Source organism: Streptosporangium sp. G12 (assembly GCF_052983175.1).
This window is the reverse complement of sequence record NZ_JBRIQO010000047.1, coordinates 1-50,541: the sequence shown is the minus strand read 5'-3', so window position 1 is coordinate 50,541 and position 50,541 is coordinate 1. Positions and strand designations below refer to the sequence as shown.

At 71.6% G+C, this 50,541-nt stretch carries 44 protein-coding genes, 2 tRNA genes and 2 pseudogenes; 13 read left to right on the top strand and 35 right to left on the bottom strand.

What is annotated here, in order from left to right; translation table 11 throughout:
- The 4 genes and pseudogenes from ACVCAG_RS43405 to ACVCAG_RS43390 form a co-directional block, all read left to right on the top strand.
- Positions 1 to 1,009 (top strand): annotated as a pseudogene (locus ACVCAG_RS43405) (hypothetical protein); the annotation flags it as partial.
- A gap of 643 nt (positions 1,010 to 1,652) precedes the next feature.
- A complete protein-coding gene (locus tag ACVCAG_RS43400) occupies positions 1,653 to 3,038 on the top strand; it encodes a selenium-binding protein SBP56-related protein (RefSeq protein ID WP_440089288.1) in 1,386 nt (461 codons plus the stop codon).
- A gap of 58 nt (positions 3,039 to 3,096) precedes the next feature.
- Positions 3,097 to 3,732 carry a hypothetical protein gene (locus tag ACVCAG_RS43395; protein ID WP_440089286.1) on the top strand — a complete coding sequence of 212 codons (636 nt, stop codon included), beginning with the start codon at positions 3,097 to 3,099 and terminating at the stop codon, positions 3,730 to 3,732.
- A 73-nt stretch (positions 3,733 to 3,805) separates the two neighbouring features.
- On the top strand, positions 3,806 to 5,053 hold the full coding sequence (locus ACVCAG_RS43390) for a serpin family protein (protein ID WP_440089284.1): 1,248 nt from the start codon (positions 3,806 to 3,808) through the stop codon (positions 5,051 to 5,053).
- A 78-nt stretch (positions 5,054 to 5,131) separates the two neighbouring features.
- Here the strand turns inward: ACVCAG_RS43390 and ACVCAG_RS43385 are convergent, their stop codons facing one another.
- A complete protein-coding gene (locus tag ACVCAG_RS43385) occupies positions 5,132 to 5,965 on the bottom strand; it encodes an SCO6745 family protein (protein ID WP_440089283.1) in 834 nt (277 codons plus the stop codon).
- Positions 5,966 to 6,231: 266 nt separating this feature from the next.
- On the opposite strand from ACVCAG_RS43385, the gene ACVCAG_RS43380 reads away from it, so the two are divergent.
- Positions 6,232 to 7,053: a MerR family transcriptional regulator gene (locus tag ACVCAG_RS43380; RefSeq protein WP_440089282.1), complete on the top strand. Its 822-nt coding sequence runs from the start codon at positions 6,232 to 6,234 to the stop codon at positions 7,051 to 7,053.
- Positions 7,054 to 7,156: 103 nt separating this feature from the next.
- On the opposite strand, the gene ACVCAG_RS43375 is transcribed toward ACVCAG_RS43380, so the two are convergent.
- From ACVCAG_RS43375 to ACVCAG_RS43365, 3 genes are all read right to left on the bottom strand, one after another.
- Positions 7,157 to 7,594: an SRPBCC family protein gene (locus ACVCAG_RS43375; RefSeq protein ID WP_440089280.1), complete on the bottom strand. Its 438-nt coding sequence runs from the start codon at positions 7,592 to 7,594 to the stop codon at positions 7,157 to 7,159.
- The gene (locus ACVCAG_RS43370; protein WP_440089279.1) at positions 7,591 to 7,761 is read right to left on the bottom strand and encodes a hypothetical protein; all 171 of its coding nucleotides are present in this window, start codon (positions 7,759 to 7,761) and stop codon (positions 7,591 to 7,593) included. Before ACVCAG_RS43370 ends, ACVCAG_RS43375 begins: the two co-directional genes overlap by 4 nt.
- Before the next feature lie 177 nt (positions 7,762 to 7,938).
- The gene (locus ACVCAG_RS43365; RefSeq protein WP_440089277.1) at positions 7,939 to 8,856 is read right to left on the bottom strand and encodes a YegS/Rv2252/BmrU family lipid kinase; all 918 of its coding nucleotides are present in this window, start codon (positions 8,854 to 8,856) and stop codon (positions 7,939 to 7,941) included.
- 223 nt (positions 8,857 to 9,079) lie between these two features.
- On the opposite strand from ACVCAG_RS43365, the gene ACVCAG_RS43360 reads away from it, so the two are divergent.
- On the top strand, positions 9,080 to 9,577 hold the full coding sequence (locus ACVCAG_RS43360) for a hypothetical protein (RefSeq protein ID WP_440089276.1): 498 nt from the start codon (positions 9,080 to 9,082) through the stop codon (positions 9,575 to 9,577).
- A 338-nt stretch (positions 9,578 to 9,915) separates the two neighbouring features.
- Here the strand turns inward: ACVCAG_RS43360 and ACVCAG_RS43355 are convergent.
- A tRNA-Ala gene (locus ACVCAG_RS43355) sits at positions 9,916 to 9,988 on the bottom strand.
- Between the two features lie 19 nt (positions 9,989 to 10,007).
- Positions 10,008 to 11,438 carry an MFS transporter gene (locus ACVCAG_RS43350; protein ID WP_440089274.1) on the bottom strand — a complete coding sequence of 477 codons (1,431 nt, stop codon included), beginning with the start codon at positions 11,436 to 11,438 and terminating at the stop codon, positions 10,008 to 10,010.
- Positions 11,439 to 11,547: 109 nt separating this feature from the next.
- Here ACVCAG_RS43350 and ACVCAG_RS43345 point away from each other — a divergent pair, with 109 nt between their 5' ends.
- Together ACVCAG_RS43345 and ACVCAG_RS43340 are read left to right on the top strand one after the other, a co-directional pair.
- Entirely contained in the window at positions 11,548 to 12,432 is an 885-nt protein-coding gene (locus ACVCAG_RS43345; RefSeq protein WP_440089273.1) for an RNA polymerase sigma-70 factor, read from the top strand.
- A gap of 65 nt (positions 12,433 to 12,497) precedes the next feature.
- On the top strand, positions 12,498 to 13,688 hold the full coding sequence (locus ACVCAG_RS43340; RefSeq protein WP_440089271.1) for an NAD(P)-binding protein: 1,191 nt from the start codon (positions 12,498 to 12,500) through the stop codon (positions 13,686 to 13,688).
- 89 nt (positions 13,689 to 13,777) lie between these two features.
- Here ACVCAG_RS43340 and ACVCAG_RS43335 read toward each other — a convergent pair whose 3' ends face one another.
- The 5 genes from ACVCAG_RS43335 to ACVCAG_RS43315 form a co-directional block, all read right to left on the bottom strand.
- Positions 13,778 to 14,695 carry a metal-dependent hydrolase gene (locus ACVCAG_RS43335; protein WP_440089270.1) on the bottom strand — a complete coding sequence of 306 codons (918 nt, stop codon included), beginning with the start codon at positions 14,693 to 14,695 and terminating at the stop codon, positions 13,778 to 13,780.
- A 68-nt stretch (positions 14,696 to 14,763) separates the two neighbouring features.
- The gene (locus tag ACVCAG_RS43330) at positions 14,764 to 15,993 is read right to left on the bottom strand and encodes an MFS transporter (RefSeq protein WP_440089269.1); all 1,230 of its coding nucleotides are present in this window, start codon (positions 15,991 to 15,993) and stop codon (positions 14,764 to 14,766) included.
- A 385-nt stretch (positions 15,994 to 16,378) separates the two neighbouring features.
- Positions 16,379 to 17,071 (bottom strand): SRPBCC family protein, encoded by a 693-nt coding sequence (locus ACVCAG_RS43325; protein ID WP_440089267.1) that lies wholly within the window; start codon positions 17,069 to 17,071, stop codon positions 16,379 to 16,381.
- A gap of 67 nt (positions 17,072 to 17,138) precedes the next feature.
- Positions 17,139 to 17,519 (bottom strand): hypothetical protein, encoded by a 381-nt coding sequence (locus ACVCAG_RS43320; protein ID WP_440089266.1) that lies wholly within the window; start codon positions 17,517 to 17,519, stop codon positions 17,139 to 17,141.
- Positions 17,516 to 17,878, bottom strand: coding sequence for a hypothetical protein (locus ACVCAG_RS43315; RefSeq protein WP_440089264.1), 363 nt, complete (start codon positions 17,876 to 17,878; stop codon positions 17,516 to 17,518). The genes ACVCAG_RS43320 and ACVCAG_RS43315 overlap by 4 nt, the downstream gene beginning before the upstream one ends.
- Positions 17,879 to 17,964: 86 nt before the next feature.
- Between ACVCAG_RS43315 and ACVCAG_RS43310 the strand changes: the two are divergent.
- A pseudogene (locus ACVCAG_RS43310) lies at positions 17,965 to 18,450 on the top strand (DUF523 domain-containing protein); the annotation flags it as partial.
- Positions 18,451 to 18,563: 113 nt separating this feature from the next.
- Here ACVCAG_RS43310 and ACVCAG_RS43305 read toward each other — a convergent pair.
- On the bottom strand, positions 18,564 to 19,253 hold the full coding sequence (locus ACVCAG_RS43305) for a hypothetical protein (protein WP_440089263.1): 690 nt from the start codon (positions 19,251 to 19,253) through the stop codon (positions 18,564 to 18,566).
- Positions 19,254 to 19,303: 50 nt separating this feature from the next.
- Between ACVCAG_RS43305 and ACVCAG_RS43300 the strand changes: the two genes are divergently transcribed.
- The 3 genes from ACVCAG_RS43300 (at position 19,304) to ACVCAG_RS43290 (ending at position 22,598) form a co-directional block, all read left to right on the top strand.
- The gene (locus ACVCAG_RS43300; protein WP_440089261.1) at positions 19,304 to 19,981 is read left to right on the top strand and encodes a response regulator; all 678 of its coding nucleotides are present in this window, start codon (positions 19,304 to 19,306) and stop codon (positions 19,979 to 19,981) included.
- Positions 19,978 to 21,318 carry an ATP-binding protein gene (locus ACVCAG_RS43295; protein ID WP_440072402.1) on the top strand — a complete coding sequence of 447 codons (1,341 nt, stop codon included), beginning with the start codon at positions 19,978 to 19,980 and terminating at the stop codon, positions 21,316 to 21,318. The genes ACVCAG_RS43300 and ACVCAG_RS43295 overlap by 4 nt, the downstream gene beginning before the upstream one ends.
- A gap of 293 nt (positions 21,319 to 21,611) precedes the next feature.
- Positions 21,612 to 22,598, top strand: a complete 987-nt coding sequence (locus ACVCAG_RS43290) for a helix-turn-helix transcriptional regulator (protein WP_447191533.1) — start codon at positions 21,612 to 21,614, stop codon at positions 22,596 to 22,598.
- A 163-nt stretch (positions 22,599 to 22,761) separates the two neighbouring features.
- Here the strand turns inward: ACVCAG_RS43290 and ACVCAG_RS43285 are convergent.
- The 4 genes from ACVCAG_RS43285 to nadD form a co-directional block, all read right to left on the bottom strand.
- Positions 22,762 to 22,834 (bottom strand) — tRNA-Ala (locus ACVCAG_RS43285).
- Between the two features lie 126 nt (positions 22,835 to 22,960).
- A complete protein-coding gene (locus ACVCAG_RS43280; protein ID WP_440089259.1) occupies positions 22,961 to 23,593 on the bottom strand; it encodes a histidine phosphatase family protein in 633 nt (210 codons plus the stop codon).
- On the bottom strand, positions 23,590 to 23,997 hold the full coding sequence (rsfS, locus tag ACVCAG_RS43275; protein WP_350973855.1) for a ribosome silencing factor: 408 nt from the start codon (positions 23,995 to 23,997) through the stop codon (positions 23,590 to 23,592). The genes ACVCAG_RS43280 and rsfS overlap by 4 nt, the downstream gene beginning before the upstream one ends.
- A gap of 477 nt (positions 23,998 to 24,474) precedes the next feature.
- On the bottom strand, positions 24,475 to 25,095 hold the full coding sequence (gene nadD, locus ACVCAG_RS43270; protein WP_440089257.1) for a nicotinate-nucleotide adenylyltransferase: 621 nt from the start codon (positions 25,093 to 25,095) through the stop codon (positions 24,475 to 24,477).
- 74 nt (positions 25,096 to 25,169) lie between these two features.
- Here nadD and ACVCAG_RS43265 point away from each other — a divergent pair, with 74 nt between their 5' ends.
- Entirely contained in the window at positions 25,170 to 26,195 is a 1,026-nt protein-coding gene (locus ACVCAG_RS43265; RefSeq protein WP_440072398.1) for a M48 family metalloprotease, read from the top strand.
- A 235-nt stretch (positions 26,196 to 26,430) separates the two neighbouring features.
- On the opposite strand, the gene ACVCAG_RS43260 is transcribed toward ACVCAG_RS43265, so the two are convergent.
- The 19 genes from ACVCAG_RS43260 to ACVCAG_RS43170 form a co-directional block, all read right to left on the bottom strand.
- Complete coding sequence (locus tag ACVCAG_RS43260) at positions 26,431 to 28,221, bottom strand: protein kinase domain-containing protein (protein WP_440089256.1); 1,791 nt, start codon at positions 28,219 to 28,221, stop codon at positions 26,431 to 26,433.
- A 221-nt stretch (positions 28,222 to 28,442) separates the two neighbouring features.
- A complete protein-coding gene (locus ACVCAG_RS43255) occupies positions 28,443 to 28,634 on the bottom strand; it encodes a hypothetical protein (protein ID WP_440089254.1) in 192 nt (63 codons plus the stop codon).
- A 268-nt stretch (positions 28,635 to 28,902) separates the two neighbouring features.
- On the bottom strand, positions 28,903 to 30,192 hold the full coding sequence (locus ACVCAG_RS43250; RefSeq protein WP_440089252.1) for a glutamate-5-semialdehyde dehydrogenase: 1,290 nt from the start codon (positions 30,190 to 30,192) through the stop codon (positions 28,903 to 28,905).
- A gap of 17 nt (positions 30,193 to 30,209) precedes the next feature.
- Positions 30,210 to 31,334 carry a glutamate 5-kinase gene (proB, locus tag ACVCAG_RS43245; protein WP_440089250.1) on the bottom strand — a complete coding sequence of 375 codons (1,125 nt, stop codon included), beginning with the start codon at positions 31,332 to 31,334 and terminating at the stop codon, positions 30,210 to 30,212.
- Positions 31,335 to 31,472: 138 nt separating this feature from the next.
- Positions 31,473 to 32,825, bottom strand: a complete 1,353-nt coding sequence (gene obgE / locus ACVCAG_RS43240; protein WP_440089249.1) for a GTPase ObgE — start codon at positions 32,823 to 32,825, stop codon at positions 31,473 to 31,475.
- A 105-nt stretch (positions 32,826 to 32,930) separates the two neighbouring features.
- Positions 32,931 to 33,188 (bottom strand): 50S ribosomal protein L27, encoded by a 258-nt coding sequence (gene rpmA / locus ACVCAG_RS43235; RefSeq protein ID WP_030924780.1) that lies wholly within the window; start codon positions 33,186 to 33,188, stop codon positions 32,931 to 32,933.
- Positions 33,189 to 33,207: 19 nt separating this feature from the next.
- Positions 33,208 to 33,510 carry a 50S ribosomal protein L21 gene (gene rplU, locus ACVCAG_RS43230; protein ID WP_030924785.1) on the bottom strand — a complete coding sequence of 101 codons (303 nt, stop codon included), beginning with the start codon at positions 33,508 to 33,510 and terminating at the stop codon, positions 33,208 to 33,210.
- A gap of 208 nt (positions 33,511 to 33,718) precedes the next feature.
- Positions 33,719 to 36,598, bottom strand: coding sequence for an Rne/Rng family ribonuclease (locus ACVCAG_RS43225; protein ID WP_440089247.1), 2,880 nt, complete (start codon positions 36,596 to 36,598; stop codon positions 33,719 to 33,721).
- 97 nt (positions 36,599 to 36,695) lie between these two features.
- Positions 36,696 to 37,475 carry a TIGR03936 family radical SAM-associated protein gene (locus ACVCAG_RS43220; RefSeq protein WP_362847973.1) on the bottom strand — a complete coding sequence of 260 codons (780 nt, stop codon included), beginning with the start codon at positions 37,473 to 37,475 and terminating at the stop codon, positions 36,696 to 36,698.
- Positions 37,476 to 37,575: 100 nt separating this feature from the next.
- Positions 37,576 to 39,486, bottom strand: a complete 1,911-nt coding sequence (locus ACVCAG_RS43215; RefSeq protein WP_440089245.1) for a TIGR03960 family B12-binding radical SAM protein — start codon at positions 39,484 to 39,486, stop codon at positions 37,576 to 37,578.
- Between the two features lie 120 nt (positions 39,487 to 39,606).
- Positions 39,607 to 40,770, bottom strand: a complete 1,164-nt coding sequence (gene rodA / locus ACVCAG_RS43210) for a rod shape-determining protein RodA (protein ID WP_440089244.1) — start codon at positions 40,768 to 40,770, stop codon at positions 39,607 to 39,609.
- Between the two features lie 184 nt (positions 40,771 to 40,954).
- A complete protein-coding gene (gene mrdA / locus ACVCAG_RS43205) occupies positions 40,955 to 43,018 on the bottom strand; it encodes a penicillin-binding protein 2 (protein WP_440089242.1) in 2,064 nt (687 codons plus the stop codon).
- Positions 43,019 to 43,136: 118 nt separating this feature from the next.
- On the bottom strand, positions 43,137 to 43,664 hold the full coding sequence (gene mreD, locus ACVCAG_RS43200) for a rod shape-determining protein MreD (protein ID WP_440089240.1): 528 nt from the start codon (positions 43,662 to 43,664) through the stop codon (positions 43,137 to 43,139).
- Positions 43,665 to 43,668: 4 nt separating this feature from the next.
- Positions 43,669 to 44,637, bottom strand: a complete 969-nt coding sequence (mreC, locus tag ACVCAG_RS43195; RefSeq protein ID WP_440089238.1) for a rod shape-determining protein MreC — start codon at positions 44,635 to 44,637, stop codon at positions 43,669 to 43,671.
- Positions 44,637 to 45,668: a rod shape-determining protein MreB gene (locus tag ACVCAG_RS43190; RefSeq protein ID WP_436764047.1), complete on the bottom strand. Its 1,032-nt coding sequence runs from the start codon at positions 45,666 to 45,668 to the stop codon at positions 44,637 to 44,639. Before ACVCAG_RS43190 ends, mreC begins: the two co-directional genes overlap by 1 nt.
- A gap of 191 nt (positions 45,669 to 45,859) precedes the next feature.
- Entirely contained in the window at positions 45,860 to 46,270 is a 411-nt protein-coding gene (ndk, locus tag ACVCAG_RS43185; protein ID WP_362869443.1) for a nucleoside-diphosphate kinase, read from the bottom strand.
- A gap of 91 nt (positions 46,271 to 46,361) precedes the next feature.
- Complete coding sequence (locus ACVCAG_RS43180; RefSeq protein WP_440089236.1) at positions 46,362 to 48,293, bottom strand: hypothetical protein; 1,932 nt, start codon at positions 48,291 to 48,293, stop codon at positions 46,362 to 46,364.
- Positions 48,294 to 48,361: 68 nt separating this feature from the next.
- A complete protein-coding gene (locus tag ACVCAG_RS43175) occupies positions 48,362 to 48,700 on the bottom strand; it encodes a DUF4233 domain-containing protein (protein ID WP_440089235.1) in 339 nt (112 codons plus the stop codon).
- A 162-nt stretch (positions 48,701 to 48,862) separates the two neighbouring features.
- Positions 48,863 to 50,155: a glutamate ligase domain-containing protein gene (locus ACVCAG_RS43170; RefSeq protein ID WP_440089233.1), complete on the bottom strand. Its 1,293-nt coding sequence runs from the start codon at positions 50,153 to 50,155 to the stop codon at positions 48,863 to 48,865.
- Positions 50,156 to 50,541: the final 386 nt, after the last annotated feature.

Below are 50,541 nucleotides of genomic sequence, written 5' to 3'. Positions count from 1 at the left end.
GGACCGGCAGGACCGGCAGGCGCCGACGGCGCACCCGGACCTGAAGGACCCGCAGGACCTGAGGGACCGGCAGGACCGGCAGGCGCCGACGGCGCACCCGGACCCGAGGGACCCGCAGGACCTGAGGGACCGGCAGGACCGGCAGGCGCCGACGGCGCACCCGGACCTGAAGGACCCGCAGGACCTGAGGGACCGGCAGGACCGGCAGGCGCCGACGGCGCACCCGGACCCGAGGGACCCGCAGGACCCGCAGGCGCCGACGGCGCACCCGGACCCGAGGGACCCGCAGGACCCGCAGGCGCCGACGGCGCACCCGGACCCGAGGGACCCGCAGGACCCGCAGGCGCCGACGGCGCACCCGGACCCGAGGGACCCGCAGGACCCGCAGGCGCCGACGGCGCACCCGGACCCGAGGGACCCGCAGGACCTGAAGGACCGGCAGGACCGGCAGGCGCCGACGGCGCACCCGGACCTGAAGGACCCGCAGGACCTGAGGGACCGGCAGGACCGGCAGGCGCCGACGGCGCACCCGGACCCGAGGGACCCGCAGGACCCGCAGGCGCCGACGGCGCACCCGGACCCGAGGGACCCGCAGGACCTGAAGGACCGGCAGGACCGGCAGGCGCCGACGGCGCACCCGGACCCGAGGGACCCGCAGGACCTGAAGGACCCGCTGGACCTGAAGGACCCGAGGGGCCCGAAGGACCCGCAGGACCTGAAGGACCCGAGGGGCCCGAAGGACCCGCAGGACCTGAAGGACCCGAGGGGCCCGAAGGACCCGCAGGACCTGAGGGGCCCGCAGGACCGGCAGGCGCCGACGGCGCACCCGGACCCGAAGGACCCGCAGGACCTGAAGGACCCGCAGGACCGGCAGGCGCCGACGGCGCACCCGGACCCGAAGGACCCGCAGGACCTGAAGGACCCGCAGGACCGGCAGGCGCCGACGGCGCACCCGGACCCGAAGGACCCGCAGGACCTGAAGGACCCGCAGGACCGGCAGGACCCATAGGACCTCAAGGCCCGGTCGGACCGCAGGGTCCCATCGGACCGCAAGGCCCTAGTGGGGGGACGACAGCCGGTACCCAGGTCGTCAGTTACCCGGTCGTCTCCGCCCACATTGTCAGGGCGCCGATTGTCAGGGCGCCGATTGTTGTCAGCGCCCCGTTCACCTGGGCTACTCCTCCGGGTATCTGCACGGCGGTGAGGGCCTGCTGAGGTTTTCCAGGGGCCTCGTGGAAACAGGTCGATTGACGCGCCCCGGCCCGGCGGTTTACTCCGAAGGTCCATAGGACCGGGAAAGTAAAACTCGGGAACGGCCGTGCGGGGCAGGTGGCCGTCAACTGAAATACGGAGAGGTGCGGGGCATTACGCCCCGCACCTCTTCGCCTGTCCCAGGCTCTCTGTCCGAGGCTCTCTGTCCGAAATCTTCTAATACGGATTTCACGACCACGCGAGCCGCCTCTCGCGTTCACCGGCCCGCGAAACGGTGAAACCGAGCAGCCGGACGCGCGCCTCCCCATCCATACCTCCGTCCATATCTCTGCCCCCAACCTCCGTCCACGCCGGTCACGCAACATGACCCCTGGACAACAGAAAGTTTTCCTACATGATTAGTTGGATACCGGTTCCGGCTACGAGTTCAGGAGTTCACCGTGGCGCTCATCCAGCCTGACCCCACCTTCTACCCGTCGGCCCGCGAGGCCATGGCTGCCCCGAAGGAGGAGCTCGCCTACGTCGCGTTACTCGCCACGACCGGTGACGACCGGCCCGACGGGCTCGCCACGATCGACCTGTCGAACGGGTCGATCGCCGACGTGCACGACATGTCCGTCCCCGGCGACGAGCTCCACCACTTCGGCTGGAACGTGTGCAGCGCGGCACTGTGCCCGTACGCGCCACATCCACACGTGGAGCGGCGCTACCTGGTCCTTCCCGGTCTGAGGTCCAGCAGGATCTACATTTTCGACGTCAAGGACGATCCCTGGTCCCCCAAGCTCGTCAAGACGATCGAGCCAGAGACGATCTTCGAGAAGACCGGGTACAGCCGCCCGCACACCGTCCACTGCGGCACCGACGCCATCTACGTCAGCGCGCTCGGCAACGTGGACGGCGACGCGCCCGGCGGTGTGTTCACGCTCGACCACGACACCTTCGAACCCAAGGGCCGCTGGGAGGCCGACCGGGGTTCGCAGCGGCTGCACTACGACTTCTGGTGGCACCTCGGACACGACACGATGATCACCAGCGAGTGGGGAACGCCCAACCAGATCGAGCCGGGGCCCTCGCTGGAGCTTCTGGTCGGCCGGCAGTACGGTCACAAACTGCACGTCTGGGACCTGGCCAAGCGCAGGCACCTCCAGGAGATCGACCTGGGCGACCAGCACCAGATGGCCCTGGAGCTCCGGCCCGCCCACGACCCGACCAAGACCTACGGCTTCGTCAACAGCGTGATCAACGTCGAGGACCTGTCGGCCAACATCTTCACCTGGTACCTGGAGAACGGCGTCTGGAAGGCCCGCAAGACGATCACGATCCCGGCCGAGCCCGCCGACCCCGACCTGCTGCCCGAGCCGCTCAAGCAGTTCGGCGCGGTACCGCCGCTGGTCAGCGACATCTCGCTGACCCTCGACGACCGGATCCTGCTCGTCTCCGCCTGGGGCACCGGCGAGCTCAAGGCGTACGACGTCTCCGACCCGTTCGCGCCGCGCGAGACCGGCTCGGTCCGGATCGGCGGGATCGCCGGACGCGGCGGTCACCCGGCCGCTCCGGGCCGGACGCTGAACGGGGGGCCGCAGATGGTCGAGGCCAGCAGGGACGGACGGCGCGTCTATTTCACCAACTCGCTCTACCGCTCCTGGGACGACGTCTTCTACCCCGACGGCATCTCGGGCTGGATGGCGAAGGTGGACGTCGCCGACGACGGTTCGATCGCCCTCGATCCGGGTTTCTTCGTCGACTTCGCCTCCGACGGCCGGCGCGCGCACCAGGTCCGCCTGCAGGGCGGCGACTCCTCCTCCGACTCCTACTGCTTCCCGTGACCCCGGCCGAGGGCCCACCGGCCACCGCCACCTTCCCACTCTTTCCAAGGTGTGCCCGATGGATCTGATGCCCCTGCTCATCCTGGCCGGGCTCGGTGCCTTCCACGGCCTGAACCCGGCCATGGGCTGGCTCTTCGCGGTCGCGCTCGGACTGCAGGAGCGCTCTCGCGACGGGGTGCTGCGCGCGCTGCCGCCCATCGTGCTCGGCCACGCGGGCTCGGTGCTGGTCACGCTCGGGCTGGTGTCGGTGGCCCGGCTGGCCGCCCCGCCCAAAGCGGTCTCGTACGGCGTGGCGGCCGTGGTGTGCGGGTTCGGCCTCTGGCGGCTGCTGAGGCGGCGCCATCCCCGCTGGGTCGGCATGAAGGTGACGAAGTGGCAGCTGGCCGGGTGGTCGTTCCTGATGGCCACCGCCCACGGAGCCGGGCTGATGGTGCTCCCGGTCACCCTGCACGGCGGGCACGGCGGGCACGGCGGACATGGGAGCCACGGTGGCCACGACGCCGCCGCGCTGGCCTCGCAGAGCCTGCTGGCGACCGGGGTGCACACGATGGCCATGCTGGTGACGACCACCGTGCTGGCCCTGGTCGTCTACGAGCGGCTGGGCGTGGCGGTGCTCCGCAAGGCGTGGTTCAACCTCGATCTCGCCTGGGCCGTCGCCCTCATCGGGGCGGGCGCCTTCGCCGCGCTCACCTGATGCCGCCCGTCGGGCGAACCGGACGCCGCGCGAACCGGGTGAACCGCCCGGTGGCGGCGTACGTCTCAGGAGCATGCGCCGACTGTTACCCGCACTGCTGGCCGTCGCCGCCCTTTCGGCGTGTGCCATGACCGAGTCCAGCGCGATCACCGCGAAGGGGGTGAAGCGGGAGGTCCCGAAGGACCCCCCGGTCGCGGAGACCGTACGCGGTCTGACCTCCTTCGGGCACGCCCTGTTCGCCGCGACCGCGAAACCCGGGGCCAACACCGTCCTGTCGCCTCTGAGCATCGGTTACGCCTTCGGCCTGGCGAGGGCGGGGGCCACCGGAGCCACCGCCACCGAACTCGACGCGGTCTTCGGCTTCCCCTCCGAGGGGCCGCACACCTCTCTCAACACGCTCACCCGGCAGATCGTCACGACCGACGACCCGCCTCCCCGCACCGAGCCGGACGCGGAACGGGACGCCCAGGAGCGCACCCCCGAGCCGCCGACCGTGGGCATCGCCAACGAGTTGTTCACCCAGGAGGGACTGAGCGTCAAGCCCGAGTTCCTCCGTACGCTCGCGGCGCAGTACGGCACGGGCGTGCGCCAGGTGGACTTCGCCGGGAACGCCACCGAGGTCATCGACGCCTGGGCCGAGGAACGGACGGCCGGGCGGATCAGGAAGGTGTTCGACAACCTGCCCGCGAGGACCAAACTGGTCATCGCCAACGCCGTCTACCTCAAGGCCGACTGGACGACGCCGTTCACCGACCCGCCGGAGGAGGGCGCCACCTTCACCCGCGCCGACGGTACGACGACACGCACGGCCCTGATGCGCCACGACGGTTTCCTCCCCTACGCGGCGGGGTCCGGCTGGCAGGCCGTGGAGCTGCACTACGCCGGAGACGAGCTGGCCATGTGGGTCCTCGTACCGCGAGCGGGCGGCTCCCCCGCCGACCTGCTCTCCCCCGCCGTGATGGCGGAGGTGGCCACCGGGCTCGCGGAGCGGCCGGTGCGGCTCGCCATGCCCCGATGGGACTTCTCCACGAGCCTGGACCTGGCCGAACCGCTCGCGAAGCTGGGGCTGCGGGGGAACGACTACTCGGGGATCACCGACGGGGCCCGTCTCGACCAGGCGATCCATCGCGCCAACATCGCCGTGGACGAGTGGGGTACCGAGGCCGCCGCCGTCACCGGCCTCGCGTTCACCGTGTCGGGCCCGCCCCCGCCGGAGGCCGAGGTCCGCGCCGACCACCCGTTCGCCTTCGCGATCGTCCACCGGCCGACGCTGACCCCGCTGTTCATCGGCCAGGTCGGCGACCCGTCCACGAGGAACTGAGCCGGGCCGCCCGGCGAGAGGTGACCGCGAAGGCCCGGCCGCCCGGCGAAGGCCGCGAAGACCCCGGTCCCGGCGGGCTCAGCCGGAGAGGGTGAGCAGGCCGTTGTCCACCACGGCCCGGCCGAAGGTGCGCGCGAGCTCGGCCAGGCGGGCCAGCTCGTCGTCGGAGAGCGCGGCGTACGCGGGCAGCGCCAGCTCGTCGGTGCGGTCCTCGATCCGCTGCCTGAGCGCCGCGCCCTCCTCGGTGAGCCCGTCACCGGACAGCAGGCCGCGCCCGCGCAGCCTCTCCTCGGCCGCGGTCCACTCCTCCTCGGGCCAGTCGCGGCTGAACTTGAGGAACACCGTGGGGACGTGCCCGGTCGCGGCGTGCAGGACCAGCGCGTCCAGCGGGCCGACGCCCTCGGTGAGCAGCGTCGCGACGTGCCCGTCACCCCGGAACTCGCGAAGCAGCGTCTGGGCGTGCCAGAGCCGCAGGAGCGGCTCCGAGGGCCAGGGCAGCGCGGCGTGCGCGGCGAACAGCGGGCGCCCCTGGGGGTGCTCGCAGGCCCTCTCCGCGGCGCGGACGGCCAGTTCCGTCGTCTCGGCGAGGGTGTCGATCTCGTGGATACCGGCCCGGCGCAGGGCTGCTCCGGCGGCTTCGAGACGGGCCGCGAGCAGCTTCTCCGGCGTCGTGACCTGCCACGCGGCGGGAAGCGCGCGCCGTACGAGGGCGGGGTGGAAGTTGTAGAAGGTCGCGATGACCAGCTCGGCGGAGGCCGTGCCGAAGGCCGCGGCGCGGGAGGCGAAGTAGCCCGCCCGGCTGTCGAGGCCGAGCGCGGCGTAGCGCTCGGTGGCCTCGGGCACGAAGTAGATCATTCCGTGGACGGGCTCCAGGCGGCGCCAGGATTGACGGGCCAGCTGGACGTCGGTCATCACGCCTCCGGGGAGTCAACGGAACGGCCGGCGGCCGGGGTCTCCGGTCTCGCGCCGGGCGAAGCCGATGTTCCCTTCGAACCGACCAGTTGGTATCTGAAAACCTATTCCTACCCGCCAGTAGCAGTCAACGACGACACCTGGTCGCGGTGACGGGACGGATGTTCGTCACGGGGCGCGAGCCGGAGCGCACGGGGGTGACCCGGCGGAGGCGAGGTCCGGAGGTTGCGGCTGACACGGTGTCAGCCCCTATACCTGGAAGCACCATGTTCAGTATCGGAGAGTTCTCCCAGCTCGGCCAGGTGTCGGTGCGCATGTTGCGCCACTACGACGCGATCGGCCTGCTCAGGCCCGCCCATGTCGACCCGGCCAGCGGACACCGCTTCTACCGGGCCGACCAGTTGTCGCGACTCAACCGCGTCATCGCCCTGAAGGACCTCGGTCTCACCCTGCGCCAGATCGGTTCGATCCTGGACGAGCGGGTCGACGCCGCGGAGCTGTACGGGATGCTGCGGCTGCGTCGTGCCGAGCTGGAGGAACGGATCGCGGCGGACACGGCCCGGCTCGTCCGGGTGGAGGTACGGCTCACGACGATCACCAAGGAAGGCCACATGCACCCCGAAGAGGTTCTTCTCAAGTCGATCCCCTCGACGCGCGTGGCGGAGCTCACCGCCGTCGCGGCCAGCTACGACGGCGAGGACATCGGCCCCGTCATCCAGCCGCTCTTCGCCGACCTGTGCCGGCGCGTCGACGCCGCCGGGGTGAAGATCACCGGATACGGCATCGCCCGCTACGAGGCCGAGGCCGACGGCCGGGTGACCGTGCGCGCCGGGCTGGAGGTCGCCGCGGAGACGAGCGACGGGTACGACTTCGCGGTCGTGGACCTGCCGAAGGTCGAGCAGGCCGCCACGATCATCCACCGCGGTCCGATGGAGCAGGTGGGACCGACGTTCCAGACGCTGGCCCACTGGATCGACGAGCACGGCTACCGCGGTGTCGGGCTGGCCAGGGAGGTCTCCATCGACTGTCCCGAGGGCGACCACGACAACTGGGTGACCGAACTGCAGATGACGGTCACGCGGGTGTGACGACCAGGCGGGCGAAGACGCCACGGGCCGCGTCCGCACGAACGCGCTCGCCGCGGTGACCACGAACGACGAACGCGGGGGCGGTCACCACCCGCGGACGACGTCACGCGTCCGTGGTGACCAGGTCGCCGAGGCGGCGGACGTTCTGCTGGAGCCTGCGCCTGAGCATGCGTTCGAGCATGGGAGCGCGCAGGCGCAGCAGGCCGGGGAGCTTGAGCCGGAACCACACGGTCACCCGGCACCGGTCGTCGCTCAGGGGCACGACCGACCTGCCGCCCCCGACGTCTATCCCCGACGTCCCCTGCCAGAGGAACTCCCTGCCGGGCACCACCGAGGTCACCAGGCCGCTGATGTAGAAGCCGCGTCCGGCGAAACGCATGGCCTCGTCGGTGGTGGTGCCCGGGACGACGAGACCCGGCGGGTCGGGCGCCATCGTGGTCACACCCGCACGCCACCGGGGATCCTGACCGAAGTCGGCGACGATCCGCCATATCTCGGCCGCGGGACGGTCTATGTCGATCGACGCCCTCACCTCGATCACCGGCCGTACACGATCCCTGTCAGCCGCTCGAACCTCGCCCGCGGGCGGGCCTGGACGGCGGGCGCCCGGGCGGTCTCCGGACCGGGACCGGTGCCGGCGCCGATGGCGGGCACGCCCCGCCGCGACCGGCCGGGAACGTCGGCCTCGGTCCAGCGATCACCGGCCATCGACCTGCTCTTTTCTATCAAGCGAAATTAGTCGACAAACCATATCCAATCCATATTTGTCACGAATGTTAACTAAAAGGGGTTTTCGTGGTCGGCCCGGCGGCCGTGCCCGCACCCGGCGTACCGGCCGTGCGCGGTGACCCGCGATCACGGCCGGCCAGAGCCGGCGGGCCGGGATCACGCCTGGTCGGAGCCGGTGGCGTCGGGAACACGAATGGTGATGCCGCCGGGCACGACCTTGGCCTTGAGTTCGGTGACGGTGCCCTTGGCGCCGCCGTCCAGTTCGTAGGTCATGGGGGTGGCGAACGTGGCGCTCACCTTGCGCGCCCGGGACATCCGGACGAACGGCGACTCGTCGGACCGTCCCACGCTCATCCGGCCGAGCACGCGGGCCCACTGGATCGGCCCCTCGGCGGTGGTCACGCCGATCTCCAGCCACCCGTCGTCGGGACGCGCGTCGTCGAACGCCTCGATGCCACCGGTGATGGTGCCGACGTTGCCCAGCAGCAGGCAGCTCGCCTCACCCTCGAACCACGTCACACCGTCGATCTTGACCTCCATCTGCACGAGCTCCCCCCGGACGTGGCGCAGCCCCGTCCAGACGTACGCCACGCGCCCCAGGCGGTCCTTCAGCCCCCGGTCGGCGTCCTCGATCATCGCCGCGTCGAATCCGACCCCGGCCATGACGGCGAAGTGCTCCCCGTTGACCTTGCCGAGGTCCAGCTTCCGGCTCTCGCCGTGGAAGGCGATGTGCACAGCCTTGGGCAGATCCTCGGGAATGCCTAGATTCTGCGCGAAGAGGTTCGCCGTCCCCGCGGGAAGGATGCCGACCGTGACACCGGAGCCCGCGAGCGTGTCCACGCAGCGCTGCACCATGCCGTCGCCACCCCACACCAGAACCAGGTCCGCCCCTTCCTCCAGCGCCTTCTTCGCCTTCTTCGGCGCCTTCTTGCTCTTGGGCACCTCGTACCAGAGCAGCTTGCCGACCCCCTCGTCGGCGAGGAGCCTGCGCAGCTCGTCCAGCCCTCCGCCGAACGTCTTCTTCTGGTGGGCGATCACCGCGACCGTGCCGACCTTCTGCTTCCGGGGCAGCATCTGACCTCCTGTAACACCGCGTCGGATACGTCGAACAGCACCGCGTCGGATACCTCGACGGCTGCCCTCACCCCGGAGCGGCAAACGTCGCACCCCCGCTCCGGGAACGGGGGTCCGCACCGCGCGCGCCCAGCTCGCGCCCCGTTTCCTCCGTTTACCGAGCGCTCTCCCAGTTCGGCCAATCGGTGAGGAACAGATCCCAGGAGTCACTATCGTCACACCTATGGAGCAACTGGCGTTCGCCTCGACCACCCTGGTCAACTTCAAGGACGGGACCTACCGCTGGGTGGATGTGAAGCACTTCCGCCTCGCCACCCCGCAGGACGACGAACCGCTGCTCACCGAGCTGCTCTCCCACCAGCTGTACCGGGACGACTACCTGGGATCCGACTCGTGGAAGGACGGCGGGCCGGTGCACGGCCCCTACCGCCTCGACGCGCTCTCCGCCGCCTCGTTCGAGGAGGTCGACCAGGAGTCCGCCTGCGCCACGATCCGCACCTGGGCAGGCAGGTACGCCGACCTCCCCGAGACGATCGCCCACGACCTGGAGGCCGAGGTCTACCCGCTGATCCGCGCGGCCACCTCCCGCTACCGCCTCCGCGACCTCGACGAGGCGGCCCGCGACGACGACCTGGGATGGATTCTCGGCGAGTTCCACGAACTCGTCCTGATCGACCGGGACGAGGACTCCCTGACCGTCATCGTCGCCTCCGACGACTGACCCGACCCCCGGGCGGTGGATCCTGCCCACCGCTCCGCCCTGTACCGGCAGGATCACCGTCCGGCCGGATCGCTCCAGACGGATGAGATGCCTGTCGGCGGTTCTGTCACCCGTGAGATACGGGACACGGCCGACGTACTGGATTCACGATCCAGGAGATCGCAGGGTTCCGAAGCCGCCCAACCGGCGAGACCAAGCCCCTGAGCGAAGCGAAGCGGGGGGCGTGGGGGCGAAGCCCCCACACCGGGGGGCCCGGGGGGTCGCCCCCCCGTGTGAACGACGAAGGGGCCCGCGGGAAGCAGGCTATGCCTGCGAACAGCGGACCCCAGTCACCGAAGTGGAGCTATGGGGATTCGAACCCCAGACCTCCTCCATGCCATGGAGGCGCGCTACCAGCTGCGCCATAGCCCCTTGCGATGCAGATGAAATCCTAACCGACTCGGGACAGTCCTCGCGCCTTCATTCCGGTCACGAGCGCGACGGCGGCGGAGCCCACGGCGCTCGCGGTGATGACGCCGAAGGAGATCACGTACGCGTCGCGGGAGGGGACGGAGGTCCCGGCGATGGTGACGGAGGTGAGGAGGGCCGAGGTCGCGGCCCCGGAGACGCTGCCGCCGATGGAGCGGACCAGGGAGTTGATGCCGCTGGCGATGCCGCTCTGGTCCATGGGCACGTGCTGCACGGCGAGCGCCCCCAGCGCGGCGTAGCCGATGCCGAATCCCAGTCCCTGCACGGCGTTGGAGCCGATCAGATGGAGCACCGAGTCGTTGAAGACGGTGAACCAGCCGAATCCGGCCGCGCACAGGCCCGCGCCGAGGGCGAGGGAGTAGGCGGGGCCGAGCCGGGTGGAGAGGCGGCCCGCCATGAAGGAGGCGAGCAGCATGGTCACGGTGCTGGGCAGGGCGTAGATGCCGACGTCGAGGACCGACCCGCCGAAGCCGTACCCGGCGGACGGAGGCGTCTGGATGAAGCTGGAGATCAGGGTGAAGGAGCCGAACATGGCGAAGCCCAGGAGCATCGAGGCCAGGTTGGCCGGCAGGGACCGGCGGCCGACGAGCAGGTGCAGCCGGATCATCGGCGCCCGGAGCCGCATCTGGCTGAAGACCCACGCGGCGCAGAACAGGATCGCGCCCGCGAACAGCCCGACGACGGTTCCCGAGCCCCAGCCCCAGTCGTTGCCCTTGGAGATCGCCAGCAGCAGGCAGACGAGCCAGACCGACAGCAGCGCCGCGCCGACGAGGTCGGGGCGGCCGCCGGCGCCGACCCCGCCGTCGTGGGCGCTGAGCGCGATGAGGACGACCGCGGACGCCGCGAGTCCCGCGGTGATCCAGAAGACCGGGTGGTGGCTGGGGGTGCGGTCGGCGATCAGGCCGGTGACGATCATGCCGAGGCTGCCGCCGACGCCCATGGTGGCGCTGACCACCCCGATGGCCGTCATCACCCTGGCGGGCGGGAAACCGTCCTTGATCATGCCGATGGCCAGCGGGATCAGCGCGGCCGACGCCCCCTGCAGAGCTCGCCCGGCGATCAGCACGGGGAGGGTGTCGGACAGCGCGCAGACCACCGAGCCCAGGACGAGCAGGCCGACGGTGAACAGGATCATCCGCTTCTTGCCGTACATGTCGCCGAGGCGCGACAGCAGTGGCGTGGCCACCGCGGCGGCGAGCAGCGAGGCGGTGAAGACCCAGGTGACCTCGGCCACCGACGCGCCGAAGGTGACCATCAGCCGGGGCAGCAGCGGGATGACCACGGTCTGCTGGACGGACACGACCATCCCGGCCATGGAGAGCGCCACCAGGGTCAGCCAGAGGCTCCTGCCCTGCCGCGTGGCGCCCGGTTCGGCGAGGGTCGTTCCCGTCACTGCCCGCTCCTCCGCTGTCGACTTCCGCCCTCGCATGGTAGAGGGTCGCTGTAAACAACCGTTTACCGGGTCGTGTCACATCGGGGTGCCGTGATACGTCTGTCTCCCTATGGCCGTTGAGCGTTTCGAAGAGCACCGCGACCTGCTCACCGGGGTCGCCTACCGGATCCTGGGCAGCGTGACCGACGCCGAGGACGTCGTCCAGGAGGCGTGGCTGCGCTGGTCGGCGGTGGACGTCTCCCGGGTGGAGGACGACCGGGCGTACCTGGTCAAGGTCGTGACGCGACTCTCCATCGACCGGCTGCGGCGGGTGAGGGCCCGGCGTGAGGCCTACGTCGGGTCGTGGCTGCCGGAGCTGATCGTCACCCCGGACGTGGCCGAGCACGCCGAGCTGGCCGACTCGGTGGAGCTGGCGCTCCTCGTGGTGCTGGAGACCCTGTCCCCGCTGGAGCGCGCGGTGTTCGTGCTACGGGAGGCGTTCGGCATGCCGTACGCGGAGATCGGCGAGATGATCGAGCGCAGCGAGGCGGCGACCCGGCAGCTCGCCCGGCGCGGCAGGGAGCACGTCCAGGAGGGCAGACCGAGGTTCGAGGTGGACCGGGGGCTGCGGCGCAGGCTCACCGAGCGGTTCGCCGAGGCGGCCGCGGGCGGTGACCTGGGGGCGCTGACCGCGATGCTCGCCGAGGACGTGTCGCTGGTCAGCGACAGCGGCGGCAGGGCGAAGGCCCCGCTGCGGACCATCGTCGGCGCGGGCAGGGTGGCGCGTTTCCTGTCCTCGATCACGTCCGGGGGCCGCCCGCGGGCCTTCATGGAGAGCATCGGCGCCGAACCGGTCTCCGGCTTCGGCGTGGAGGTCGCGGAGGTGAACGGCGGGCCGGCCGTGGTGGTGACCGCGGACGGCCGGCCGGTCACGGTGTTCTCCCTGGTCGTCGAGGACGGCCTGATCAGGACCATCTTCCTGGTGACGAACCCGGAGAAGCTCTCCCATCTCTGACGTTCCCCTCGGGGAAGACCGGGCGGGGATGTCACGAACGGCGTTCTTCGATCCGTCGTACGGGCATGACACGAGAGACGCGACAGATCAGCATCGTCGGCGGCGGGCTCGCCGGCCTCACCGCGGCCATCGCGTGCGCCGAGGGCGGCGCACGGGTCACCCTCCGCGAGGCGCACCGGGAGCCGGGCGGCCGGGCCCGCAGCACCACCGCGCCGTACGTCGCCAACGAGGGCACCCACGTCTTCTACTCCGACGGCGAGCCATGGCGCTGGCTGGCGGCCAGAGGGCTGGTCCGGCCGTACACCAGGCTCACGCCGGGCATGCTCGCCAGGAGCAGGTTCCGCCACGGCGGCCGGCTGTCGGGCATGCCGCCCTGGTCGCTGGCGAAGGCGCTCGCCAGGCGGCGGCTGCGGGCACCGGTGGACGAGGACTTCGGAACCTGGGCCACCCGCCATCTCGGCGAGGAGGGCATGCGGGCCGCCGCCGGGCTGGTCGGGGTGATCACCTATGACGCGGACCCCGGGCGGCTGTCGGCGGCGTTCGTCTGGGAGCGGGTGCTGCGGGCGACCGCGCCGAGGTATCCGGCCCCGCGCTACGTCACCGGCGGCTGGGGGCAGGTGATCGACCGGATGGCCGTCCACGCGCGCGGCCTGGGCGTGCGGATCGAGACCGGTTCGCGGGTGGACCGCCTGCCCGAGGGCGCCCCCGTGATCGTGGCGACCTCGCTAGACGCCGCCAGGACACTGCTCGGCGACGAGTCGCTGCGCTGGGAGAGCGGTAAGGCCGTCCTGCTCGACCTCGGCGTCCGCGCGAGCGCCGGCGACCTCTTCCTCGTCTCCGACCTGGACGAGGGAGGCTTCATGGAGCGGTACAGCCTGCCGGACCCCTCGCTCGCCCCGGACGGGCACAGCCTCTGCCAGCTGCAGATGCCGGTCAGGCCGGGTGAGACGAAGGCGGAGGCGATCTCCAGGGCGGAGCGGGTGGCCGATCTCGGGCTTCCCGGCTGGCGGGAGCGGACGACCTGGCGGCGGGAGGCCATGTGCAACGGCCGCACCGGCGCCCTGGACCTGCCGGGGGCCACCTGGCGGGATCGGCCCGCGATCGACCGGGGGGACGGCGTCTGGCTGATCGGTGACGCGGTGGCGGCTCCCGGCCTGCTCAGCGAGGTCTCCTCGCACAGCGCCCTGATCGCGGCGGAGGCCGCCCTGCGGGCCGTCTCCGGGGCGGGCCGCTCGAAGCCGCGCCTGACCGCGTGACCGCGTGACCGGCCGGTCGGCCGACCGGCCGTTCACCGGGAACGGTGAGAGCGGTGAGAGCGGCCGCCCGATGCCCCGTGTCCTAAGGACTACGAACCGCCGGCGTACGGACCGGCGGTGGTGCGCATGGTCAGCTCGGAGCCGTCGGCGGACAGGTCCAGGGCCACGGCGATCGTGCCGAGCTCGGCGGTGCTCGACAGGTGCGTCCCCCCGCACGGGATGGAGACCTCGGCCTCGGGCAGGGCGCAGTGCCAGGTGCGCCGGGCGGTCAGCTCCGGACCCGGGGTGTCGATCCTGACGGCGGCGTCGGCCGCGATCCACGCCGTGAGCCGGTCGCCGACCAGGCGGGCGATCTCCGGGAGCTCCTCGGCCAGCCCCTCGGTGCCGAAACCCTTGCGGCGCAGCGACCTGCCCAGCCGGTAGACGTCGTGGCTGCCGCCGGGAAGGATCCGCGAGGAGGCGATGGCCGTCTGGTCGAAGTCGGGGTGGCCCAGCCCGTCGGCGGGCACCTCCTTGCGCCACCGTCCGGCCAGCGCCGCGTTGAGCGCGAGCGCGGCGAGGTGGCAGGCGGTGTGCCCCGCCGAGAGCGCGCGGCGGCCCGCGGCGTCGACCACCAGCTCGACCTCACCGCCGGGCCCGGCGCCGCCGGACCCGGGGGCTGTGAAACCGTCGCCGGCGAGCTCGCCGTCCGCGACGGGTTCGGCGGTGACGTGGACGACCAGCCAGTGCCAGCCGGGGGTACCCCGGCGCACCGGGATGTCCGCGCCCAGATGGACGGTCTCCTCGCCCTCGGCCACGGCTCCGGTGACGCAGCCGGTCACCGCGAGCCCGCCGATGGTGCCCGCGTCGGCCGGCTGGTCGGGCCAGGTGTGGTCCAGCGGGTGGAAAGGGGTCTCGGCCACGATGGTCCCGTACCCGTCCCCGACCGGCACGGTGGCGACGACGGCCGAACGCCCCCTGACCGCTCCGCCCGGGTAGGTGACCCGCGTCGAGTCCGTGATGGGCATCGCCCCATTATGCCGGTACGGCTTGCGCCGCCCCCGCAGGGGCGCAAGCCGTACCGGTCCACGGTGGATCAGCGCGCGAAGGACGGCTCGTCCTCCAGGTAGCCCGGACGGCCCGCGTACCAGCCGGCCACGAACTGGGCGGCGACCACCGCGAACAGCAGCAGGAACGGCAGCGTCCAGCCACCGGTCGACTCGTGCATGACGCCGACGACCAGGGGCCCGGCACCCGCGATGAGGTACCCGGTGCTCTGCCCGAAGGCCGACAGCGCGGCCGTCGCCTCGGAGGTGCGGGTGCGCATGGCGAGCATGGTCAGCGCGAGCGGGAACGATCCCATGCCGATGCCGACCAGGCTGGCGAAGGCCCAGGCCAGAGCGGAGGGCCCGAGCCAGAGGCCGAGGAAACCGGCTGCGTAGAAGAGGACGAAGACGGCCACCGCGGGCCTCTGGTCGGAGAACCTCGACGTGATCGAGGGCACGACGAGCGAGACCGGGATGCCGATCGCGGTGAAGACGCCCAGCACCAGACCCGCCTGCGCGGTGGTGTAGCCGCCGTCGGTGAGCATCTTCGGCAGGAAGCCGAACATGATGTAGGCGACCATGCTCTGGGTGCCGAAGTAGGCGGCGACCGCCCAGGCCAGCCTGCTGCGGAGCAGGGCGCGGGCACCCGTTCCCGCGCTCGCGCCGTGCCGCTCCGGCTCACTGCGCGAGAGCGCAAGCCACGGAATGGCGGCGACGGCGGCGAACGCCCCCCACACCCCCAGGGCAACGTGCCAGTTGCCGTCGGTGGCCCGCTGGATGGGCACGGTCGCGGCGGCCGCGAGCATCGTGCCCACCGCCAGGGCGGTGGTGTAGACGGTGGTCATGGCCCCGGCCCGGCCCGGGAAGTGACGCTTGATCAGGCTGGGGATGAGCACGTTGCCCACCGCGCCGCCCGACAGCGCGAGGGCGCTGCTGTAGAGGAAGACCTCGGCCGAGCCCACCATCGATCGGACGAGCAGGCCCGCGCCGAGGACGATGAGGGCGAAGAGCAGCAGGCGGTGCTCTCCGACCTTCCTGGCCAGCGCGGGGGTGACCGCGCCGACCGAGGCGAAGATGAGCACGGGGAGCGTTGTGAGCAGCCCGGCTCCGACGGCGGTCATGCCGAGACCAGAGGTGATCTGGTCGAGAACCGGCCCGACGCTCGTGACGGCGGTACGCAGGTTCAGCGCCGCGAGAACGATTCCCAGCACGAGCAACCAGGCGAGAGAGCCTGTCGTTCCACCGGTGCGGCCCCTGGTCTGATGGGTGAGCACGCTCATGCTGGTTCCAGTCCTCCTCAGTAATTTCATCCAATCGTAGGATGATTGGCTGACCCCGACTGTAACAGGAGCGAAACCTTGATTTGTTCCTGACCGCATGCACCGGATCCGAACGGGCGCGAATCGCTGACAACATGAAAGCCGGGCCACGTCCCTGTTTACAGAACGTGACCCGGCTCTCTTACGCACCGGTACGGCTCCCCGGCTTCCGGATGCCCGGAATCCCGGACGGTTCGGGCACCGGACGCCGGAGCGACGCCACCGGGCGCGCCTGCGCCGGGCGCGCGGCCCGGGGCCGGCCGGCGCCGGACGCGCGTCTCGAACGAGGATCCACCGCCCGGTCAGGGCGGCGGGGCTTCAGGTGGGCGACCCCGGCGGGCGGGCGTCAGATGCGCGGCCCCGGGGAGGGCGGCGGCTCCTCGCCGAGCCCACGACCGGCCGGGGGCAGCGGCGTGCCACCGGGCGGGGGAAGCCCCGGGTCCGACGGGTAGGACTGGCCCGCCGTGCGCGGGGGCGGCGAGGGCACGGCGTCGTCGGATCCGTAGCCGCCTCCCGTACCGGTGCCGCCGTACTCGCCCGGCCTCCGGTCACCGGCACCACCGGTGCCGGCGTCGCCGTGCTCGTGCGGGCCGGGCACGTCGCCGCGCCACGCGCCGGTCTCGCCGCCGCGCGACTCGATGAAGGTCTTGAAACGCTCCATGTCGCCGCGGACGCGCAGGCGGACGATCTGCAGCCAGTCTCCGACGGTCTCGACGAACCCCTCGGGGTCGTACTCCATCTGCAACGTGACCCGGGTGGTGTCGGGGCCGAGGCGGTGGAAGGTCACCACGCCCGCCTGGTGCGGCCGCTCGACCGACTTCCAGGCCACCCGCTCGTCGGGGTGCTGCTCGGTGATCTCCGCCTCGAACTCCCGGCGGACCCCCGCGATCTCGACGACCCACGCCGTGCGCGTGTCGCTCAACTGCTTGATCGTCTCGACGCCTTCCATGAACTCGGGAAAGCTCTCGAACTGGGTCCACTGGTTGTACGCGGTCCGAATCGGAACGTTGACGTCGACGGACTGTTCGATCGAACTCATGACCGTGTCCTCCCTTGTGGTTCGGTCGGTACGGGAGGCACACATGCCCGATGAGATGCGGGCCTAACTAGCGGCGCCGCAAAAGCCAGTAGAGCCCCAGGATAGGCAGAACAAATGGGATGAATAGGTATCCGCTTCCATAGCCCGACCAAACTGTGGCGCGCGGGAAGGCCTCGGGGTCGGCCATGCTGAGCGTGCCCACGACGAGCACCCCGGCCAGCTCGACACCGCAGGCGACCAGTGCCAGGGTCCTGTTCCCCCTGGCCAGCGCCACGGTGAGCACGACGTAGACGGCGGCGGCGAACGCCGACAGCGAGTAGGCCAGCGGGGCCTCCGAGAACCGGGTGGCGATCTGCACGGCGGCGCGGGCTCCCGCGGCGAGGGCGAACACCCCGTAGAGCGCCACCAGCGCGCGTCCGGGCCCGGTGCCGATCGCCGGCTCGCTCACGGCAGTCCCTGCCAGACCTGGAGCATCCGCCCGACCATGCCGGGAATCGCGAAGCCCGCCACCGCGATCACCGCAGGACCCCAGCGCGAGCGCTCGCCGACCCCCCAGAACGCCGCCGCCGGCGGGATCACCAGGCTGCCCGCCAGATAGCCGATGAGCGTGGCCGTCTCCGCGGGCCCCTCGCCCCTCACCAGCGCGGCGATCACGAACCCGGCCTGGACGAGCAGGCCGAGTTCCAACACCCCGAGCGCGACGAGGAGCGTTCTCCCCATCGCCCTGTTCCTCGCCGTGCTGACGAGGCCGAAGATCCCGATCACCAGCGACAGCAGGATCAGGCCGGTCGCGAGCGGGCCGATCATCGCGACCTCAGGACATCGAGAAGCATGGGCAGAAGGGTACTGCCCGGCCCCCTCGCCCCCCGCGCCGCGCCACGTACTCTGGGGCCGTGGAGAGGATCCTGGTCAGTGCCTGCCTGATGGGGCGGAGGGTCCGTTACGACGGGGCCGCCAAGACGAGCGGCGACGCGCTGCTGGCCGCGTGGCGGCGGGAGGGACGGCTCGTCCCGTTCTGCCCCGAGGTCGAGGGCGGCCTGCCCGTCCCGCGCCCGGCCGCGGAGATCGAGGGCGGAGCCGGGGGCGAGGCGGTGCTGGCCGGGACGGCCCGGGTGCTGACCGCCGGGGGCGCCGACGTCACGGAGGCCTTCCTGGCCGGCGCGCGGGCGGCGCTCGCCGCCGCGCGGGCCCACGGTGTGAGGGTGGCGATCCTGAAGGAGGGCAGCCCTTCCTGCGGCAGCCTGACCGTTCACGACGGCGCCTTCGGCGGCCGGCGGGTGCCCGGCCACGGGGTCACCACCGCCCTGCTGGAACGGCACGGCGTCGCGGTCTTCGGCGAGGACCGCGTCGCCGAGGCCGCCGCGCGCCTGCGCGATCTCGGCGACCGGCCCCCGGACCCGCGCGAGGAACACCCCCGCGACCTCGGCGACCGGCACTCCGGTCGTCCTTCCGAAGAGCACCCCCGCGATCCCGGCGCTCCCGCGGACCGGTCCTAGTACTCCCACAGGTCGGTGCGGTTCTCCCCTCCGATGCAGAAGACCGCCGAGCCGTGCTGTCCCTGGACGAGGTCGACCCGGATCCAGCCGGTGGCCGAGGCGACCTTGGCCTCGTAGCCCGCGTTGGGAGCGGCGGCGATCAGGCGGCACACGCCGTCCTCGATGGCGAACGAGACCGAACCGCCCTTGACGTTCACCACGCGCAGGTTCTCGGTGGAGATCGACTGCGTCCTGGTGGCCGTCGCCTTGGGCGCGGCGGACGACGAGGGGGCGGGGGCGGCCTGGGTCGCGGCGGGCCTGGACGGAGACCGGGACGGCGACGCCGACGGCCCGGGACGGGAGAGCCCGGTCTCCCGCGCGCGTACCGGCATCGCGGCGGTCCTCGACGGGGAGCGGCCCGGGCGCGGCCCGGCGGTCTCCCGCCCGGACGGGGTGGTACGGGGCGCGGAGGTCCGGCCGGGCGCGGCGGAGGAGGCGGTCGGCGTGCCGAGGACCTGCGGCCCCGTGGGCGCTCCCGGCGGGAGCGTCGAGTCTCCCGTACGGCCGATGGCGGCGTTCAGCGGTTCGATGCTCGCGTCGTCGAAGACCTCGCTGCGGAGCACGTCACGGACGCCGAACCAGGCGACCGAGATCGCCAGGACGGTGGCCCCGCACCACACCGCTATGAATCCCAGCGTCTGCCGCATGTCGTGAATTATTACGCCATACGTCTCACCGTTCACTACCGTTACATGGCATGGCGACGGTTCTAGTGGTCGAAGACGACGAGTACGTACGATCCGCGATCATCCAGGAACTCAGCAGGCGCCAGCACGCCGTGCGCAGCGCGGGGCGCGCCCTCGACGCGCTGAGGGAGATCACCCAGAACCCTCCGGACGCGGTGGTCCTCGACCTCGGGCTGCCCGACCTGGACGGGGCGGAGGCGCTCAAGATGGTCCGCAGCGTCTCCAGCGTGCCGGTCATCGTGGCCACGGCCAGGGACAACGAGGCGGAGATCGTCCGCCTGCTCCAGGCGGGGGCCGACGACTACCTGGTCAAACCGTTCTCCGGCGACCATCTGAACGCCCGTCTGGACGCCGTGCTGCGCCGGGCGCGGAGCGCGGCCCCACCCGCGGTACTGTGCGTCGGCGCGCTGTCGGTGGACCTCAACCGGCGCGAGGCCGGGCTGGACGGCGCCGCGCTCACCCTCACCAGGCGCGAGTTCGACCTGCTCGCCTACCTCGCCGCCCGCGCCGACCGGGTGGTCTCCCGCAAGGAACTGCTCACCGAGGTGTGGCAGCAGTCCTACGGGGACGACCAGACGATCGACGTCCACCTGTCCTGGCTGCGGCGCAAACTCGGCGAGAGCGCCTCCTCCCCCCGCTACCTGCACACCGTACGCGGCGTGGGGGTCATGCTGATCACACCGCCGTGAGGCGGACCCTGGCCCTGCTCACCGTCGCGGGAACCTCGATGGTCGCCCTGGCCTTCCTGATACCGCTCGGGCTCATCGTCAGGGAGATCGCCCACGGCCGGGCCATGGCCGAGGCGGAGCGGCAGGCGTCGGCGCTGGTCCCGGTGCTGGCCATCACCGTCGATCCCGACCGGCTGACCCACGCGCTGCTCAGCACCGGCGCGCGGGACCGGATCGCGGTCCACCTGCCCGGCGGCGGCTCGGCCGGCACCGTCAGGGCCCCCGCCGAGACCGTGGCCGCGGCCTCCCGGCTCACCCGGGCCATCACCGCGGAGATGGACACCGGCTACCTCCTGCTGCGCCCCGTCGCCCTGGACGGCGGCAGGACCGTGGTCATCGAGATCTTCATCCCGTCGGCGGACCTCACCCGGGGCGTCGCCTCGTCGTGGGCGGTGCTGAGCGGGGTGGCGGCGGTGCTCGTCGCCGGATCGCTGCTGGTCGGCGACCGGCTGGGCGTGCGCGTGGTGCGCTCGGCCCGGCGGCTGGGCCGGGCGGCGAGCGCCCTGGGCGCCGGGGACCTCAGCGTCCGCATCGAGCCCGAGGGCCCGCCCGAGCTGGTCGCGGCCGGCGAGGCGTTCAACAGCATGGCCGACCGCGTGACCCAGTTGCTGGCCGCCGAGCGGGAGATGGCCGCCGACCTGTCGCACCGCCTGCGCACCCCCCTCACCGCGCTCCGGCTCAGCCTGGACCACCTGGGACCCGAGGCCGAGCAGAGCAGGAGCGCGCTGGGCCGCCTGGAGGCCGAGGTGGACCAGATCATCGCGGCGGCCAGGCAGCCCTCCCGCGCGCCGGAACTCGTCCACTGCGACGCCGCCGAGGTGCTGCGCGAACGGCTGACCTTCTGGTCCGCGCTCGCCGAGGACCAGCGGCGTCCCTGGGAGCTGATCGGCGCCTCGGCCCCCGCGCGGGTCCCGGTCGCGGCCACCGAGCTCAGCGCCGTGCTGGACGCCCTGCTCGGCAACGTCTTCCGGCACACCCCCGAGGGCACGGCGTTCACGGTGACCCTGCACCAGGGCGCGGGCACCGTCGGCATGCTGATCGCCGACGCCGGCCCCGGCATCCCCGACCCCGAGGCGGCGCTGCGGCGCGGGGCCAGCGGGGCGGGATCGACCGGGCTCGGCCTGGACATCGCCCGCAGGCTCGCGGAGTCCTCGGGCGGCACGCTGCGGATCGACGCCTCCTCCCTCGGCGGCGCCAGGGTCCAGCTCTGGTTCCGCACCGACCGGCACGACCGGCCCCCGCGTACCGCCCGGCGCCTGGTCGGCGACCGCTGGCCGCGCAGGAACGCGACGCGCTGAGAGACCTGTCCCGGGCCGCCGGGGAACAACGCCGTACGCCGGTACGGGGCGGCCCACGGGAGGGACCCCGGCGTTGGTTAGGTCACCCGTAAACCCACCTTAAGTAAGGCTAAAACGCGCTGTTTCACCGCTCCGACTGGCCGATCATGGAGAGGAGCGCGGACGTCACCCGCGTCCACGGTTTCCGGCTCGCCCTACCGTGCCGGCCTCGTATCCAGACGGAGGAGGCGCGGCCGGCGCGGCAAGGGCGAGCCGGGAATCCGTTTTCACGCCCTCGCCGGATAATTCGTGACATGCGCGCGAGCCGTCTCATCTCCCTGCTGATGCTCCTGCAGACCCGCGGCAGGATGACCGCCCGGGAACTGGCGGCCGAACTCGAGGTCTCGGTCCGGACCGTCTACCGCGACGTGGACTCGCTCCACTCCGCCGGCGTGCCGCTGTACGGCGACGCTGGGCCCTCCGGCGGTTACCGGCTGCTCGACGGTTACCGTACCCGGCTCACCGGGCTGACCGCGGGCGAGGCGGAGTCGCTGTTCCTGGCGGGGATGCCGGGTCCCGCCGCGGAGCTCGGCCTGGGCTCGGTGGTGACGGCCGCGGGGCTCAAGCTGATGGCGGCGCTCCCGGTCGAGCTCAGGGACAGGGCCGGGCGGATCCGCGAGCGCTTCCACCTCGACGCGCCCGGCTGGTACCACGGCGCCGACGAGACCCCGCACCTGGCGGCGGTGGCCGACGCCGTCTGGAACGAGCGCCGCCTGGAGATCCGCTACCACCGCTGGAAGGCCCCCCAGGACGTGGTCCGCACGCTGGAGCCGTACGGGCTGGTCCTCAAGGCGGGACGCTGGTATCTCGTCGCGCGCGGCGGCGAGCACGTGCGCACCTACCGGGTCTCGCAGATCCTGGAACTGCGCGCGCTCCGGGAGTCGTTCGAGCGGCCCGCCGGTTTCGACCTCGCCGCGCACTGGAACGGCGCCCTGGAGGAGTTCGAGGCGCGGCTCCTGCGGGGCGAGGCCGTCATCCGGCTCTCGCCGTTCGGCATGGAGCGGCTGCCGGACATGGTCCGCCCGGCCGTCCTGCGAGCCGCCGAGGCCACCGCGGAGGCCCCGGACCACGAGGGCTGGACGCGGCTCACGGTCCCGGTCGAGTCCCCGCGGCACGCGCTGGCGGAGTTCCTGCGCTTCGGCGCGGATCTGGAGGTCGTCGCCCCGGCGGAGCTGCGCGACCTCGTCGCGGAGACCGCGCGGGCGGTGGCCGGGATCTACGGCCGGCCCGGGACCGGGTGACCACGGCCGTTCCCGGGCCTCAGAACGACCGGCGCCGTTCCCAGGCCCCGGAAGACGACCGCCGCCGTTCCCGAGGCCGGAAACGCCGAGATCCCGCCCGATCGTGGTGATCGGACGGGATCTCGGCGACGTCTTCGCGGCCCGTCCGGAGAACGGCCCGACGTGGAGCTATGGGGATTCGAACCCCAGACCTCCTCCATGCCATGGAGGCGCGCTACCAGCTGCGCCATAGCCCCTGGTCACCGCTTCGAGTGCTCTCGTCGCGGCGCTCGGGAAGCATATAAGGACACCCGCGTGTTCACCTAATCGACGACCACACGGCCCGCGCCCGCCACCGGGGCGCAAGCCGCGCCGCTCGAAGGTCACTCCTGGGTGACCTCGGGGTTGTCGTCGCTGCTGACCGGCTCGGGCAGAGTCCCGGCGTTGTGCTCCAGCAGGCGCCAGCCCTTGCGCGCCTCCTCCAGCACCGACCACGAGCAGTTTCCGAGGCCGCCCAGGGCGGGCCAGAGCTCCTGCGGCAGGTTCATGAGCCTGGCGATGCCGAGCCGGATCGCCGCCCCGTGCGAGACGACGACCAGCAGGCCGTCGGAGTCGACCTCCGCCGCCCAGCGGCGCACGGCCGAGGAGACCCGGTCGGCGACGTCGCCGACCGCCTCACCGCCCGGTGCCTCCCAGCTGGTGAACTCCCGGGGCCACCTCTCGGAGATCTCCTCCCGGGTGAGCCCCTCCCACTGGCCTCCGCCCCGCTCGCGCAGGTCCTTGTCGACGGTGACGTCCAGGCCGGTGACGCGTCCCAGCGCCGAGGCGGTGTCGAAGGCCCGCTGGAGATCGGAGGAGACGATCATGGTGGGGCGGAGCGCGGCGAGCAGCGAGGCCGCGCGGGTGGCCTGCGCGACCCCGGTCTCGTCAAGGGGGATGTCGCTGTGACCCTGGAAGCGGTGCTCGACGTTCCACAGCGTCTGGCCATGCCTGAGGCAGACGACGCGACGACTCACTCAGCTACCGCCCCGCGGGCGCGCTGGGCGGCGACCTGGGTCACGCTGTCCGGCAGCGCGATGGAGGGGCAGTCCTTCCACAGGCGCTCCAGCGCGTAGAAGGTGCGGTCCTCCTCGTGCTGGACGTGCACGACGATGTCGATGTAGTCCAGCAGGACCCAGCGGCCCTCGCGCTCGCCCTCGCGGCGGACGGGCTTGGCGTCGGCCTCGATCCGCAGCCGGTCCTCGATCTCGTCGACGATGGCGCGGACCTGACGGTCGTTGGTGGCGGAGCAGAGCACGAACGCGTCGGTGATGACGAGCTGGTCGCTCACGTCGTAGGCAAGGATGTCATCGGCCAGTTTGTCCGCCGCCGCCTCGGCGGCGAGCCTGACGAGCTGGACGGATCTGTCGGTTGCTGTCACGGTGTGGGTCAGTCCTCCTGCTAGTCGGCGCTGTCACCTATCAGGGTGCCCGATTCGGCGCTCGTTGAAGAGCCACCTTTTGAACAACGCCTATCGTGTGCCACCCGATTCCGCGCCGCAAACGAATTGGCGGCCTGATCAGGGGCGTCCTCCGCGGTCGGGACCGCGCTTGTCGATCTCGGGTGGGACGGGCACCGGCCGGGCCGTTCGACGGTCATGCCGGGTGAGCTGCGGATACTCGTCCCACGCAAACTTCCCAAATCATAGCGAATTTCATCGGAACACGTTCTCACCTGCGGCATTTCACCAGATCATCGTGATTCACCGGATTTTTCACCATCCGCCGCTCCGGCCACTCTCCGCGCCGGCCCTCGGCCACCGCCCGGCCCTGCCGGCCCGCCCGGCACCCGGCCTGCCGGCCCGCCCGGCGAGAACACCGATCGGGCCCGCCCAGGCCCGCTCGCAGAGGTCCGGAGGTCACGAGGACGTACCGCCGTAGAGATGCCGCTTGTTGATGTACTGGACGATGCCGTCGGGGACGAGATACCAGATGGGCTCCCCCGAGGCCACCCGCTGGCGGCACTCCGACGACGAGATGGCCAGCGCCGGGATCTCCACCAGGCTGACCTTGCCCTCCGGCAGGCCGGGGTCGTGCAGGACGTGGCCGGGCCTGGTGGCCCCCACGAAGTGCGCGATGGTGAACAGCTCGTCGACGTCGCGCCAGCTCAGGATCTGGGCGAGGGCGTCGGCGCCGGTGATGAAGTAGAGATCCACGTCGGGTCCCCAGGCGGCGGAGATCTCCCGGAGCGTGTCGATCGTGAAGGTGGGCCCCGGGCGGTCGATGTCGACGCGGCTCACCGAGAACCGGGGGTTGGAGGCGGTCGCGATGACCGTCATGAGATAGCGGTCCTCGGCGGCTGAGACGATCTTGTCCGCCTTCTGCCACGGCTGGCCCGTCGGCACGAAGACCACCTCGTCGAGATCGAAGTAGTGGGCGACCTCGCTGGCCGCGACCAGATGGCCGTGGTGGATCGGGTCGAAGGTCCCGCCCATGACGCCCAGACGTCGCTTCCCCTTGCCGGTAGGCGCGTTCATCATGAAACGGACCATACGTGCAAGCCGTGCACAGCTTTTAACCACCCCCCGCGCGGGGCAGGCGGACCCGACGTAGCATGCCGGACATGACCACCACCCCGGATCGCCACCGCGTGCAGCTTCCCGGCATCAGCTCGCGCGCCTACGAACATCCTGCCGATCGGTCCGCGCTGGTCGCCCTCCGGTCGCTCAGCGGGTTCGACACGGTGCTCAAGCAGATGTCCGGCCTGGTCAGCGAGCGCCGCCTGCGCCTGATCTACCTCGCCTCGGCCGTGCGGACCAGCGACACCCAGTTCCGAGCCCTGCACGACATGGGCCGCGACGCGGCCTACACGCTCGACCTCCACCGCATTCCCGAGGTCTACGTGCAGCAGAGCCCGCTGGTGCAGGCGAAGGCGATCGGCTTCGACGACCCGTTCATCGTCGTCACGACCGGCCTCCTCGACCTGATGGACGAGGAGGAGCAGCGCTTCGTCATCGGCCACGAGACCGCCCACATCCTGTCGGGCCACGCGGTCTACCGCACCATGCTCGACATCCTGACCCGGCTGGCCACCCGCGTGGCCTGGATTCCGCTCGGCTACATCGGCCTGCGCGCGATCGTGGCCGGCCTGGAGGAGTGGCACCGCAAGTCCGAGCTCTCCGCCGACCGTGGCGGCCTGCTCTGCGGCCAGGACTCCGACGCGGCGCTGCGCGCCCTGATGAAGCTCGCCGGCGGCTCGCGCCTGCACGAGATGAACATCGAGGCCTTCCTCGACCAGGCGCGGGAGTACGACACCGCGGGCGACGTCCGTGACGGCCTGCTCAAGGTCCTCAACCTGCTGGGCACCACCCACCCGTTCGCCGTCTCCCGCGTCGCCGAGCTCGACAAGTGGCGCCGCGGCGGCGAGTACGACACGATCATCGCCGGGGAGTACCCCCGCCGCACCGACGACGCCAACGCGAAGATCTCCGAAGAGATCAGGGCCGCCGCCCGCTCCTACCGCGACTCCTGGTCGCAGTCCCAGGACCCGTTCATCGGCGTCCTGCGCGACGTGGCCGAAGGCGCCGTCAACGCCGGGGAGCGCATCTTCAATCGCTTCTCCCGCCGCGATGGAAATTAACGGAGAGTTCCACCGAAAGGGTCCGGGCAGCTGTTCTCGGGCCCTTTTCCATGCGAGTCATCCATACGCCGGATTGCCCTGTTGCCGCGTCACAAGAATTGACGAAGCCGGATAACCGCACCGGCGCCTCGCCCTCCCGCGGCACCTGGATCGCCACACCGGCCGGGGTCGCCCGGCCTCCGCCGATCCCGCCGCGGGGAGGTCCCTCCCCCGCGCCGCTCCCGGACCGGATTCCCTACACGAGGAGGGCGATCGCGCGTACGGCCGCGGAGCACAGGGCGACGAACCCGCCCAGCACGGCCAGCGCGCGCAGACCCTCCTTGCGGAGCTCGACGAGCTCGGCGCCGATCCGCTCGATCTCCCTGCCGAGGATGCCTCCGCAGACGACGCCGAACACGACGCCGGCGACGGCGACCGGGGCGGGATGCGCCCACCAGTCGGGCGGCAGCGAGCCGCCGAGGGTCAGCCAGAGCGCGCACCCGGCGAGGGTCGCCGCCGGCAGCCCCGGCCACACGAGGGCGGCCAGCAGCGAGACGGCGAAGGTCAGCGGGAACCCCAGCACCCGCAGGATCACCCGGGTCCTGACCGACTTGCGCTTCCTGACCAGCCAGTGACCGACCCACAGCGTACGGGCCAGCGTGGCGAACAACCCGGTGACGGCGAAGGTGGCCGGCGGCCAGATGGCCGTGGCCACGACGCACGGGACGGCCAGGACGGCCAGCAGGAGCAGCGCCGCGTTGCCCGCGGGCAGCGGCCCCGCCCTGCCCTCGCCCCTGAGCTCTCCGGCCGCACCGCCCCGCCCCCTACCCGCCTGACGCCGGACGGTCCTGGACGCGGCGGCCGGGCGCCCGCCGCGCGACGTCTCGGCGGCCGTGGAGACCCGGCCGGTCCTGGACGTCTCACCGACCGTGGCGGCCGGACGTCCGCCACGGGACGTCTCACCCGCCACCGGGAGCGCCCGCGCCGCACGGGCCGCCTCACCGGCGGGCACCGCCCGCCCACCACGTGGCGTGCCGTCAGCACCGGCCGGGAGGCGGGACGCCCGCACCGCGCCGTCCGCCGGGGCGGGCGGCCGTCCCCTGCCGGTCTCCGCCCTGGCCGCCCTGCCACCCCTGGCGGGATCCTCACCCTTGGCGGCGGGCTTGGGGCGGCTCTCCTGCCTTCTGGCCGGGCCGGTCTTCTCCCCCGCCGGAGCCGGCGACTTCCGGACCGCCCCCACCTCGGACGGGATCACGCGGGCCAGGCGGCCCAGGCGGCCGGTGAGGAGCGCCGCGGTGGGGCGCTTGGCCGGCTCGCGGTGGAGGGCGGCGCGGATCAGCGGCAGCAGGGCGGCCGGGACGCCCTCGAGGTCGGCCTGGCCGTTGAGGATCGCGTACATCTGCGCCTCGACGGTGCCCCCGCCGAAGGTGGGGCGGCCGGTCGCGGCGAAGGCCACGGTGGCCGCCCAGGCGTGCACGTCGGCGGGCTCGCCCACGTGCTCGTCGGCGAACAGCTCGGGGGCGGCGTAGCCGGGGGTGCCCAGGAAGGTGCCGGTCAGGGTGAGCCGGGTGGCGTCCAGGACGTGGGCGATGCCGAAGTCGATGAGGACGGGCTCGTCGTCTCCGTCGACCACCACGTTGGCCGGTTTGAGGTCGCGGTGCACGACCCCTGCCGCGTGGATGATCGACAGGGCGACGGCCAGCCCCTGCGCGACACTGAGCAGGGCGCCGTCCCGCAGGGGGCCGTCACGGCGCACCCGCTCCAGGAGGGTGTCTCCCTCGATGTGCTCCATGACCAGGTAGGGCCGGTCACCGTCGAGATCGGCGTCGACGACGCGGGCGACGTAGGGGCTCTCCACCCTGCGAAGGGCGCGGACCTCTCGCTCCAGGCGCACCCGGGCCTCGGAGCCGGCGTCGTGGACGTCGTGGAGCACCTTGAGCGCGACGTTGTCACCCCGGCGGCTGGAGGCGAGGTAGACCTCGCCCATTCCCCCACGGCCGAGACGTTCCAGCAACGTGTAGGGACCGACCCGCCCGAGACGACCCACGTGACCTCCTGCGTCGGCCACATGGGTCAGGGACCGCTGCGCCTATCGGGTCGCTCACTCCCGCTCGCTTCCCTGCTCTCCAGCCATAGGAGACCACACCATAGCGGGCGAGTGTGACGTTTTCCCGATGGCACGCCGGACTCCCGGAAAGATCCGGGAAAGCGGGACGCTTCGCGGGCACGGGGCCGGCCGGGCTCGGGTCACGCCACGGGCGAGACGTCTCAGGGCCGGCGCACCGGCCCTCGGTCCGGGTCTTCCAGCAGGCTGTCGAGCTTCGCGGTGGGTTCCGCCGACAGGTCCCGGCGTCCGGTACGGCGCCAGTTGACGTGCCCGCGACTCTCCAGCAGCAACAGCAACCGGTCAGCACCGAAGAGGACAAGAGCTATGAAAAGGAACGCAACGACGATTTCCATAGAATCCAGTCAAACCACTAGCCACCGCGATTACACGGAGCGACACGCCGTAACGCTCGGCAACCAGAAGGAGACGCCCGAACGAGACCCCCGATGAACCTCTGGAGTACCGGCTACACCATAGGGCCCGGACAGGACCCCCGCGTGCCGAACCGGGGCATCGGCGGCCCGCGTCACCCCGGACTCCGGCGAAACCGGTGCCCGGGGCACCCCGGGTGCCGGCGGCCCGCGGCACACGCGACACCCGGGAGACCTCCACCGCGAGGGACTATCGGGAGGCGGCCTCGGGCGAGGCGAGGACCGTACCCTCGGCCGTGCGCAGGTGACCCTCGCCGGTGTAGACCCACTTGGTCGAGGTCAGCTCCGGCAGGCCCATGGGACCGCGCGCGTGCAGCTTCTGGGTGGAGATGCCGATCTCCGCGCCGAAGCCGAACTCCCCGCCGTCGGTGAACCGGGTCGAGGCGTTGACCGCCACGGCCGCGGAGTCGACCAGCGCGACGAACCTGCGGGAGGCGCTGACCGAGCGCGTGACGATCGCGTCGGTGTGGGCCGAGCCGTACTTCCTGATGTGCGCCACCGCGTCCTCCAGCGAGTCGACCACGGCGGCGGCGATGTCCAGCGAGAGGTACTCCATCCGGAAGTCCTCCTCCTCGGCGGGCACCACGTCGCCGTACGCCGCGACGCGCGCGTCGCCGTGCACCGTGACGCCCTCCGCCGCCAGCGCCGCCAGCGCGCGCGGCACGAAGGCGTCGGCCACGGCCGCGTGCACCAGGAGCGTCTCGGCGGAGTTGCACACCGAGGGCCGCTGGACCTTGGAGTTGATCAGGATCTGGATCGCGAGGTCCTGGTCGGCGTCGGCGTCGACGTAGACGTGGCAGTTGCCCACGCCGGTCTCGATCACCGGGACGGTGGACTCCTCCACCACCGAGTTGATCAGCGAGGCGCCGCCGCGCGGGATCAGCACGTCGACCAGGCCGCGGGCCCGCATGAGTTCCTTGACCGAGTCGCGGCTCTGCCCGGGGACCAGCTGGACGGCCCCGGCGGGCACCTGGGTGCCCGCCAGCGCCTCCTGCATGATCCTGACGAGGACCGTGTTCGACGCGTACGCGCTGGACGAGCCGCGCAGCAGGGTGGCGTTGCCGCTCTTGAGGCAGAGCGCCGCGGCGTCCACGGTCACGTTGGGGCGGCCCTCGTAGATGATGCCGATCACGCCGATCGGGACCCGGAGCTGGCGCAGCTCCAGCCCGTTGGGCAGCGTGTTGCCCCGGATCACCTCGCCGACGGGGTCGGGAAGGTCGGCGACCTGGCGGACCGCCTCGGCGATCGCCCCGATCCTGGCCTCGTCGAGGCGGAGGCGGTCGATCATGTACTCGGAGATCCCGCTCTCCCTGGCCCTCTCCACGTCGAGCGCGTTGGCCGCGACGATCTCGGCGGAGGCGGCCACGAGCGCGTCGGCCATCACGCGGAGCGCGGCGTCCTTCGGCGCCCTCGGCAGCGGGGCCAGCTCGGCGGCGGCCTCTTTCGCCGCCAGGGCAACCTTCAGGAAGTCCTCGGACATCTCGCGCTCCAAAAGAACTAGTTGTGGGATTCCAGTATGACGATGTCGTCGCGGTGGATCAGCTCTCGTTCGTACTCGGGCCCCAGGGTGGCCGCCAGCTCCCGGGTGGAGCGTCCCAGCAGCTCGGGAATCTCCCCCGCGTCGAAGTTGACCAGGCCGCGCGCGACCACCCGGCCGAGCGGCCCGCACAGGTCCACCGGATCGCCCGCCGCGAACTCGCCCTCGACGGAGGTGACCCCGGCCGGCAACAGCGACTTGCGGCGGCTCACCACCGCCTCGACGGCGCCGGAGTCCAGGTGGAGACGGCCGCGGCCGGTGGTGGCGTGGGCCAGCCAGAGCAGGCGGGTGCCCGGGTGGCGCCCGCCGGGGTGGAAGTAGGTGCCGACGTCGGTTCCCGCGAGGGCCTGGGCGGCGTGCGCGGCGGCGGTCAGCACCACGGGCACACCCGCCCCTGTGGCGATCTTGGCGGCCTGGACCTTGGTGATCATGCCTCCGGTGCCGACCGCGCCGCCCTTGCCGAGCTCGACCCCGACGAGGTCCTCCGGCCCGCGTACGTCGGCGAGCCTGCGGGCACCGGGACGGCGGGGATCGCCGTCGTAGAGGGCGTCCACGTCCGACAGCAGCACCAGCGCGTCGGCCCGGGTCAGGTGGGCGACCAGCGCGGCGAGCCGGTCGTTGTCGCCGAAGCGGATCTCGTCGGTGGCCACGGTGTCGTTCTCGTTGACCACCGGGACGATGCCCAGTTCCAGCAGCCGGGCCAGCGTGCGCTCGGCGTTGACGTGGTGCGAGCGGCGCATCATGTCGTCGGCGGTGAGCAGCACCTGGCCGACCCGCAGGCCGTACCGGGCGAAGGAGGAGGTGTAGCGGGCCACCAGCACGCCCTGGCCGACCGAGGCGGCGGCCTGCTGGGTGGCGAGGTCGCGCGGCCTGGCGGGCAGGCCCAGCGGGCCGAGCCCCGCCGCGATCGCACCGGAGGAGACCAGCACGATCTGGGTGCCCGCCTTCCGCCGGGCGCCGAGCACATCGACCAGGGCGTCCACCCGGTCGACGTCGATCATTCCCTGCGGGGTGGTGAGCGAGGACGAACCCACCTTCACGACGAGGCGTGAAGCCGTACGGATCCGTTCGCGCGCAGAGTCCACGACACGCACCTCTCGAAGATGATCACTTGGAAGGTCAGACTATCCGAGCCGCCCGTCCGGACCGCCTGTTCGGACGCTCCGCCCGGAGGGGACCTCCCAGGCGGCCCGGCCCGGGGCGGCACCGCCGGGACGATCCCGCTAACCGAGCCGGTTGTCGGAGCCGCGCGGCCCCTGGCGCACGGCCTCCGCGTTGAGCGTCGGCTGCCAGTCGAAGATGTAGCCACTCTCCATGGAACCGATGATCACTTCGGCCCCGGCCTTCGCGCCGGCCTTGGTGAGCTCCTCCTCGACACCGAGCCGCTCCAGCCGGTCCGCCAGGTAGCCCACGGCCTCGTCGTTGGTGAAGTCGGTCTGGCGGATCCACCGCTCCGGCTTGACTCCGGTGACCTGGAAGGTGCGCTCGTCGACCCTGCGGACGGCGAATCCCGCGTCGCCGTGCTGCTTGGGCCTGATGACCAGGCGGGTCGGCTCCAGGACGGGAGCGGCGGCCCTGGCGGCGGCGACCATCTCGCCCATGGCGTAGGTCAGCTCCTTGAGCCCGTCGTGGGTGGCCGCGGAGATCGTGAAGACCCGCAGGCCCCGCTCCTCGAGCATCGGCCTCACGATGTCGGACAGCTCGCGGGCGTCGGGTACGTCGGACTTGTTGAGCACCGCCAGGCGCGGCCGGTCCTCCAGCTTGCCGTACGCCGCCAGCTCGGCCTCGATGGCCTCGTAGTCGCTGATCGGGTCGCGGCCCGGCTCCATCGTGGCGCAGTCGATCACGTGCACGAGCGTGTTGCAGCGCTCGACGTGACGCAGGAACTCGTGCCCCAGGCCCTTGCCCTGCGAGGCGCCGGGAATCAGGCCGGGCACGTCGGCGACGGTGAAGATGGTCTCGCCCGCGGTGACCACCCCGAGGTTGGGGACCAGGGTGGTGAACGGGTAGTCGGCGATCTTCGGGCGGGCGGCGGAGAGCGCGGCGATCAGGGAGGACTTGCCCGCACTGGGGAAGCCGACGAGCGCCACGTCGGCGACGCTCTTCATCTCCAGCATGACGTCGACCTCGTCGCCGGGCTCGCCGAGCAGCGCGAAGCCGGGGGCCTTGCGCTTGGCGGAGGCCAGGGCGGCGTTGCCGAGCCCGCCGTGCCCGCCCTCGGCGATCACGTAGCGGGTGCCCGCGCCGATCAGGTCGATCAGGACCTCGCCGGTGTCGGCGTTCTTGACCACGGTGCCGTCGGGCACCGGGATGATGATGTCGCCGCCGTTGGCGCCGTCACGGTTGGCGCCCTGCCCCTGCTTGCCGTTGTCGGCCTTGCGGTGCGGGCGGCGGTGATACTCCAGGAGGGTCGCCGTGTTGGCGTCGACCTCCAGGATCACGTCACCGCCCCGGCCGCCGTTGCCCCCGTCGGGGCCCCCCAGCGGCTTGAACTTCTCCCGATGGACAGAGGCGCAGCCGTTTCCCCCGTCACCGGCCTTGATGTGCAGGACCACCTGGTCCACAAAGTCCGGCATGTCTACTTTCCTACCTCTATCTACGGGAACTTCTGCTGAAAACACGAACAGGGGTGGACCGCATGAATGCGATCCACCCCTGCCGTAACGTCTGTCGGCGCGAATCTACTCCGCGACCGGGACGATGCTCACCGCGCGGCGCCCGCGCTTGACACCGAACAGAACGTGGCCCGCGGCCAGCGCGAACAGCGTGTCGTCACTTCCACGGCCGACGTTGTCGCCGGGGTGGAAGTGGGTGCCGCGCTGACGAACGATGATCTCGCCGGCGTTGACCAGCTGACCGCCGAAGCGCTTCACACCGAGCCGCTGGGCGTTGGAGTCGCGGCCGTTCCGAGTGGACGACGCGCCCTTCTTGTGTGCCATCTCGCAAAACTCCCGAAACTCAGGCCTGGTCGATGCCGGTGATCTTCACCTGGGTGTACCGCTGGCGGTGACCCTGGCGCTTCTTGTACCCCGACTTGTTCTTGTACTTCAGAATCCGGATCTTCGGACCCTTGGTCTCACCGAGAATCTCGGCGGCAACCGTGAACTTGCCCGCCTCGGTGGTCACGTCGCCGTCGTTGACGACGAGGACCGTCGGCAGCGAAACCGTGGAACCGACCTCGCCGGCGACCTTGTCCACTTCAAGGACGTCACCGACGGAGACCTTCTGCTGCCTGCCGCCGCAACGAACGATCGCGTACACCGCGGAACCCTTCTTCTGACTGCTTGCTCGCTGGATGCTGCGCCCCGCATCCGGCTGTGGTCATTGATGACGTACCGGGTAGGCGCGCGAACAGGGCGCGCCATGAGCGCACCGGTTCACCAGGGTACCGGATTGACGGTGTCCTGGTCGAACCGGGCGGAACGTCGGGGGTGCCGGTCTTCGGCCCCGTCCCTGTGCGGGACGGGGTCTAATCGGCCGGCCTGGCCTTGCGGGAGCGTCTCCGCCCCCGGCCAGAAGCCTGTGCTGCCTGACCGTCCTCATGCTGGACTCCGTCAAGCGCATCGGTCACCGTATCACGGCCTGAGGGGTCACCGGCCGCCACCGCGTGGTTACCGTCCTTGCCGAGCTTCTCCGCGACGGCCTTCTCCACGGCCATCTTGCCCTGGGTGCCGCGCGGCTCGGGCTTACCCTCGACCGGTTCGGACGAGACGTGCAGGCCACGGCCGTTGCAGCACTCACAGACGGTGGAGAAGGCCTCCAGGAGGCCCTGGCCGACCCGCTTGCGCGTCATCTGGACCAGGCCCAGGGAGGTCACCTCGGCCACCTGGTGCTTGGTACGGTCGCGGGCCAGGCACTCCAGCAGCCGCCGCAGCACCAGGTCCCGGTTGTTCTCCAGCACCATGTCGATGAAGTCGATGACGATGATGCCGCCGATGTCGCGCAACCTGAGCTGGCGGACGATCTCCTCGGCCGCCTCCAGGTTGTTGCGGGTGACGGTCTCCTCGAGGTTGCCGCCCTGGCCGGTGAACTTGCCGGTGTTGACGTCGACCACGGTCATGGCCTCGGTCCTGTCGATCACCAGCGAGCCGCCGCTGGGCAGCCAGACCTTGCGCTCCATCGCCTTGGCGATCTGCTCGTCGATCCGGTACGCGGCGAAGACGTCGCCGCCCTCCTCCCACCTGCTGAGGCGGTCGACCAGGTGCGGGGCGACGTAGCGGACGTACTCGTCGACCGTCTCCCACACGTCGCCCGCGACGACCAGCGAGGCGAAGTCCTCGTTGAAGACGTCGCGGACCACCCGGACGGTGAGGTCGGGCTCGGAGGAGAGCAGCTCGGGCGCACTGGCCGACTTGGCCTTGCGCTGGATGTTCTCCCACTGCGCCGACAGCCTGGCCACGTCGCGGGCCAGCTCGTCCTCCGACGCGCCCTCGGCGGCCGTACGGACGATGACCCCCGCGTTCTCCGGCATGACCTTCTTCAGGATGCTCTTGAGGCGGGTGCGCTCCTTGTCGGGGAGCTTGCGGCTGATGCCGGTCATCGAGCCGTCGGGCACGTAGACCAGGTAACGTCCCGGCAGGCTGATCTGGCTCGTCAGGCGTGCGCCCTTGTGGCCCATCGGGTCCTTGGTGACCTGCACCAGCACCGACTGGCCCGACTTCAGCGCCACCTCGATCCGCTTGGGCTGTCCTTCCAGCCCGGCGGTGTCGAAGTTCACCTCGCCGGCGTACAGGACCGCGTTGCGGCCCTTGCCGATGTCGACGAACGCCGCCTCCATGCTCGGCAGGACGTTCTGCACCTTGCCGAGGTAGACGTTGCCCACGTACGACTGGCTCGCCTCGCGGTTGACGTAGTGCTCGACGAGGACGCCGTCCTCCAGCACCGCGATCTGGGTGCGCCCGCCGGTGCGGCGGACCACCATCATGCGCTCGACGGACTCCCTGCGGGCCAGGAACTCCGACTCGGTGATGATCGGCGGACGCCTGCGGCCGAGCTCGCGGCCCTCGCGGCGGCGCTGCTTCTTGGCCTCCAGGCGGGTCGAGCCGCGCACGCTCTGCACCTCGTCCACCGAGGTGCTGCGCCCGGCGCGGGGCGCGCGGATGCGCACCACCGTGTTCGGCGGGTCGTCCGGGACGTCGCCGGGCTCGTCGGTGCCCCTGCGCCGCCTGCGGCGACGCCGGCGAGAGCTGCCGCTCTCCGAGTCGTCGTCCTGCTCGGCCTCGGGCCGCTCCTCGTCGTCCTGCTCGGCCTCGGTCTCCTCGGACTCGTCGAGGTCGCGCGCCTTGCCGCGGCCCCGGCCGCCCCTGCGGCGCCGCCGCCGGCGGCCGCTGCCGTCGTCGTCACCGTCGGAGTCGTCGTCCTCGATCTCCTCGGCGAGCTCGGCCTTCTCGGCCCTGTCGACCTTCTCGGCCTTCGTCTCGGCGGGCTCGGGCTCCGGCGCGGCGGGCTGGACCGGCGCGGGACGCGTGGCGGCCTGAGCGGCCCGCTGCGGGTCGGGGGCCTGGAACAGCGGCTGGAACACCGCGGCGGGCGCCTGGAAGGTCACCGAGGGCACCTCGGAACGTTCCTGGCCGGCCAGCCCGAAGGGGTCGGCGAACAGGACGGACCGCTCCTCGACGATGTCCTCGCCCGCGGGCTCGTCGTCGAGCGGCTCGTCGGCGGGCAGGTCGAGCAGCAGCTCCGCCTCGGCCTCCTCCTCCGCCTCGGCCGGTGACACGTCGGGGACGCTCCGCTCGGCCTGCGGCGCCTCGCGCGGGGCGGCCTTCTTGCGCGTACGGGTGCGCTTGGCGGGAGCGGCGGGCGCCTCCTGGGGCGCGGGCTCGGCTCCGGTCTCGGCCTCGGTCTCGGCCTTGGCGAAAGGCTGGGGGACGGCGAAGGGATCCGGCACGGCGGGTGGCGCCACCGCGGGCGCCGCGGGCGCCGTCGTCTCCGCGACCGGCGCGGGCTCCGCCTCGGCGGACTCGGCGGGCTCGACGGTCTCGGCGGTCTCGGCGACCGGCTTCTTCGCACGGCTACGCCGCGTGGTGGTGGTCGTACCGTCCGCCACGGCCGTCTTGCGCCTGCTGGCGCGCTTGGGGGCCGCCACCGCGGGCTCCGGCGCCTCGGCCGGTGGCTCCGCCGCGGGTGCGGGGGCCGCGGGCGGCGCGGCAGGCGCGGTCTGCGCGACCGGCGCGGTCTGCGCGACCGGCGCGGGTGGGGCCGTGACCGCGGGGGCCGGCTCCGGCTCCTCCGGCGGAGGTCCGGCGGGCCGGCTCGCCGCCCTGCGGCGGGTCGCCGGCGGCCGGGTGTCTTCTGTTGTCGTATCCCCGCCAGGGGTGTTCACCCCGGCGATGGGCTCGTTGTCGAGCATGCGGGCGCTCTCCCGTTCAGCTCCCGGGCGCGTCTCCGCGCCGCGCGGGAGCTCTCGTCTCTCACTGTCCGCCAGGCCTGGGGCCCGGCGCCAAGTCCTATATGTCGCCGCCGACGTGCCTGCCCACCGGTTCCGCTTCGCCGCCGCGCGTGATGTCGCGGTCCAGGCCGAACGGATCGGCGGGCTCACCGGTGTGAACGTCCAGCGGGCCCTGCGCCAGCCTGGTCACCTCGGGGGGCACCGGCGGCGCGAAGTCAGCCACAAGACGCAGTCCAGTGAGAACGTCGTCGGGTCGAACGGCAGGAGTTTCGTGCCGTACAACCATGCGAAGTATGACACATGGCTGACTGGACGCCTGACCTGCTGTTGTCTCAGTTCTCTCAAATACCCCGAGGCTCAGCACCGCTTCACGTGCGTCGAAGCGTCGCATCCCCTTCTTCGTAAGGCGTTCGACCTCGATGTGGTCCGTGGCGACGAATTTCTCGGCCGCGGCCCCGGCGAGGGCGAGATCGGCTCCTGGCAGCCGCAGCTCCCACGCCGAGCACTCCATCTGGTCGGCCAGGCTCGCGGAGCCCGCCTCGACGACGTCGAGCACGTCGAGACCGGGCGGCAGCGAGGCGTCCAGGGCGGCTCGCAGCCGCTCGGGGTCACACTCGCGCGTCACGCTGATCTCGAAGTATTCGGCCTCGCTGGCGACCCCGGTGGGGGCGGCCGCTCCCACGTAGGAGATCTTCGGGTGGGGCGAGAAGCCCGCGCTGAACGCCACCGGGACGTCGGCTCTCCGGACCGCCCGTTCGAGGGCCCTGGTGATGTCGCGGTGACTGGTGAAGCGCAGGCGGCCGCGCTTGGCGTAGCGCACGCGCAGGCGCTGCACCACGGGCGCGGGCGGCGGCCCGTCGGGAGCGGGTTTCAGGGTGGTGTCGTCCTTCCCAAGTCGTGGTCGTCGTTTCGGGAGCGGTGCTCACGCACCGCCCACCTCAGACAACCGTCAGTGGCAGCAGCTTCTTCCCGGTGGGCCCGATCTGGATCTCGGTCCCCATCGTGGGGCAGACGCCGCAGTCGTAACACGGGGTCCAGCGGCAGTCCTCGACCTCGACGTCGTTGACCGCGTCCTGCCAGTCCTGCCAGAGCCACTCGCGGTCGAGACCGGCGTCGAGGTGGTCCCAGGGCAGGACCTCGTTCTCCTCGCGCTCGCGCGTGGTGTACCAGTCGACGTCGACGCCGACCTCGGCGGCGGCGTCCATCCAGCGCTGGTAGGAGAAGTGCTCGCTCCAGCCGTCGAACCGGCCGCCCCCCGCCCACACCGCGCGGATGACCTTCCCGACCCGGCGGTCTCCCCGGGAGAGCAGGCCCTCCACGATCGAGGGCTTGCCGTCGTGGTAGCGAAGGCCGATGGCACGTCCGTAGTCCCGGTCGCCGCGCAGGGCGTCCTTCAAGGCCTTGAGCCTGCGGTCGACCGTCTCGTGGTCGGCCTGGCCGGCCCACTGGAACGGGGTGTGCGGCTTGGGAACGAAACCGCCGATGGAGACCGTGCAGCGGACGTCGCGCGACCCGGTGGCCTCGCGGCCCGCCTTGATGACCTTCTTGGCCAGGTCGGCGATGCCCTGGACGTCGGCGTCCTCCTCGGTGGGCAGGCCGCACATGAAGTAGAGCTTCACCTGCCGCCAGCCCTGGGTGTACGCGGTGGTGACCGTCCTGATCAGGTCTTCCTCGGTGACCATCTTGTTGATCACCTTGCGCATCCGCTCGGAACCGCCCTCCGGGGCGAACGTCAGGCCCGAGCGGCGGCCGTTGCGGGAGAACTCGTTCGCCAGGTCGATGTTGAAGGCGTCGACCCGGGTCGAGGGCAGCGACAGGGAGGTGTTGGTGCCCTCGTAGCGGTCGGCCAGCCCCTTGGCGACCTCGCCGATCTCGGAGTGGTCGGCCGAGGAGAGCGACAGCAGGCCGACCTCGTTGAAGCCGGACGCCTTGACGCCCGCCTCGACCATGTCGCCGATCGTGGTGATCGAGCGCTCCCGCACCGGACGGGTGATCATGCCGGCCTGGCAGAACCGGCACCCCCGGGTGCACCCGCGGAAGATCTCCACGCTGAACCGCTCGTGCACGGTCTCGGCCAGCGGGACAAGCGGCTTCTTGGGATAGGGCCACTCGTCCAGGTCCATCACGGTGTGCTTGTGGATCCGCCACGGCACGCCCGACCTGTTGGGCGCGACGCGCTGGATCCGGCCGTCGGCGTGGTAGTCGACGTCGTAGAACTTCGGCACGTAGACCCCGCCGGACTCGGCCAGCCGCATCAGCAGCCCGTCGCGCCCGCCGGGCCTGCCCTCGGCCTTCCACTCGCGGATGACCTCGGTGATCGCGATGGCGATCTGCTCCCCGTCGCCCAGCACGGCGGCGTCGAGGAAGTCGGCGATCGGCTCGGGGTTGAACGCCGCGTGACCGCCGGCCAGCACGATCGGGTCGTCCTCGCCCCGGTCGGCCGCCTCCAGCGGGATGCCCGCCAGATCCAGCGCGGTCAGCATGTTGGTGTAGCCGAGCTCGGTCGAGAAGGAGAGCCCGAGCACGTCGAACGCCCGTACGGGCCGGTGCGCGTCGACCGTGAACTGGGGCACGCCCTCGGAGCGCATGAGCGCCTCGAGGTCGGGCCAGACCGCGTAGGTCCGCTCGGCCAGCGTCTCCGGCAGCTCGTTGAGGATCTCGTAGAGAATCTGGACGCCCTGGTTGGGCAGCCCGACCTCGTAGGCGTCCGGATACATCAGCGCCCAGCGGACCGTGGCCTCGTCCCAGTCCTTGACGGTCGAGTTGAGCTCACCTCCGACATACTGGATCGGCTTCTGCACCCTGGGCAGGAGCGCTTCCAGGCGGGGAAACAGCGACTCGACAGACATGCCTTCAAGAATATCCGCCTGGAGAGGGTGCCACAGGCGGTCGTCGCCCGCTCACGGCGAGCCGGGCCGGTGACGCGGCTCCTCACGGGCGGTGCGAACGCGGAAAGGGCGCCGAAACGGTCACCGGAGCGGCTGCCTGCGCATGTGGATCGCCTGGAGCAGGCCGAAGGCGATCATGTTGGCGAAGGTGGCGGTGCCGCCGTAGGAGACGAACGGCAGGGGAAGACCGGTGATGGGCATGATCCCGATGGTCATCCCGATGTTGACGAACGACTGGAAGGCCAGCCAGCACACGATCGAACCGGCCACCAGCGCGCCGAACCGGTCGTCACACTCGCGCGCGATCCGCACCCCGCGCACCAGGATCACCCCGAGCAGCGCCACCACGGTGACCGAGCCGAGGAAACCGAACTCCTCCCCCGCCACCGTGAAGATGAAGTCGGTGTGCTGCTCGGGCACGAAACGGCCGGTGGTCTGGCCACCCCCGAACAGCCCCTTGCCGAACACCTCCCCCGACCCGATCGCGATCAGCGACTGGGTGCTGTTGTAGCCGACGCCGCGCGGATCGCTGGCCGGGTTGAGGAACGCGGTGAACCGGGCGATCTGGTACGGCTCCAGGACGTCGAGGAACCACACGGCCACCCCCGCGCCGACCACGCTGAGGGTGAGCCCGGCGATCCAGCGCTTGCGGACCCCCGCCACGACGATCGTGCCGGCAGTGATCACCCCGATGACCATCGTGGTGCCCAGGTCGGGCTGGAGCATCACCAGGCCCATGGTGAACATGGACACCACCAGCGCGATCACGACGTCGAAACCGCGCGGCCGGTCGGTGCCCCTGACGGGTTGTGCCAGCAGCATGGCGAGCATCAGCACCAGTCCGAGCTTGGCGAACTCCGACGGCTGGAACGCGAAACCGCCGCCCAGCATGATCCACGAGTGGGCGCCGTTCACGGTGCTGCCGAGCGGCGTGATCACCAGGATCAGCCCGACCAGCGTCGCGCCGTAGATCAGCGGCGCGAAGACCCGCAGCGCCCGGTGGTCCACCATCGCGGCCGTACCGGCCAGCACGGCACCGATGACGAGGTTGAGGATGTGCTTCTTGACCAGCCCCGTGGAGCCGGCCGCCCACGTCCTGGTCGACGACCAGACCAGCATCGTGCCGATCACCGCCAGCGCGGCGACGGCGACCAGCATCAGCCCGTCCATCCGGCCCACCGTGGAGGCGGCCGCCACCGTCCGGCCGGCCAGGGACGCCCTCGGCGGCGCGGCCGCCCGGTTCACGCCGCCTCCCCGGCGGACGTCACCGCCGACGCCGTCGCGACGGTCACCACCGGCACCCCCGCGAGCCCCACCGCGGACACCATGACAGACATCGCGGCGGGCACCGCGGCGGGCACGCCCGTGGACGTCCGCGCGAATGTTCCCTCCCGCGCAGGCGCCGGCGCCGCCGGCGTCATCGAGGTCGTCATCGCGACACCGTCCCGTCCTTGGCGATCACCGGGAGCGCCCTCGCCGGGCGCCCGCCCGGCAGGACCGAGGAGGACGGCTTCCCGTCGGGCTTGAAGCCGTAGATGCCCTCGTAGATCTTCCGTACCGCCGGAGCCGCGGTCTGACCGCCCATCCCGCCCTGGGACACCATGACGACGATCACGAACCGCGGCTTGTCCGTCGGGGCGAACGAGGCGAACCAGGACGTGTCGGCCTTGCCGTAGACCTCGGCGGTGCCGGTCTTCCCACCAATCTTGATCTTGTCCATGGGGAACCCCGAGAAGGCCCCGGCCGCGGTGCCGTCGGAGGCGACCTCGCTCAGCGCGCCCTTGATGTAGGCCCGCTCCTCCCGCGTGATCGGCAGCTTTCCCACGACCGGCACCTTGATCTCCTTGACCTTGGTGCCGTCGGGACGCACCAGCGCCCAGCCCACCCTGGGGCTGCGCAGCTTGCCGTCCCCGACCAGCGCCGCGTAGGCCGCCGCCAGCTGCAGCGGCGTCACCAGCACGTCGCCCTGCCCGATGGAGAAGTTGGCGGCGTCACCCGGCCGCCACTGGAATCCCTCCAGGCAGTTCTCGTACGCCAGCCGCTTGAGGAACGCGGCCCTGCTGGGACTGCTCTTGGCCACCTCCGGATAGCCGGTCTTGGACCGCCTGCAGTTGTCCTCCTTGGTCACCGCCCAGAGCGCCTTCTTCCACGCCCGGTCGGGGATCCTGCCCGGTGACTCGCCCGGCAGGTCGATGCCCGTGGGGCGGCCGAACCCGTAGGCGCGCGCCATGTTCGCCATCGGCTCCTTGGGCCTCCCCTTGGGATTGAGCCCGCCGTCGCGCAGCCACTGCTCGTACGCCGCCCGGTAGAAGATCGTGTCGCACGACTTCACCAGCGCCATGTGCAGGTTGAGGACGCCCAGCCCGATGCCGCGGAAGTTGTTGAACGGCCGGTCGCCCACCATGAAGGACCCCGGGCAGTCGTACTTGCCGTGCAGCGGGTAGCCGTCCCTGAGCATCGCCGACACCGACGACACCTTGAACGTCGAACCGGGCGCGAACTCGCCCTTGATCGCCCTCGACACCAGCGGCTTGCCGGTCTTGCCGGACAGCAGGCGCTGGTACTCCGTCTCGGAGATGCCCCCGCTCCAGACCGCCGGATCGTACGTCGGCGCGCTGGCCAGCGCGATCACCCGGCTGGTCCTCGCGTCCAGCACCACCGCCGCCGCCCCGTCGGCCTTGGGCGCGCCCTTCATCGCCTCGGCCAGCGCCTTCTCGGCCAGGGTCTGCACCCTGGCGTCGATGCTGGTGATGAGCGTGTCGCCCGGGATCGGCGACACGTGCCGCTCCACCCCGATGACCTTGCCGAGCCGGTCGACCTGCACCCGCCGCATCCCCGGCGTCCCCCGCAGCGGCACGTCGTAGACCGACTCCAGGCCGTCCCTGCCCACCAGGTCGACCCCGGAGAACGCCGCCCTGAGCCCGTCGCGCCTGTCCAGCTCCTCCTGCGTGATCGGCTGCAGGTAGCCGAGCGCCTGCGCGCCCGCGCCCTTGCGCGGATACTCCCGCACCGCCTGCACCTCGGCCGTGACCCCGGGGAACTCCTCCTGCCGCTCCAGGATCTGCAGGGCCTCGCGCGTGGTGACGTCGACGTCGATGGGGATCGGCTGGTACGGGGACCCCGGCCAGCAGGGGCGGGCGATCCCGGGGCCGCACGCCCTGATCCGCTCCCGCAGCTCGGTGGGACGGCGGCCGAGCACGCCGGCCAGCCTCTGGAGCACCTCCTCACCGTTGCCCGCCATCCGGTTCAGGCGCGTACGGTCGACCGAGACCACCAGCGTGGTCCGGTTGCGCACCAGCGGACGGCCCGTCGCGTCGAGGATCTGCCCGCGCACCGCGGGAACGACGACGTCACGCGTGCGCGTCTCGGTCGCGGCCTTCACGTACTCCGTACCGCGCACCACCTGCACCTGCCAGAGCCTTACGGCGAGCAGCGCCAGAATCGACACCACCAGCACCTGCACCACGACCAGCCGCCCCCGCATCAGGCCCATGCCCCATCCTCCCCGCGCACCCGGCCGGAACCCCCGACCCCCGACCCGCCCGGCCTCCCGCTCCCCCCGCGGCGAGACCCGCCGCGACCCCACGGCGTGCGAGGCCGCGTACGTGGCCTCATAGGCGACTCCGCATGACGTGCCGGGGCACCCGGATGGGGCGCGACTCCGGCCCTCGGACGAGCCTTCGCACCATCCACACCACGGGTGGCGCGGCGAGCAGGTTGTAGGCCATCGCCTGTGGCAACACCGTCGTCAGCATGGAGACCCCGGTCCGCGGATCCCCCACCAGCGCGCCTGTCACCAGGGCGACCACGGGGCCGGCGACCGCGCAGGCCATCGCCGCGAGGGGCTCCGCGCCCGGCCGGCTCTCCACCGCGCGTCCCGCCATGAAGCCCATGAGGCAGAGCACGAGCGCGTTGTGCCCGAGCAGGTGCGCCGCCGGTGGCAGCAGGTCGCTGACGAGCCCGGTGGCGAAGCCCATGACCGCCCCCGCGGCGGCCCCGCGCGCCAGCGCGTACCCCACCACGGCGAGCAGCACCAGATCCGGTGCGGCATGCCCGGGCAGCGGCAGCCTGTTGACGACGGTCACCTGGACGATCATGATCCCCAGGAGCAGCAGCCCGAAGGCCGCGTTGCGGCCCATCCCGTCAGGCCCCCTCTCGCCGGCCGCGAGGAGCCTCCGCCTCACGCGGGCCGGAGTCGGGTGAGCGTGGCGTGGACCGCTCCGGCGTCGATGCCCTCGTCTCGCGCGGACCGGGCGGGAGCACCGCGTCACGCGGGTCGCGGTGCGGCGCCCGTACCACCACGCCGACCACGTCCAGCGCGGTGAGATCGGCGGACGGCCGCGCGTACGCGATGCGGGTCAGCTCACCCGGCGTGGCCTCCACCCGCTCCACCACCCCGATCGGCACCCCCGCCACGTACGGCGCGCCACGCTGGGAGCCGAAACTCACGATGCGGTGGCCCGGGGTGATCGGCGCGGTCGAGTCGAGCAGCCGGAAGCGGACCAGGCGGCCGTGCTCCCCCACGCCGTGCACCACCCCGATCTCGTTGCTGCCCTCCAGCCGGGCCCCCGCCGCCGAGGCGGGGTCGCTGAGCAGGACCACCGTCGAAGTGGACGGGCCCACCTGGACCACCCTGCCGACCAGGCCGTCGGCGTTCAGCACGGTCATCTCCGGGCGCACCCCGTCGGCGCGTCCCACGTCGAGTTCGACGGCATCCTCGAAACCGGGGGCGCCGCGCCGGGCGATCACCTGGGTGGGCAGGATCCGGTATCCGCCGGTCCCCGCGACACCGAGCAGCCTGCGAAGCTCCCGGGATCGCCCCCGATCGAGGCTCTGCGCCGCCAGGTCGTGCCTGAGCCGCTGGTTCTCCGCGCGCAGCCGCTCGATACGAGCGCGCGCCGAGGGAGCCCCGGCCATCGTCTCGAAGAACTCGCCGACCGGCCGCACGAGGCCCGCCCCCGCGCTCTCCGCGGCGCCGAACAGCGTCGTGCCCGCCGTCCTGAGCGGACCGAACGGCGACTCCGTGACCGAACGGTGGTCGATGGTCACGAGCACGAGCGCGGCGGCCAGCAGCAGCCCCAGGTTGACCCGTGCCCGGCGGGTGTCCTTCATCAGTGCCGCGGCTCGGGAACCAGGACCTGCTGCAAGGCGTCGAAGTCCTCGACGCACTTGCCCGAGCCGAGCGCGACGGAGTCGAGGGCGTTGTCGACGAGGTGGATCGGCATGCCGGTCTCGGCCTTCAGCCGCTCGTCCATGCCCTTGAGGAGCGCCCCGCCCCCGGTGAGGGCGATCCCGCGGTCCATCAGGTCTCCGGAAAGCTCGGGCGGGCACTTGTCGAGCGTCGTCTTGACCGCGTCGACGATCACGTTCAACGGCTCCTCGATGGCCTTGCGGATCTCCGCTGCCGACACCACGATCGTCTTGGGCAGGCCGCTGACCAGGTCGCGGCCCCGGATCTCGGCGTGACTCTCCTCGGGGAGCATGCACGCGGAGCCGATGGCCATCTTGATCTCCTCGGCGGTGCGCTCGCCGAGCATGAGCGAGTGCTCCTTCTTGGCGAAGGCGATGATCGCCTGGTCCATCTCGTCGCCGCCCACCCTGATCGACTGGCTGGTGACCACGCCACCCATCGAGATGATCGCCACCTCGGTGGTGCCACCGCCTATGTCGATCACCATGTTGCCGGTGGGCTCGTGCACCGGGAGCCCGGCGCCGATCGCGGCGGCCATGGGCTCCTCGACGATGTAGACCCTGCGCGCGCCCGCCTGGTAACCGGCCTCCTTGACCGCTCGCTGCTCGACCCCGGTGATCCCGCTCGGCACGGCGATGATGATGCGCGGCTTGGCGAAGTGGCGGCGCTTGTGCACCCGCTGGATGAAATAGCGCAGCATGCGCTCGGTGACGTCGAAGTCGGCGATGACGCCGTCCTTGAGCGGGCGGATGGCCACGATGTTGCCAGGAGTGCGGCCTATCATCCGCTTGGCCTCGATGCCAACAGCCACGATCTTCCCCGTCGCGGTGTTGATCGCCACGACGGACGGCTCGTTGAGCACGATCCCGCGGCCTCGCACGTACACGAGGGTGTTCGCGGTGCCGAGGTCGACCGCCATGTCACGGCCCAGAAAAGCAAGATTGCTGCCCATGAGGAAGGCCGGCCTCCTTCCGTCAGGTCGTCGGCGAAAACTACGGAACGCACTCGAATCGTAACGTGACGTACCCACCATTGAGCGCAATGAGGCGGCCTGCCGCAGCAAAATCTTGGGTTGGCCGAATACACCGGGCCCCGCCGTCCACAAGGACGGCGGGGCCCGGCAAACGCGGCGAAAGCGTGCGTCTAGAAGCGATCCGGGAAGAAGATCTTGATCTCCCTTGCGGCGGACTCGGGAGAGTCGGAACCGTGGACGACGTTCTCGCCGATCTCCAGGGCGTGATCGCCGCGGATGGTGCCGGGCGCGGACTTGACGGGGTCGGTGAGGCCGGCGAGACCGCGGAAGGCCTCGATGGCGCGCGGCCCCTCGAGCACCAGCGCGACCAGCGGGCCGGAGGTGATGAACTCCACCAGCTCGCCGAAGAACGGCCGCTCGGAGTGCTCGGCGTAGTGCGCCTTGGCGGTGTCGACGTCCAGGGTGCGCAGCTCCAGCGCCACGACCTTCAGACCCTTGCGCTCGACACGGGCGATCACATCGCCGATGAGACCACGTGCCACACCGTCGGGCTTGATCAGGACAAGGGTGCGCTCGGACACTGAAGTTCTCCTTTGAACATGTATGGGTCGCGGACTGCGGTAATCGCGCGAAGTTTACCGTCCTTCGCGCGATTCCCCGTGGTCGGCGAGGTCACTGGAGGGCGGGCCCGTTCCCCGGGCCGTCCTCGGGCGAGGGCGCGGGCGGTGGCACCACCACGGGCGGCGCGACGACCTTCTCCTGCTCGGTCTCCGTCTCCGGCTCAGGGTCGCGCTCGGGGACGCGGTCGGGCTCGTGCCGGGGCCTGGGCCTGCCGCCCTTGCCCGCCCCGTGCCCGCCCCCGCTGACGGCCATGGACCCGCTCATGGATTCGGTCGCCGCCATGGGTCCGGCCTCGAGATCCGGGCTGACCTGCGGCTGCGGTGCGGCCGCGGCCTCGGAGCGCGGCCGCACCACCGCGTGTCTCACCTGCTCGGCCTGCCCGTCCCGTTCCGACTGCCCGCTCTGCCCGCCCTGCTTGGGCTGCCCGGTCCGCCCGGTCTGGTTGGCGGGTCCGGCCTGCTTGGGAGGTCCTGACGCCGTCGCGGCCGGCCACGCGCCGCCGGCGAGATCGACCTCCCCCGCCGGGGAGGGCACCAGCCCGGAGGCGGAACCCGCGCCGGAGGAGACGCCAGCCGTACCGGCCGGGGTGTCTCGCGCATCTCTCCCATCCCTCCCGTCCCTCATATCCCAGGTGCTCACCGGGGTGCCGGGCAGGAGACGGGCCAGGACGGCGCCGAGCACGATCACCACGAGCACCAGGCCGCCCCCGATCAGCGCCCACAGATGCAGGGCGTCCACGAACCCGTCGACCAGCGCCTGCGGGGTCGTGGCCTCCTCCAGGCGGGTGACCTGGACACCGCTGCCCAGCAGGAAGCCCACGAGCACCGCGGGAAAGAACAACGACAGCGCCAGGAGCGCGGCCCCCTCGCCACAGGAGCGCAGCGCGCCGGTGAGCGCCACCGAGGCACCGCCCGCGAGCAGCGCGAACGGGAGGATCAGCGGGAGCCCGCCCGGGGCGGGAAGGAACAGCCGCACGGCGCACAGGCCCGCGACCATCACCACGAGCCCGCCCGCGGTGACCATGGGCATGGCCGGGTGACCCAACCGGTTCGCCAGCGCGGCGGACAGGAGGCCCACCAGCGCGGCGATCGCGAAAGCCGGCCACAGACCGGACAGGCCGGGGCCTCCCAGCCCGCCGAGTTCGACGTAGGTGATCTGAGCGGCGGTCGGCAGGGCGACGACGCCGACCGCGACCATCACGTGGGCCGGCGCCCGGCCGACAGCGCCCTTCGAGGCGCCGGAGGAGGCCAGGGCCAGCAGGACGACGACGGATACCAGCGCCGCGCGGATCACCAGGCTCGGCGACCAGTCGAACGTGCTGCCCAGGGCGAGGGCCGCGACGCCCGCGGCGGGCACCACCACCCACAGCGTGCGCCCGCGTTCCGCGACGACCCGCACGGGACCGGCACCCTCGCCTTCCTTCAGCCACAGCACCAGGTAGAGCGCGGCGAGCACGAGCGCGACCCCGGTGAGCATCGGGTACGGCTGGAGGGTGACCCGCCAGGAGTCGACCTGGTCGAGGGGCCACAGGGCGAGCGCCTGGGCGGCCAGGAGGCTCGCCGTCAACGCGGCCGCCCACACGGCCCTCAGGAGCACCGAACGCCCCCACACGGCCATCAAGGTGGCCGGGACCAGCAGGCCCGCACCGACCCCGTGCAGGACCCGCAGGACCCCCACCAGCGCCGTGGACCCGGCGTACCCGCCGGCCGCGTCGGCGAAGGCGAGCAGGGTCAGCCCCGCGACCATCATCGGGGCCGCCCTCATCCGGTGCACGGCCACCGCCGCCACCGGCACGGTCAGGACCATCGCGGGAAGCGCCAGCCCGTGCGCCCTGATCATCGCTATCTGCGAGATGTCCGGCGGCAGGAGGGCGGCGACCACCGAGATGGTGTTGGGGATGGCGACGATCGCCAGCGGCAGCACTACCGCGACGAGCAGTCCGAGGACGACGTCGAGCATCAGGGAGACACGGAGTGCGCGCACCAGGCCCGTGGGCCCGGTGGACACCGCCCGAGTCGGTTGGATGGGAGGGACGGCCATGTTGGCCGACTTTAGCGAGAAGTCACGCCCTCGACACGGCGAGCGACGAATATCGCTGTGATCCACAGCGCGGCGAAGAGCGCTCCGAGGAAGAACATGGTCGGGACCATGAGGCCGGACGCGATGGCGAGCACCTGGATCACGCTCCCCGCGACATAGGCGAAAGGCCGCTTGAGCAGACCTATCACCACCACGCAAAGGAACGCCAGGCCAAGGCCGACGGTGGCCGCGACGGCCGGTTCGATCCCCTGCGTGTTGATGGCGACCGGCGTGAACAGGCCAACGACTATCGCCTCCATACCGAGCACGCTGGCGCAGAGACGTCTCATCCCCGGAGTGACCGTGATCATTTTCCGCTCCTCCAGAGTCGCCTCGGCCATGTCCCACCCGCCGTGCCCGGCCGGCTCGTCCTGCTGTGTCGTCCCACTGCGTCTCGTTCTTTCACCGCGTCGCGTCCACCCGGCGCGCTCTGCCCGGGTACCGCGTCTCGTCGCTCACCCTGACCCGGCCGCTCACTGCGCTTCGTCCGCCTTGAGCAGGAGCCGTGCGTCACCGGCGGTCACCACCGACCCGGTGATCAGCACCCCCGCCCCGCTGAACTCGCCCATGGCGTCGACCAGGCCGATCGCCCGGTCGATCGCGCTGTCCAGCCGCTCGACCTGGTACACCCGGTCAAGACCGAAGATCTCCTCGGCCAGCGCGGCGAGATCGTCCACGTCCATGGACCTCGGCGAGGAGTTCCTGGTCACCACGATCTCGTCCATCATCGGTTCCAGCAGTTCCAGGATGCCCTGGACGTCCTTGTCCTCGAACACCGCCACCACGCCGATGAGCTTCGCGAAGTCGAAGGACTCCTGCACGGCGTCCAGGCTGGCCCGCATCCCCGCCGGGTTGTGCGCGGCGTCGACGACCACCGTTGGCCCCCGGCGAACCACCTCGAGCCTGCCGGGCGAACGCACCTGCAGGAACGCCTGCCGCACCAGCTCCGCGTCCAGAGGCTCGTCCCCGCCGGTCAGCGCCTCCACCGCGGCCAGCGCGCAGGCGGCGTTGCTCGCCTGGTGGGCACCGTACAGGGGAAGCAGGATGTCCTCGTACGTTCCCTTGAGCCCCTTGAGCCGGAGCAGTTGCCCACCGATGGCGAGCTCCCTGCTCAGCACGCCGAACTCCAGCCCCTCACGTGCCACGGTGGCACCGGTGTCGGCCGCCTGCCTCATCAGCACCGAGGCCGCGGGAAGCTCCTGCTGCGCGAGCACCGCGGTCGCACCGGGTTTGATGATGCCGGCCTTCTCCCCGGCGATCGTCTCGACGTCGGGCCCGAGGTAGTCGACGTGGTCGAGGGAGATGGGCGTGATGACCGCCACGGCACCGTCGGCGACGTTGGTGGCGTCGGTGATGCCCCCCATTCCCGTCTCGATGACCGCGACGTCCACCGGAGCGTCGGCGAAGGCGGCGAACGCCATCGCGGTGAGGGTCTCGAAGAAGGAGAGCCGCCGCCCCTGGGCGTCCACCATCTCCAGGTAGGGCGCGATGTCCTCGTACACCTCGACGAAGCGCTCCTCGCTGAGCGGGGCGCCGTCCACGCTGATGCGTTCGCGCATGGAAACGAGGTGAGGGCTGGTGAAGCGGCCGACCCGCAGGTTGCGCTCACGCAGAAGTGCTTCGATCATCCGGGTCGTACTCGACTTGCCGTTCGTACCGGCCACGTGCACCACGGGATAGGAGTGCTGCGGAGAGCCGAGCAGATCCACGAGCGCGGCGATCCTGTCGAGGCTGGGCTCGAAGTTCCACTCGACGCCACGCTGCATGATCGCTTGTTCAACCGCTCGATATTCCACGTCTCCAGCCTACTGACGTTCCGGGCGGGTCCCGGACAGGGCTGTAAAGGCTGGTGCAACGCGGACCCCGTGTCACATAAAACTCCACAGGCCGAGAAATCCAAGCGCAAGACCATACCTGGGCGGAGGCCGCTGGGAAGGTGTCGCACAGGGCCCCGAGCAGACCCCGCAACAGTCCCGAACAGGCCCCGGAACGGGTCGCCGGCAGGCCCCCGAAAGCGGTGGCGGGCAGGCCCCGGAAAAAGTCACCGGCAGGTCCCGGAGAGGGCCGCGGGAAAGAGGCCGGAAAAAGGGTCCGGACATGCCTGAGGGCCCCCACCAACGGTGGAGGCCCTCAAAAGATTGTCCGGCGGTGA

Excerpts from the sequence above, each read along its gene's own strand:
- ACVCAG_RS43395 (WP_440089286.1), top strand. The coding sequence starts at position 3,097 with ATGGATCTGATGCCCCTGCTCATCCTGGCCGGGCTCGGTGCCTTCCAC.
- ACVCAG_RS43390 (WP_440089284.1), top strand. The coding sequence starts at position 3,806 with ATGCGCCGACTGTTACCCGCACTGCTGGCCGTCGCCGCCCTTTCGGCG.
- ACVCAG_RS43385 (WP_440089283.1), bottom strand. The coding sequence starts at position 5,965 with ATGACCGACGTCCAGCTGGCCCGTCAATCCTGGCGCCGCCTGGAGCCC.
- ACVCAG_RS43380 (WP_440089282.1), top strand. The coding sequence starts at position 6,232 with ATGTTCAGTATCGGAGAGTTCTCCCAGCTCGGCCAGGTGTCGGTGCGC.
- ACVCAG_RS43370 (WP_440089279.1), bottom strand. The coding sequence starts at position 7,761 with ATGGCCGGTGATCGCTGGACCGAGGCCGACGTTCCCGGCCGGTCGCGG.
- ACVCAG_RS43365 (WP_440089277.1), bottom strand. The coding sequence starts at position 8,856 with ATGCTGCCCCGGAAGCAGAAGGTCGGCACGGTCGCGGTGATCGCCCAC.
- ACVCAG_RS43360 (WP_440089276.1), top strand. The coding sequence starts at position 9,080 with ATGGAGCAACTGGCGTTCGCCTCGACCACCCTGGTCAACTTCAAGGAC.
- ACVCAG_RS43345 (WP_440089273.1), top strand. The coding sequence starts at position 11,548 with ATGGCCGTTGAGCGTTTCGAAGAGCACCGCGACCTGCTCACCGGGGTC.
- ACVCAG_RS43340 (WP_440089271.1), top strand. The coding sequence starts at position 12,498 with ATGACACGAGAGACGCGACAGATCAGCATCGTCGGCGGCGGGCTCGCC.
- ACVCAG_RS43335 (WP_440089270.1), bottom strand. The coding sequence starts at position 14,695 with ATGCCCATCACGGACTCGACGCGGGTCACCTACCCGGGCGGAGCGGTC.
- ACVCAG_RS43330 (WP_440089269.1), bottom strand. The coding sequence starts at position 15,993 with ATGAGCGTGCTCACCCATCAGACCAGGGGCCGCACCGGTGGAACGACA.
- ACVCAG_RS43325 (WP_440089267.1), bottom strand. The coding sequence starts at position 17,071 with ATGAGTTCGATCGAACAGTCCGTCGACGTCAACGTTCCGATTCGGACC.
- ACVCAG_RS43315 (WP_440089264.1), bottom strand. The coding sequence starts at position 17,878 with ATGATCGGCCCGCTCGCGACCGGCCTGATCCTGCTGTCGCTGGTGATC.
- ACVCAG_RS43305 (WP_440089263.1), bottom strand. The coding sequence starts at position 19,253 with ATGCGGCAGACGCTGGGATTCATAGCGGTGTGGTGCGGGGCCACCGTC.
- ACVCAG_RS43300 (WP_440089261.1), top strand. The coding sequence starts at position 19,304 with ATGGCGACGGTTCTAGTGGTCGAAGACGACGAGTACGTACGATCCGCG.
- ACVCAG_RS43290 (WP_447191533.1), top strand. The coding sequence starts at position 21,612 with ATGCGCGCGAGCCGTCTCATCTCCCTGCTGATGCTCCTGCAGACCCGC.
- nadD (WP_440089257.1), bottom strand. The coding sequence starts at position 25,095 with ATGATGAACGCGCCTACCGGCAAGGGGAAGCGACGTCTGGGCGTCATG.
- ACVCAG_RS43265 (WP_440072398.1), top strand. The coding sequence starts at position 25,170 with ATGCCGGACATGACCACCACCCCGGATCGCCACCGCGTGCAGCTTCCC.
- ACVCAG_RS43255 (WP_440089254.1), bottom strand. The coding sequence starts at position 28,634 with ATGGAAATCGTCGTTGCGTTCCTTTTCATAGCTCTTGTCCTCTTCGGT.
- ACVCAG_RS43250 (WP_440089252.1), bottom strand. The coding sequence starts at position 30,192 with ATGTCCGAGGACTTCCTGAAGGTTGCCCTGGCGGCGAAAGAGGCCGCC.
- obgE (WP_440089249.1), bottom strand. The coding sequence starts at position 32,825 with ATGCCGGACTTTGTGGACCAGGTGGTCCTGCACATCAAGGCCGGTGAC.
- rpmA (WP_030924780.1), bottom strand. The coding sequence starts at position 33,188 with ATGGCACACAAGAAGGGCGCGTCGTCCACTCGGAACGGCCGCGACTCC.
- ACVCAG_RS43225 (WP_440089247.1), bottom strand. The coding sequence starts at position 36,598 with ATGCTCGACAACGAGCCCATCGCCGGGGTGAACACCCCTGGCGGGGAT.
- ACVCAG_RS43215 (WP_440089245.1), bottom strand. The coding sequence starts at position 39,486 with ATGTCTGTCGAGTCGCTGTTTCCCCGCCTGGAAGCGCTCCTGCCCAGG.
- mrdA (WP_440089242.1), bottom strand. The coding sequence starts at position 43,018 with ATGGGCCTGATGCGGGGGCGGCTGGTCGTGGTGCAGGTGCTGGTGGTG.
- mreD (WP_440089240.1), bottom strand. The coding sequence starts at position 43,664 with ATGGGCCGCAACGCGGCCTTCGGGCTGCTGCTCCTGGGGATCATGATC.
- mreC (WP_440089238.1), bottom strand. The coding sequence starts at position 44,637 with ATGAAGGACACCCGCCGGGCACGGGTCAACCTGGGGCTGCTGCTGGCC.
- ACVCAG_RS43190 (WP_436764047.1), bottom strand. The coding sequence starts at position 45,668 with ATGGGCAGCAATCTTGCTTTTCTGGGCCGTGACATGGCGGTCGACCTC.
- ACVCAG_RS43175 (WP_440089235.1), bottom strand. The coding sequence starts at position 48,700 with ATGATCACGGTCACTCCGGGGATGAGACGTCTCTGCGCCAGCGTGCTC.
- ACVCAG_RS43170 (WP_440089233.1), bottom strand. The coding sequence starts at position 50,155 with ATGCAGCGTGGCGTCGAGTGGAACTTCGAGCCCAGCCTCGACAGGATC.